General features: G+C 67.1%; 56 protein-coding genes (1 of these 56 cut by a window edge). 33 read left to right on the top strand and 23 right to left on the bottom strand.

The features are described 5' to 3' along the window. Window positions 1–114: 114 nt before the first annotated feature. From gpmI to MTBSS4_RS07110, 9 genes are all read left to right on the top strand, one after another. Window positions 115–1,674: a 2,3-bisphosphoglycerate-independent phosphoglycerate mutase gene (gene gpmI / locus MTBSS4_RS07070; protein ID WP_254432427.1), complete on the top strand. Its 1,560-nt coding sequence runs from the start codon at window positions 115–117 to the stop codon at window positions 1,672–1,674. Next, complete coding sequence (locus tag MTBSS4_RS22710; protein WP_305792024.1) at window positions 1,658–3,157, top strand: murein hydrolase activator EnvC; 1,500 nt, start codon at window positions 1,658–1,660, stop codon at window positions 3,155–3,157. Before gpmI ends, MTBSS4_RS22710 begins: the two co-directional genes overlap by 17 nt. Continuing rightward, the gene (locus MTBSS4_RS07080) at window positions 3,154–4,554 is read left to right on the top strand and encodes a S41 family peptidase (protein ID WP_173982705.1); all 1,401 of its coding nucleotides are present in this window, start codon (window positions 3,154–3,156) and stop codon (window positions 4,552–4,554) included. Before MTBSS4_RS22710 ends, MTBSS4_RS07080 begins: the two co-directional genes overlap by 4 nt. A gap of 12 nt (window positions 4,555–4,566) precedes the next feature. Beyond that, window positions 4,567–5,982, top strand: a complete 1,416-nt coding sequence (locus MTBSS4_RS07085; protein ID WP_173982706.1) for a divergent polysaccharide deacetylase family protein — start codon at window positions 4,567–4,569, stop codon at window positions 5,980–5,982. Beyond that, on the top strand, window positions 5,982–6,494 hold the full coding sequence (locus MTBSS4_RS07090; RefSeq protein WP_173982782.1) for an RNA pyrophosphohydrolase: 513 nt from the start codon (window positions 5,982–5,984) through the stop codon (window positions 6,492–6,494). The genes MTBSS4_RS07085 and MTBSS4_RS07090 overlap by 1 nt, the downstream gene beginning before the upstream one ends. A 191-nt stretch (window positions 6,495–6,685) precedes the next feature. Continuing rightward, entirely contained in the window at window positions 6,686–6,895 is a 210-nt protein-coding gene (locus MTBSS4_RS07095) for a cold-shock protein (RefSeq protein WP_173982707.1), read from the top strand. Window positions 6,896–7,027: 132 nt separating this feature from the next. Beyond that, window positions 7,028–7,462 carry a CBS domain-containing protein gene (locus MTBSS4_RS07100; protein WP_173982708.1) on the top strand — a complete coding sequence of 145 codons (435 nt, stop codon included), beginning with the start codon at window positions 7,028–7,030 and terminating at the stop codon, window positions 7,460–7,462. A gap of 56 nt (window positions 7,463–7,518) precedes the next feature. After that, window positions 7,519–8,922, top strand: coding sequence for a threonine synthase (gene thrC / locus MTBSS4_RS07105; RefSeq protein WP_173982709.1), 1,404 nt, complete (start codon window positions 7,519–7,521; stop codon window positions 8,920–8,922). Continuing rightward, the gene (locus MTBSS4_RS07110) at window positions 8,919–10,181 is read left to right on the top strand and encodes a pitrilysin family protein (protein ID WP_173982710.1); all 1,263 of its coding nucleotides are present in this window, start codon (window positions 8,919–8,921) and stop codon (window positions 10,179–10,181) included. The genes thrC and MTBSS4_RS07110 overlap by 4 nt, the downstream gene beginning before the upstream one ends. 12 nt (window positions 10,182–10,193) lie before the next feature. On the opposite strand, the gene MTBSS4_RS07115 is transcribed toward MTBSS4_RS07110, so the two are convergent. Together MTBSS4_RS07115 and MTBSS4_RS07120 are read right to left on the bottom strand one after the other, a co-directional pair. Then, window positions 10,194–10,940 carry an RlmE family RNA methyltransferase gene (locus MTBSS4_RS07115; protein ID WP_173982711.1) on the bottom strand — a complete coding sequence of 249 codons (747 nt, stop codon included), beginning with the start codon at window positions 10,938–10,940 and terminating at the stop codon, window positions 10,194–10,196. Beyond that, the gene (locus tag MTBSS4_RS07120; protein ID WP_254432428.1) at window positions 10,934–11,917 is read right to left on the bottom strand and encodes a Ppx/GppA phosphatase family protein; all 984 of its coding nucleotides are present in this window, start codon (window positions 11,915–11,917) and stop codon (window positions 10,934–10,936) included. The genes MTBSS4_RS07115 and MTBSS4_RS07120 overlap by 7 nt, the downstream gene beginning before the upstream one ends. A 209-nt stretch (window positions 11,918–12,126) precedes the next feature. On the opposite strand from MTBSS4_RS07120, the gene hybE reads away from it, so the two are divergent. Continuing rightward, window positions 12,127–12,600: a [NiFe]-hydrogenase assembly chaperone HybE gene (gene hybE, locus MTBSS4_RS07125; RefSeq protein ID WP_173982712.1), complete on the top strand. Its 474-nt coding sequence runs from the start codon at window positions 12,127–12,129 to the stop codon at window positions 12,598–12,600. Continuing rightward, complete coding sequence (locus MTBSS4_RS07130) at window positions 12,597–13,382, top strand: SUMF1/EgtB/PvdO family nonheme iron enzyme (protein ID WP_173982713.1); 786 nt, start codon at window positions 12,597–12,599, stop codon at window positions 13,380–13,382. Before hybE ends, MTBSS4_RS07130 begins: the two co-directional genes overlap by 4 nt. Before the next feature lie 12 nt (window positions 13,383–13,394). On the opposite strand, the gene MTBSS4_RS07135 is transcribed toward MTBSS4_RS07130, so the two are convergent. The 7 genes from MTBSS4_RS07135 to MTBSS4_RS07165 are packed head-to-tail and all read right to left on the bottom strand — an operon-like array spanning window position 13,395 to window position 19,570. Continuing rightward, complete coding sequence (locus MTBSS4_RS07135) at window positions 13,395–14,021, bottom strand: response regulator transcription factor (protein ID WP_173982714.1); 627 nt, start codon at window positions 14,019–14,021, stop codon at window positions 13,395–13,397. Window positions 14,022–14,081: 60 nt separating this feature from the next. Next, window positions 14,082–14,324 (bottom strand): acyl carrier protein, encoded by a 243-nt coding sequence (locus MTBSS4_RS07140; protein WP_173982715.1) that lies wholly within the window; start codon window positions 14,322–14,324, stop codon window positions 14,082–14,084. Continuing rightward, window positions 14,321–15,766, bottom strand: coding sequence for an AMP-binding protein (locus MTBSS4_RS07145; RefSeq protein ID WP_173982716.1), 1,446 nt, complete (start codon window positions 15,764–15,766; stop codon window positions 14,321–14,323). The genes MTBSS4_RS07140 and MTBSS4_RS07145 overlap by 4 nt, the downstream gene beginning before the upstream one ends. A gap of 1 nt (window position 15,767) precedes the next feature. Next, window positions 15,768–16,523: an AAC(3) family N-acetyltransferase gene (locus tag MTBSS4_RS07150; RefSeq protein ID WP_173982717.1), complete on the bottom strand. Its 756-nt coding sequence runs from the start codon at window positions 16,521–16,523 to the stop codon at window positions 15,768–15,770. Further along, window positions 16,495–17,820, bottom strand: coding sequence for a DUF4910 domain-containing protein (locus MTBSS4_RS07155; RefSeq protein ID WP_173982718.1), 1,326 nt, complete (start codon window positions 17,818–17,820; stop codon window positions 16,495–16,497). The genes MTBSS4_RS07150 and MTBSS4_RS07155 overlap by 29 nt, the downstream gene beginning before the upstream one ends. Continuing rightward, window positions 17,798–18,532, bottom strand: coding sequence for a hypothetical protein (locus MTBSS4_RS07160; RefSeq protein ID WP_173982719.1), 735 nt, complete (start codon window positions 18,530–18,532; stop codon window positions 17,798–17,800). The genes MTBSS4_RS07155 and MTBSS4_RS07160 overlap by 23 nt, the downstream gene beginning before the upstream one ends. Window positions 18,533–18,571: 39 nt before the next feature. Further along, window positions 18,572–19,570: a class I SAM-dependent methyltransferase gene (locus tag MTBSS4_RS07165; protein WP_173982720.1), complete on the bottom strand. Its 999-nt coding sequence runs from the start codon at window positions 19,568–19,570 to the stop codon at window positions 18,572–18,574. Between the two features lie 150 nt (window positions 19,571–19,720). Here MTBSS4_RS07165 and MTBSS4_RS07170 point away from each other — a divergent pair, with 150 nt between their 5' ends. From MTBSS4_RS07170 to cysQ, 9 genes are all read left to right on the top strand, one after another. Continuing rightward, window positions 19,721–19,978 carry a hypothetical protein gene (locus tag MTBSS4_RS07170; RefSeq protein ID WP_173982721.1) on the top strand — a complete coding sequence of 86 codons (258 nt, stop codon included), beginning with the start codon at window positions 19,721–19,723 and terminating at the stop codon, window positions 19,976–19,978. A 458-nt stretch (window positions 19,979–20,436) separates the two neighbouring features. Further along, the gene (locus MTBSS4_RS07175; RefSeq protein ID WP_173982722.1) at window positions 20,437–20,844 is read left to right on the top strand and encodes a metal ABC transporter ATP-binding protein; all 408 of its coding nucleotides are present in this window, start codon (window positions 20,437–20,439) and stop codon (window positions 20,842–20,844) included. A 13-nt stretch (window positions 20,845–20,857) separates the two neighbouring features. Next, window positions 20,858–21,331 (top strand): hypothetical protein, encoded by a 474-nt coding sequence (locus tag MTBSS4_RS07180; protein WP_173982723.1) that lies wholly within the window; start codon window positions 20,858–20,860, stop codon window positions 21,329–21,331. A gap of 319 nt (window positions 21,332–21,650) precedes the next feature. Then, window positions 21,651–24,341, top strand: a complete 2,691-nt coding sequence (gene gyrA / locus MTBSS4_RS07185; protein ID WP_173982724.1) for a DNA gyrase subunit A — start codon at window positions 21,651–21,653, stop codon at window positions 24,339–24,341. Then, a complete protein-coding gene (coaD, locus tag MTBSS4_RS07190) occupies window positions 24,334–24,840 on the top strand; it encodes a pantetheine-phosphate adenylyltransferase (protein ID WP_173982725.1) in 507 nt (168 codons plus the stop codon). Before gyrA ends, coaD begins: the two co-directional genes overlap by 8 nt. A 74-nt stretch (window positions 24,841–24,914) precedes the next feature. Beyond that, window positions 24,915–25,394 carry a peptidylprolyl isomerase gene (locus MTBSS4_RS07195; protein ID WP_173982726.1) on the top strand — a complete coding sequence of 160 codons (480 nt, stop codon included), beginning with the start codon at window positions 24,915–24,917 and terminating at the stop codon, window positions 25,392–25,394. A 7-nt stretch (window positions 25,395–25,401) separates the two neighbouring features. Further along, window positions 25,402–25,959: a peptidylprolyl isomerase gene (locus tag MTBSS4_RS07200; RefSeq protein ID WP_254432429.1), complete on the top strand. Its 558-nt coding sequence runs from the start codon at window positions 25,402–25,404 to the stop codon at window positions 25,957–25,959. A 25-nt stretch (window positions 25,960–25,984) separates the two neighbouring features. Further along, window positions 25,985–28,210 carry a xanthine dehydrogenase family protein molybdopterin-binding subunit gene (locus MTBSS4_RS07205; protein ID WP_173982727.1) on the top strand — a complete coding sequence of 742 codons (2,226 nt, stop codon included), beginning with the start codon at window positions 25,985–25,987 and terminating at the stop codon, window positions 28,208–28,210. Next, on the top strand, window positions 28,207–28,986 hold the full coding sequence (cysQ, locus tag MTBSS4_RS07210; protein WP_173982728.1) for a 3'(2'),5'-bisphosphate nucleotidase CysQ: 780 nt from the start codon (window positions 28,207–28,209) through the stop codon (window positions 28,984–28,986). Before MTBSS4_RS07205 ends, cysQ begins: the two co-directional genes overlap by 4 nt. 222 nt (window positions 28,987–29,208) lie before the next feature. Here the strand turns inward: cysQ and MTBSS4_RS07215 are convergent, their stop codons facing one another. The 11 genes from MTBSS4_RS07215 to MTBSS4_RS07265 form a co-directional block, all read right to left on the bottom strand. Beyond that, window positions 29,209–29,856: a trimeric intracellular cation channel family protein gene (locus tag MTBSS4_RS07215; protein ID WP_173982729.1), complete on the bottom strand. Its 648-nt coding sequence runs from the start codon at window positions 29,854–29,856 to the stop codon at window positions 29,209–29,211. Between the two features lie 28 nt (window positions 29,857–29,884). Beyond that, a complete protein-coding gene (locus tag MTBSS4_RS07220) occupies window positions 29,885–30,775 on the bottom strand; it encodes an FkbM family methyltransferase (protein ID WP_173982730.1) in 891 nt (296 codons plus the stop codon). Window positions 30,776–30,946: 171 nt separating this feature from the next. Then, the gene (locus MTBSS4_RS07225) at window positions 30,947–31,864 is read right to left on the bottom strand and encodes a Gfo/Idh/MocA family protein (protein WP_173982731.1); all 918 of its coding nucleotides are present in this window, start codon (window positions 31,862–31,864) and stop codon (window positions 30,947–30,949) included. Window position 31,865: 1 nt separating this feature from the next. Next, on the bottom strand, window positions 31,866–32,927 hold the full coding sequence (locus tag MTBSS4_RS07230; RefSeq protein ID WP_173982732.1) for an NAD-dependent epimerase/dehydratase family protein: 1,062 nt from the start codon (window positions 32,925–32,927) through the stop codon (window positions 31,866–31,868). Next, complete coding sequence (locus MTBSS4_RS07235) at window positions 32,927–34,171, bottom strand: class I SAM-dependent methyltransferase (protein WP_173982733.1); 1,245 nt, start codon at window positions 34,169–34,171, stop codon at window positions 32,927–32,929. Before MTBSS4_RS07235 ends, MTBSS4_RS07230 begins: the two co-directional genes overlap by 1 nt. Further along, window positions 34,168–34,635, bottom strand: a complete 468-nt coding sequence (locus MTBSS4_RS07240; RefSeq protein ID WP_173982734.1) for a cupin domain-containing protein — start codon at window positions 34,633–34,635, stop codon at window positions 34,168–34,170. Before MTBSS4_RS07240 ends, MTBSS4_RS07235 begins: the two co-directional genes overlap by 4 nt. 21 nt (window positions 34,636–34,656) lie before the next feature. Beyond that, a complete protein-coding gene (gene rfbB / locus MTBSS4_RS07245; RefSeq protein ID WP_173982785.1) occupies window positions 34,657–35,709 on the bottom strand; it encodes a dTDP-glucose 4,6-dehydratase in 1,053 nt (350 codons plus the stop codon). Then, a complete protein-coding gene (locus MTBSS4_RS07250) occupies window positions 35,709–36,653 on the bottom strand; it encodes an NAD(P)-dependent oxidoreductase (RefSeq protein ID WP_173982735.1) in 945 nt (314 codons plus the stop codon). Before MTBSS4_RS07250 ends, rfbB begins: the two co-directional genes overlap by 1 nt. A 4-nt stretch (window positions 36,654–36,657) precedes the next feature. Then, the gene (locus MTBSS4_RS07255; RefSeq protein ID WP_173982736.1) at window positions 36,658–37,092 is read right to left on the bottom strand and encodes an FdtA/QdtA family cupin domain-containing protein; all 435 of its coding nucleotides are present in this window, start codon (window positions 37,090–37,092) and stop codon (window positions 36,658–36,660) included. A 60-nt stretch (window positions 37,093–37,152) separates the two neighbouring features. Next, on the bottom strand, window positions 37,153–40,368 hold the full coding sequence (locus tag MTBSS4_RS07260) for a CHAT domain-containing tetratricopeptide repeat protein (protein WP_173982737.1): 3,216 nt from the start codon (window positions 40,366–40,368) through the stop codon (window positions 37,153–37,155). 121 nt (window positions 40,369–40,489) lie between these two features. Further along, window positions 40,490–40,861 carry a hypothetical protein gene (locus MTBSS4_RS07265; protein ID WP_254432430.1) on the bottom strand — a complete coding sequence of 124 codons (372 nt, stop codon included), beginning with the start codon at window positions 40,859–40,861 and terminating at the stop codon, window positions 40,490–40,492. Window positions 40,862–40,952: 91 nt separating this feature from the next. On the opposite strand from MTBSS4_RS07265, the gene MTBSS4_RS07270 reads away from it, so the two are divergent. After that, window positions 40,953–41,708 (top strand): metallophosphoesterase, encoded by a 756-nt coding sequence (locus tag MTBSS4_RS07270; protein WP_173982738.1) that lies wholly within the window; start codon window positions 40,953–40,955, stop codon window positions 41,706–41,708. Between the two features lie 87 nt (window positions 41,709–41,795). Continuing rightward, window positions 41,796–42,167 carry a Prostatic spermine-binding protein precursor gene (locus tag MTBSS4_RS07275; RefSeq protein ID WP_173982739.1) on the top strand — a complete coding sequence of 124 codons (372 nt, stop codon included), beginning with the start codon at window positions 41,796–41,798 and terminating at the stop codon, window positions 42,165–42,167. Window positions 42,168–42,187: 20 nt separating this feature from the next. On the opposite strand, the gene MTBSS4_RS07280 is transcribed toward MTBSS4_RS07275, so the two are convergent. Then, the gene (locus MTBSS4_RS07280; RefSeq protein WP_173982740.1) at window positions 42,188–43,096 is read right to left on the bottom strand and encodes a dienelactone hydrolase family protein; all 909 of its coding nucleotides are present in this window, start codon (window positions 43,094–43,096) and stop codon (window positions 42,188–42,190) included. A gap of 121 nt (window positions 43,097–43,217) precedes the next feature. On the opposite strand from MTBSS4_RS07280, the gene MTBSS4_RS07285 reads away from it, so the two are divergent. From MTBSS4_RS07285 to MTBSS4_RS07300, 4 genes are read left to right on the top strand one after another with little or no spacing between them, the layout of a single operon-like run. After that, window positions 43,218–45,584, top strand: coding sequence for a Tex family protein (locus MTBSS4_RS07285; protein WP_173982741.1), 2,367 nt, complete (start codon window positions 43,218–43,220; stop codon window positions 45,582–45,584). Between the two features lie 46 nt (window positions 45,585–45,630). Beyond that, the gene (locus MTBSS4_RS07290; protein ID WP_173982742.1) at window positions 45,631–45,909 is read left to right on the top strand and encodes a type II toxin-antitoxin system RelE/ParE family toxin; all 279 of its coding nucleotides are present in this window, start codon (window positions 45,631–45,633) and stop codon (window positions 45,907–45,909) included. Further along, a complete protein-coding gene (locus tag MTBSS4_RS07295) occupies window positions 45,881–46,201 on the top strand; it encodes a HigA family addiction module antitoxin (RefSeq protein ID WP_173982743.1) in 321 nt (106 codons plus the stop codon). The genes MTBSS4_RS07290 and MTBSS4_RS07295 overlap by 29 nt, the downstream gene beginning before the upstream one ends. A 42-nt stretch (window positions 46,202–46,243) precedes the next feature. Further along, the gene (locus tag MTBSS4_RS07300; protein WP_173982744.1) at window positions 46,244–47,545 is read left to right on the top strand and encodes an ABC transporter substrate-binding protein; all 1,302 of its coding nucleotides are present in this window, start codon (window positions 46,244–46,246) and stop codon (window positions 47,543–47,545) included. A gap of 9 nt (window positions 47,546–47,554) precedes the next feature. On the opposite strand, the gene MTBSS4_RS07305 is transcribed toward MTBSS4_RS07300, so the two are convergent. Together MTBSS4_RS07305 and MTBSS4_RS07310 are read right to left on the bottom strand one after the other, a co-directional pair. After that, window positions 47,555–47,965 carry an Rrf2 family transcriptional regulator gene (locus MTBSS4_RS07305; RefSeq protein ID WP_173982745.1) on the bottom strand — a complete coding sequence of 137 codons (411 nt, stop codon included), beginning with the start codon at window positions 47,963–47,965 and terminating at the stop codon, window positions 47,555–47,557. Then, entirely contained in the window at window positions 47,965–48,468 is a 504-nt protein-coding gene (locus tag MTBSS4_RS07310) for a GNAT family N-acetyltransferase (RefSeq protein ID WP_173982746.1), read from the bottom strand. The genes MTBSS4_RS07305 and MTBSS4_RS07310 overlap by 1 nt, the downstream gene beginning before the upstream one ends. Before the next feature lie 249 nt (window positions 48,469–48,717). Between MTBSS4_RS07310 and MTBSS4_RS07315 the strand changes: the two genes are divergently transcribed. The 7 genes from MTBSS4_RS07315 to MTBSS4_RS07345 all read left to right on the top strand — a co-directional run. Next, window positions 48,718–50,583, top strand: coding sequence for an NAD(P)H-dependent oxidoreductase subunit E (locus tag MTBSS4_RS07315; RefSeq protein ID WP_173982747.1), 1,866 nt, complete (start codon window positions 48,718–48,720; stop codon window positions 50,581–50,583). Continuing rightward, window positions 50,580–51,359 (top strand): 2Fe-2S iron-sulfur cluster-binding protein, encoded by a 780-nt coding sequence (locus tag MTBSS4_RS07320; RefSeq protein WP_173982748.1) that lies wholly within the window; start codon window positions 50,580–50,582, stop codon window positions 51,357–51,359. The genes MTBSS4_RS07315 and MTBSS4_RS07320 overlap by 4 nt, the downstream gene beginning before the upstream one ends. After that, entirely contained in the window at window positions 51,359–51,913 is a 555-nt protein-coding gene (locus MTBSS4_RS07325) for an NADP oxidoreductase (RefSeq protein ID WP_173982749.1), read from the top strand. Before MTBSS4_RS07320 ends, MTBSS4_RS07325 begins: the two co-directional genes overlap by 1 nt. Window positions 51,914–51,932: 19 nt before the next feature. After that, entirely contained in the window at window positions 51,933–53,432 is a 1,500-nt protein-coding gene (locus MTBSS4_RS07330) for a Ni/Fe hydrogenase subunit alpha (protein ID WP_173982750.1), read from the top strand. Beyond that, entirely contained in the window at window positions 53,429–53,896 is a 468-nt protein-coding gene (locus MTBSS4_RS07335; protein ID WP_173982751.1) for a hydrogenase maturation protease, read from the top strand. The genes MTBSS4_RS07330 and MTBSS4_RS07335 overlap by 4 nt, the downstream gene beginning before the upstream one ends. Then, window positions 53,872–54,132 (top strand): hypothetical protein, encoded by a 261-nt coding sequence (locus MTBSS4_RS07340; protein WP_173982752.1) that lies wholly within the window; start codon window positions 53,872–53,874, stop codon window positions 54,130–54,132. The genes MTBSS4_RS07335 and MTBSS4_RS07340 overlap by 25 nt, the downstream gene beginning before the upstream one ends. A 174-nt stretch (window positions 54,133–54,306) precedes the next feature. Continuing rightward, window positions 54,307–54,928, top strand: the 5' portion of a protein-coding gene (locus MTBSS4_RS07345) for a PstS family phosphate ABC transporter substrate-binding protein (protein WP_173982753.1). Its footprint extends 410 nt past the window's final position; only the first 622 of its 1,032 coding nucleotides appear in the window; the start codon lies at window positions 54,307–54,309; its stop codon lies beyond the right edge, outside the window.

Consider the following 54,928-nt stretch of genomic DNA (forward strand, 5'->3'; position numbering starts at 1 on the left):
TTTCAAACTGAGACACTACCGCTGTGGGCGGTCTCGCGCCTTCCCCTCGGGCTGGCGGAATGCGCGGGAATGGGTATAGTCTGCCTCCAGCTTTTTCCTACAATGGTCGCTTCCATGTCTACCGCGCCTTTTTCCCGTCCGCGTCCCTTGGTCCTGTGCATCCTCGATGGTTGGGGCTGGCGGGAGGAGCGGGCCGACAACGCCATCGCCCAGGCCGACACCCCCAACTGGGACCGCTTCCTCGGCGCCTATCCCCATTCGTTGCTGCATAGCTCGGGCCTTCAGGTGGGGCTGCCCGACGGCCAGATGGGCAATTCCGAGGTCGGGCACATGAATCTGGGGGCCGGCCGGGTGGTGATGCAGGACCTGCCGCGCATCGACGCCGCCGTCGCCGACGGATCGCTGGCCCGCAATCCGGGGCTGTTGGACCTGATCGCCAGGGTCAAGGCCCGGGGCGGGGTCTGCCACCTGATGGGGCTCTTGAGCCCCGGCGGCGTCCATTCCCACCAGGACCACTTGGCGGCGCTGGCGCGCGCCGTCGCCGATGCCGGGGTGCCGGTCAGGGTTCACGCCTTCCTCGACGGCCGCGATGTGCCGCCGTCCTCGGCCAGGGAATACCTGGAACGCTTCGAGGCCGACATCAGGGGCCATGACGCCAGCATCGCCACGGTGTCGGGGCGCTATTACGCCATGGACCGCGACAAGCGCTGGGACCGGGTCGCCTTGGCGTGGAACGCCATGGTCGAGGCCCGGGGCGAGACCGCCGCCGACGCCATCGGCGCGGTCGCCCAGTCCTACGCCGCCGGCAAGACCGACGAATTCGCGCTGCCGACGGTGATCGGGGGCTATGGCGGCATGAAGGACGGCGACGGCCTGCTGATGGGCAATTTCCGCGCCGACCGGGCGCGGGAGATTCTCGCCAGCCTGCTGGACCCGGCCTTCGACGGCTTCGAACGGCCGAGACGGCCGGCTTTCGCCGCCAGCCTGGGCCTGACCGAATATTCCAAGGACCTCAACGCCCTGCTGGGGGCGCTATTTCCGGCGGAATCGCTCGCCAACATCCTGGGCGAGGTGCTGAGCGGCGCCGGCCTGACCCAGCTGCGCATCGCCGAGACCGAGAAATACGCCCACGTCACCTTCTTCTTCAACGGCGGGCGCGAGATGGTGTTTCCCGGCGAGGAGCGCATCCTGGTGCCCAGCCCCAAGGTCGCCACCTACGATCTCCAGCCGGAGATGTCGGCGGCCGAAGTCACCGACCGGCTGGTCGAGGCCATCGGATCGGGGCGCTTCGACGTGGTGGTGGCGAATTACGCCAATGGCGACATGGTCGGCCATACCGGCTTCCTCGACGCGGCCATCAAGGCCGCGCGGACCGTCGATGCCTGCCTGGGCCGGCTGGAGACGGCGGTCAAGGCGGCGGGCGGCGTCATGCTGGTCACCGCCGATCACGGCAACGCCGAACAGATGAGGGACCCGGCCACCGGCGAGCCCCATACCGCCCATACCACCGGTCCGGTGCCGCTGGTGCTGGTGGCACCGCCGGCCGGAATCGACGGCGTGGCCGATGGCCGGCTGGCCGACGTGGCGCCCACCATGCTGGCGCTGCTGGGGCTGGCCCAGCCCGCCGAGATGGGCGGGCATTCCCTGCTGGTCCGACGTGCGGCGGTGGCTTAGCTCCGCCGCCGTCGCCATCATCCTGCTCGCGGGCGGGAGCGGCGCCGCTTTGGCCAGTTGGGACCGGCCGGTGGATGCCGGCCAGCGCCTGCGGGAACTGGAAGGCGAACTGGAACGGTTCCGCGCCGAGCACGACGAGATCAGGCGCAAGGCCGCCGCCCTGTCCCAGGAGACCAACAGCCTGCGGGCCGAGATGGTCCGGGCCGCCCGCGCCGCCCAGGAGAGCGAGGATATGCTGACCGGGCATGAAATCCGGCTGGAGGATCTGCGAACCCGCGAGATCGCCGATTCCGAGGCGCTCAAGCGCCGCTCGCAGCAGATGGTCGGCGTGCTGACCGCCTTGCAGCGTCTGGCCTGGCGTCCGACCGAGGCGCTGCTGGCCCAGCCCCAGACTCCGGCCGAGACGGTGCGCTCGGCCATCCTGCTGCGCGCGGCGGTGCCGCAGATCGAGCAATCGGCCCGCGACCTCAAGGTCGACATCGACCGAGTCACCCGGCTGCGCGCCGAGATCGGCGAACAGCACCAGAAGATCGCCATCACCACCGGCCATCTGGAAAAGGAGCATATCCGCCTCAAGGACATGTTCGAGCGCAAGAGCGTGGTTCATCAGGAAACCGAGCAGGAGCGCCGCGCCGCCGAACTGAGGCTGTCGGAATTGGCCAGTCAGGCCGAGGATCTGCGCGACCTGCTGGCCCGGCTGGAACAAGAGCGCGAGCGCCGGCTGATGGAAGCGGCCGCCAAGGCCGCCGCCGAGAGGGCCGCCCGCGACGCCGAGGCCGCCGCCCGGCGTATCGCCCGCGAGGCCGAACTGGCTGCCGAGAGGGCCGCCCGCGAGGCCGAACAGGCGGCGTTGCGGGCGCAGCAGCAGGCCGCCGCCGACCGCGAGCGCGAACTGACCAAGGCCCAGGCCGCGGCCCGCGAGCGCGAGCAGGCCCAGGCCCAGGCGGCGCACGAGGCAGAGCTGAAGGCCCAGGCCGAGGCCAAGGAAAAGCAACTGGCGGCGCAGCAGGCCGCCCGGGACGCCGAGCAGGCCGCCCGCGAGGCCGCCGCCACCCGGCCGGTCAAGAGCGAGGTGCCGTTCAGCCAGTCGCGCGGCAAGCTGCTGTTTCCCGCCCGCGGCAAGGTGGTCGAGGGGTTCGGGCGGACCAACGAGGTCGGCCACGTCAACAAGGGCATCTCCATCCTGACCCGCAAGGCGGCCCAGGTCATCGCCCCCATCGAGGGACAGGTGGTGTTCGCCGGCCCGTTCCGGGGCTATGGCCTGCTCTTGATCATCGAACACAGCGAGGGCTATCATACGCTGCTCGCGGGAATGGCTCAGCTCGACTGCTCGGTCGGTCAGAGACTTGCCGCGGGAGAGCCCGTCGGCGTAATGGGGCAGGACGACGCCAAGCCCAAACTCTATGTCGAGCTGCGCCGCAGCGGCCAGCCGGTCAACCCGTTGCCTTGGCTCATGGCACAAAAAAGTAAGGCCAGTGGATGATTCGCAAGATAATGATGGCGGCGGGAACCGTTGCTCTGCTGTCGACGACCGCCCTCACCCCCGTTTCCGCCAGCGCCGCCGAGCGCAAGGAGACCTACAGGCTTCTCGACCTGTTCGCCGAGGTCTTCGACAAGGTCCGCTCGGAATATGTCGAGCCGGTCAACGAGGAGGAACTGATCGAGGCGGCCCTGAACGGCATGCTGACCTCGCTCGATCCCCATTCGGCATACCTGAACACCAAGAATTCCAAGGATATGGATATCCAGACCCGTGGCGAGTTCGGCGGCCTGGGGCTTGAGGTGTCCATGGAAGGCGGCTGGGTCAAGGTGGTCTCCCCCATCGACGACACCCCCGCCTATCGCGCCGGCATGCAGCCCGGCGATTTCGTCACCCACCTGGACGGCGAGCCGGTCCAGGGGCTGTCGCTGTCCGAGGCGGTGGATCGCATGCGCGGACCGCCCAACACCGACATCAAGCTGACGGTGCGCCGCATCGGCATCGATGCTCCGTTCGACGTCAAGCTGACCCGGGCGATCATCAAGGTGCAGACCGTCAAGGTCCAGGTCCATGGCGACATCGGCTACATCCGGGTGTCGCAGTTCAGCGCCACCACCAATGACGACCTGAAGCGGCTGGTGGCCCAGATCAAGAAGGACATCGGCAAGACCCCGACCGGCTTCGTCCTGGACCTGCGCAACAATCCCGGCGGCCTGCTGGATCAGGCGGTGGCGGTGTCGGACGCCTTCCTCGACAAGGGCGAGATCGTATCGACCCGCTCGCGCCGGCCCGAGGACACCCAGCGCTTCAACGCCCGTTCCGGCGACATCGCCGAGGGGCTGCCGCTGGCGGTGCTGATCAACGACGGCTCGGCCTCGGCGTCCGAAATCGTCGCCGGCGCCCTCCAGGACCACAAGCGCGCCGTCATCATGGGCACCCGCTCGTTCGGCAAGGGGTCGGTCCAGACCCTGATTCCGCTGCCCGGCCACGGGTCCATGCGGCTGACCACGGCGCGCTACTACACGCCGTCGGGCCGGTCCATCCAGGCGGTCGGCATCGAACCGGACATCAAGGTCGCCCAGTCCAAGATCGAGCCCATCGCCGGGGCCGAGCGCGAGCGCCGTAGCGAGGCCTCGCTGCGCAAGGCCCTGCCCAATCCCAACGGCGGCAAGAATCCCGACAAGGACCGGGAGCTGAGGGAGAAGGAGCAGAAGGAGCGGGAGCAGAAGGAAAAGGACAAGGCGGCCACCGTCACGCCGCACGCCGATCCGGCCGCGCCCGGGGGCAAGCCCGAGACGCCCGCTCCCATCAAGCTGGGCGATCCCGCCCAGGACTATCAGCTGGCGCGGGCGCTGGACCTGCTGCGCGGACTGTCGGTCTATCGTCCGGCCGCCCGGTAGGGCTTGCCGTTCATGGCCGGTGACCGTCACGACGATCTCGACGACCTCGACGAGGATTCACCGCCCGAGATCGTCGTTGACGACTACCCGCAGAAGAAGTCGCTCAACCTCAAACCCATCCTCACCGGTCTTCTGGTGCTGGTGCTGGGCGGCGGGTTGGGCGGCGCCGTCTATCTGTTCTCCAATTACGAAATCCGCGACCTGATCGGCCTGCTGGACATCGCCGATTCGGAACCGCGCCTGTCCATGTCGTTGCCGGGCAAGGGCGAGGCGGGCAAGGGCGAGGCTGCTCCGGCCGCCGTCGCCATCGGCGGCGGTCTGCTGACGCCGCCCGGCGTTTCTGGCCGCGGAGACATCCTCAAGGCGATCCCCGACGACACTCCGCCCGCCGATGCGCCGCCACCCAACGCGCCTTCTTCCGGTGTTCCGCCGCCGGCTGTCGCCGCGTCTCCACCGCCCGCGTCGTCTCCCGATCCCGAGGCCGACGCGCTGGCCCGGCTGGAGGCCGGATCTGCGCCGCCGCCGCCGGCCGCCAAGGCGGCGCCGGTGGACGCATCGGGGATTCCCACCCAGCCGTCGCCCCGCACCGCCGACAAGCCGCCCACCTTCGACCAGTTGGCCGGCGTCAAGGGCGATTCCAAGCCGCTGCCCCCCGCTCCGGCAAAGGATCTGCTGCGCAAGACCCAGGCGGGCGACCTGCCGTTTCCCGGCCCCGACGGCCGTCAGCCCTGGCAGGTCTATTCCCGGCCGTGGTCCGGTCCCGCCGACAAGGGCAAGGTGGCGGTGGTGGTGGTGGATCTGGGGCTGGACAAGGCCGCGACCGAGGCCGCCATCGCCAAGCTGCCGCCGGAGGTCACCCTGGCCTTCAGCCCCTATGCCCCGTCATTGGACAAGTGGGTGAAGAAGGCCCGCGATTTCGGCCACGAGGTGCTGCTGGTGCTGCCGGCCGAGGCCTCGGGCTATCCCAACCGTGATCCCGGCCCCTATGGCCTGCTGACCTCGCTGTCGCCGGAATCCAACCTGACCCGCCTGGAAACCGTGATGGCCAAGGCGGTGGGCTATGCCGGGCTGGTGTCGCTGGGCGGACTTTACGCCGCCTCGCCGCAGATGGCGGGAACCCTGGGGGTGGTCCGCGATCACGGCCTGATGTTCATCGGTTCCGGCGCCGCGCCGCCCGACCGGGTGCCGGCCATCGCGCCGGTCGCCGGGGTGGTGGACAGCGATCCGTTCCGCGAGGCCATCGACATGCGGCTCAATCAGGTCAGCATCGCCGCCCGCACCAAGGGACGCGCCGTCGCCGCCGTCACCGCCCGGCCGCTGTCGCTGGCCCGCCTGATGGCCTGGATCAACGATCTGGAGGGCCAGGGACTGGTGCTGACCCCGGCCTCCGCCGTGGTGGTTCCGCCTCCCGCGCCAGGAAAGTCATGATGTCGAAAGATCGCAAGCTGCTGCCCCTGGATCAGCGTCCCTACCGTCCCGGCATCGGTCTGGTGCTGCTTAATTCCCGTGGGCTGGCCTTTGTCGCCCAGCGCATCGACACTCCGGACGACGCCTGGCAATTTCCCCAGGGCGGCATGGACGAGGGCGAGGCTCCCCGCCAGACGGCGCTGCGCGAGATGAAGGAGGAGATCGGCACCGACAAGGCCGAGATCGTCGCCGAATCCAGCGACTGGATCGCCTACGACCTGCCGCCCGACATCGCAGACAAGGTCTGGAAGGGCCGGTATCGGGGGCAATCCCAGAAATGGTTCTGCGCCCGCTTCACCGGCGCCGATGCCGATATCGATCTGGCGACCGCGCACCCCGAGTTCAGCCGGTGGCAATGGATGGATCTGGCCCGGGTACCGGAGCTTATCGTTCCGTTCAAGCGGGCGCTTTACGATCGCGTGGTGGCCGAATTCCTGCCGGTCGCGCGGGCGATGGGGCGACGGCCCGGGTGACGCCGCCGTCGGGCTCTTGCCGATTAAGCTTGTAATCTGCGGGGGACTGGCCCATGGTCGGTCCGTCCTTCTTCCTACCGTGGGAACCTGCTGACAGGTTCCGGTGCCGCCTTCGTGTGACATCGCTGGTCGATTGATCGAACCCCCGCATGACTTTGTGCGGGGCGATACCGCTATTACTGGAGAGTTCCATGCCGACTGGCACCGTGAAATGGTTCAACAGCACCAAGGGTTACGGCTTCGTTCAGCCCGATGACGGCTCCGCCGACGTCTTCGTCCACATCTCCGCCGTCGAGCGTGCCGGCATGGGCAACCTCAACGAGGGGCAGAAGCTGTCGTTCGAGACCGAGCGCGACCCCCGCAAGGGCAAGACCTCGGCCGTGAACCTGAAGGCCATCTGAGCCTGCCGGTTTCCGGATGAAGATGAAGGGGCGCGGCTCGGCCGCGCCCCTTTTTCGTGTCCGCCGCATTGATGACGGCGCGTTCCGGGGCCATACTCAGAAGATGACCCGACAATCGCAGGGAGTACCGCCATGCCGCCCCGTCTGATCAAGGACGTCATCAGGAATCAGGCCATCCTCGCCATGGCGCCCGATGCCTCGGTGCGGGAGGCCGCCCGTCGGATGAAGCAGGATCGGGTCGGTTCCGTCATGGTGGTGGAGGATGGCCGGCTGACCGGAATCTTCACCGAGCGCGACGGCCTGTTCCGGGTGCTGGCCGAGGGGCTGGACCCCGAGACGACGCCGCTGGCGGCGGTGATGACCGCCCATCCGGCCACCATCACCGCCGACCGCAAGCTGGGCCACGCCCTGCACATGATGAGCGACGCCGGATACCGCCACATGCCGGTGGTGGAGGACGGCCGCCCCATCGGCATGATCTCCATCCGCGACGCCCTGGGCTCGGAACTCAGCGCCTTCGAGCGGGAGGCCGAGGCCAAGGCGGAACTGGGCGAGATTCTGGGCTAGCCCATCCGGCCGTCCCTGGGTAGTGTATCCGACCCCATTTTCGGAGAGTCTGTGCCTTGAAGTATGTGAGCACGCGCGGGAAAGCACCGGTTCTTGATTTCGACGACGTCCTGCTGGCCGGTCTGGCCCGCGACGGCGGCCTGTATCTGCCCGAAAGCTGGCCGGTGTTTTCCGCCGCCGAGATCAGGGCCATGCGCGGCCTGTCCTATGCCGAACTGGCGGCGCGGATCATGCGCCCCTTCGTCGAGGGCTGTCTGAACGACGCCGATCTCGCCCGGCTGTGCGCCGAATCCTATGGCGGCTTCACCCATCCGGCGGTGGCGCCGCTGCGCCAGATCGGCCACAACCAGTGGGTCATGGAACTGTTCCACGGCCCGACCCTGGCCTTCAAGGACTATGCCCTGCAACTGGTCGGCCGCCTGTTCGACCATGTGCTGAAAAAGAAGAACCAGCGCGTCACCATCGTCGGCGCCACTTCGGGCGATACCGGCTCGGCCGCCATCGAGGCCTGCCGCGACCGCGCCGCCGTGGACATCGTCATCCTGCATCCCCGGGGGCGGGTGTCCGAGGTGCAGCGCCGCCAGATGACCACGGTGCTGTCGTCCAATGTCCGCAACCTGGCGGTGGACGGCACCTTCGACGACTGTCAGGATCTGGTCAAGGCCCTGTTCAACGACGCCGCCTTCCGCGACGAGATCAATCTGTCGGCGGTCAATTCCATCAACTGGGCCAGGGTCATGGCCCAGATCGTCTATTACTTCGCCGCCGGGGTGGCGCTGGGCGCCCCCGACGTCCCCATGAGCTTTTCGGTTCCCACCGGCAATTTCGGCAACGTCTTCGCCGGCTATGCCGCCCGGCTGATGGGATTGCCGGTGGACCGGCTGATCGTCGGCTCCAACGCCAACGACATCCTCACCCGCTTTTTCGAGGGCGGCGTGATGAAGACCGAGGGCGTGGTTCCGTCGCTGTCTCCCAGCATGGACATCCAGGTCTCCAGCAATTTCGAGCGGCTGATGTATCTGGCGCTGAACGGCGACGGCGCCGCCGTGGACCGGCTGATGGGCGAATTCCGCGGTCATGGCGCCATGGTCATGCCCCAGGGGGCGTGGTCGTCCATGCGGGACGTGTTCGAGGCCTATCGCTTCGACGACGAGGCGACCCTGGCCGCCATGCGCAGCCTGAAGCGCTCGACCGGCGAGAGTCTCGACCCCCACTCCGCCATCGGCGTGGCCGCCGCTCTCAAGGGGCATTCCCGCAAGGACGCCACCGTGGTGGCTCTGGCCACCGCGCATCCGGCCAAGTTTCCCGACGCGGTCGAAAGGGCGACCGGCATCCGCCCCGGCCTGCCCGCGCACATGGCCGACCTGTTCCAGCGCGCCGAACGTATGGATTCCATGGCCAACGATGTCGACGCGCTGAAGTCCTATGTCCGCGCCTTCGCCGGACGGACCGGGGCATGAACACAATCCGGGAGACCGTTCTTTCCTCCGGCCTCAAGGTGGTCACCGATCCCATGGACACGGTGGAGACCGTGTCGGTGGGGGTGTGGGTCGAGGCCGGCACCCGCCACGAGCCGGCCGAGATCAACGGCGTGTCGCATCTGCTGGAGCACATGGCCTTCAAGGGGACCGAGCGGCGTTCGGCCCAGGATATCGCCGAGGAGATGGATTCCTGCGGCGGCCACCTCAACGCCTATACCGCCCGCGACCACACCGCCTATTACGCCAAGGTGCTGAAGGAGGATGCCGGTCTGGCGCTGGACATCATCTCGGACATTCTTCAGCACTCGGTGCTGGATTCCGAGGAACTGGCGCGCGAGCAGGCGGTGGTGGTCCAGGAGATCAGCCAGGCCATCGACACGCCCGACGACATCATCTTCGATCATTTCCAGGCAGTGGCCTATCCCGACCAGCCGCTGGGCTGCGCCGTGCTGGGGACCGAGGCGCTGGTACGGTCCATGAGCCGCGACAGCGTGCTGGGCTACATGCGCGACCATTACTCGGCGTCGCGCATGGTGCTGTCGGCCTCGGGCCGCATCGATCACGACACCCTGGTCGCGGCAGCCGAGACCGCCTTCGCCGGGTTGCCGCCCCACCTGGAGGCGACCACCCAGCCGGCCCGCTACCGGGGCGGCGATTTCCGCGAGGACCGCGACCTGGAGCAGGTCCATGTCGTGCTGGGCTTCGATGGCGTCGCCTACGACGATCCCGACTATTATTGCGCCTCGGTGCTGTCGACCCTGCTGGGCGGCGGCATGTCGAGCCGGCTGTTCCAGGAGGTGAGGGAAAAGCGCGGCCTGGTCTATTCCATCTATTCCTTCGCCTCGTCGTATGCGGATGGCGGCCTGTTCGGCGTCTATGCCGGCACCGGCGAGGACGAGGTGGCGGAACTGATCCCGGTGATGTGCGACGAGATCGTCAAGGTAGGCGGCGGCGTCCGCGAGGCAGAGGTTCATCGTGCCCGCGCCCAGCTCAAGGCCTCGATCCTGATGAGCCTGGAAAGCACCACGTCCCGCTGCGAGCAGTTGGCCCGCCAGATCGCCGTCTACGGCCGGCCGCTGCCGGTGGCCGAGGTGGTCGCCAAGGTCGAGGCCATCACCGCCGAGGATTGCGCCCGGGTGGCGCGTCGCCTGTTCGCCGGCTCCCCCACCTTTGCCGCCATCGGCCCGCTGGCCAATGTGGAAGACTACGACCGGGTGGCGGCCCGCCTCAAGAACTGAGCCGGCTTCGGCTCAGTCCTGCCCGTCCGGCGAACCGCCGCGATAGCCGGTGGCGACCACGTAGGTCTCGGCCGAGCCCTGGCGGCTGGCCGGCGGCTTGGCGTGGCGGACGCTGGCGAAGTTCTTTTTCAGCAGGTCCAGCAGGGTTTTCTCCGTGCCGCCCTGGAACACCTTGGCGACGAAGGCGCCGCCCGGCGACAGCACTTCCATGGCGAAGTGCAAGGCCACCTCCACCAGGCCGATGATGCGCAGATGGTCGGTGGACGGATGGCCGGTGGTGGGGGCGGCCATGTCGGACAGGACCAGATCGGCGGGGCCGCCCAGGGCCTGCTTCAGCCGGTCGGGGGCGTCGTCGGCCAGGAAGTCGCCCTGAAGGGTGATGGCCCCCGGCACCGGGTCCCATTCCAGGATGTCCATGCCGACGACGATGCCGCCCTTGGGGCCGTCGGGGTTGATCTTCTGCACCGCCACCTGGGTCCAGCCGCCGGGAGCCGCCCCCAGGTCCACCACCCGCAGGCCGGGTTTCAGCAGATGGAAGCGTTCATCCAGCTGGATCAGCTTGAATGCGGCGCGCGAGCGATAGCCCTGGCGCTTGGCCTCGTGGACATAGGGGTCGTTGAGCTGGCGTTGCAGCCACAGGGTCGACGACAGCTTGCGCCGCTTGGCGGTCTTGACCCTGACGGTCATTTCCCGCGAGGTTCCCGGCGCCGACCCCGTCGCCCGTCCGCCGCCCTTCTTCCTGCCGCCGCCGTTCACCATGACCTCTTCGCCTTTCCGGCCGTATCCTCGCGCATCATACCCAGCAGGACGCCTTCGCGCACGCCGCGATCCGCCACCTTCAGGCGCCCCAGCGGCCACAGCCGGCAGACCGCTTCCAAGATGGCGCAACCGGCCACCACCAGATCGGCGCGCTCGGGGCCGATGCAGGGGTGGGCGGCGCGCTCGTCCTGGGTCATGGCGGCAAGGCGGCGGGTGACGGCGGCGATATCCTTGAAGGACAGATCCAGCCCGTCCACCTGCGAGCGGTCATAGCGTTCCAGCCCCAGATGCAGCGCCCCCAGGGTGGTCACGGTGCCCGAGGTTCCCAGCATCTGCACCAGATTGCCGGCCATCATGGCGGCGATGGCGTGAATGCTCTCGAACGGGCGAAAGGCGCTGCCGATCCGCTCGACGATGGCGGCATAGCCGGCGTTGCTGGCCAGTTCGGCGGCCCATTGCTCGGCCAGGGTCACCACGCCGGTCGGAATGGACTGGGTGCCCATGATGGTCTGGCCGGACGGGGCGTTGCGAACCCAGACCAGTTCGGTGGAGCCGCCGCCGATGTCGAACACCAGCGCCCACGGCACATGCGGGTCCAGCAGCGAGGCGCAGCCGGTCATGGCCAGTCCGGCCTCCTCCGCCGGCGAGACGATCTCGGGGATCAGGCCGGTGCGCTCGCGGATGCGGGCGGTGAATTCGGCGCCGTTGCTGGCGCGGCGGCAGGCCTCGGTCGCCACCAGGCGGGCGCGGTTGACCTGATTGCGCTCCATCTTGACGACGCAGGCTTCCAGCGCGTCGAGGGTACGCTCCATGGCGGCCTCGGACAGCCTGCCGGAGGCGGACAGCCCCTCGCCCAGCCGGGTCACCCGGGAAAAGGCGTCCACCACCCGGAAACCGCGCTGGGTCGGACGCGCCACCAGCATGCGGCAATTGTTGGTGCCAAGGTCGAGCGCGGCGTAAAGCGGGGCAGGCGACATGGATGGGATGACTCGGAAAGGGTGCTCTGGAACGCGGCGCGGGACCTGGACGGCACGGGCGGCGGATGTTACCCCGGATTGCCGCCGGCAGGGAAGCCCGCTCTCCCCCCGGAACGGCGAGGCCTCCTTCCTGGAATCGCGGGGGGCGGTTGCGTCTCCTTCCGGCAATCTCTACCATCCGCCTTCATCTCGCAGACCAGGAGAGTTTCATGGCCGATCCGCTGTTGCCCGCCGACCAGAGCCGCATCCAGCATCTGGTGACCGTCTTCGGACGCATCGGCGAGGAACGGATGAAGGATCTCGGCCTCTACAATCCCGCGCTTCAGGTGGAAGCGGTTGGCTTTCGCCGATGGAACGGCTGGCTGGCCGGGGTGCTGGTGACGCCGTGGTTCATGAATTTCGTCATGCTGCCCGCCGACGCCTCCACCAGCCTGGAGAACGCCGAGGTCGGCTCGCGCCGGCGCATCGACCTGCCCAAGGGGCAGGTGGTGTTCGTGATCGGCGAGGTCGACGATGTCGGCCCCTATCTGTCTTATTCCATTCATTCGCCCATGGGCCAGTTTCCCGATCACGCCTCGGCCTCCACCACCGCCTGGGCCGCCGTCGGTCCCTATTTCCTGGAGCCGGGTGAGGAACCGGGCGGCGAATGCGGCTTTGGCTGGGGTGTCAACAAAGGGCCATGAGGACGCTCGTTCTTCTTCTCCTTCTCCTGCTGCTGCCGTTGTCGGGCGCGGTTTTGCCGGCGCAGGCGGCGGAGATGCTGGTTCCCTGTCCGGGCTGTCCGCCCATGGCGATCGTTCCGGCCGGCGACTTCATCATGGGCGACGCCCGCACCGCCGCCAAGTCGGAGAAACCGGAGGTGGCGGTCGGCATTCCCCGCCGCTTCGCCCTCGGTGTCACCGAGGTCAGCTTCGACCAGTGGCAGGCATGCGCCGACGATGGCGCCTGCCGGGGCGGGCTCGACGATCATGGCTGGGGCAGGGGGGAACGGCCCGCCATCAACATGACCTGGGAGGAGGCCGCCGCCTTCGCCGCCTGGGTCGGCAGACGGTCCGGCCTTGCCTGCCGCCTGCCCGACGAGGCCGAATGGGAATACGCCGCCCGCGCCGGCACCCGTACCGGCTTCTGGTGGGGCGACCAGACCGGCGACGGCAACGCCAATTGCCGCGATTGCTCGGCCGCCATCGATCATCCCTACGGTTCGGTTCCGGTGGCGAGTTATCCGCCCAATCCCTGGGGGCTGCACGACATGAACGGCAATGTGTGGGAATGGACCCGCTCGTGCTGGACGGCGACACACGCCGCGCCCTCGGGCGAGGACGCCGCGACCTGCCGCGACCGGGTGATCAAGGGCGGTTCGTGGTATTACTTCTCCACCATGTCGCGCGCCTCGGCCCGTGCCCGCAACGATGGCCGGGCGTGGAGCTACAATATCGGCCTGCGGGTGTTGTGCGAATTGCCGTGACCGGAACGCGCCCTATTCGATCAGGCCGCGGCGCAGGGCATAGGCGGTCAGTTCCGCCGAATTGTGCAGGTCCAGCTTCTGCATGATCTTGGTGCGGTGGGTTTCCACCGTCTTGACGGCGATGCCGAGTTCATCGGCGATCTCGCGATTCTTCAGCCCCTGGGCGATCAGCTTCAGAACTTCGCTCTCGCGCGGGGTCAGGGCGGCGTTGCCGTCGGTCTCCTCCAGGTATTCCCGGACCAGATCCGCCGACAGGCCCGGCCCCAGATAGGTCTTGCCGGCGCAGACCGCGGTGATGGCGGTCATCAGTTCGCCGTGGCCCAGCTTCTTCAGGGCGTAGCCGTCGGCTCCGGCGGCCAGCGCCTCGGCGACGCGGCGTTCGCAATTGGCGGTGGTCAGCACCAGCACCCTGACCTTGGGGGCCAACTGCTTGATGCGGCGGGTCGCCTCGACCCCGTCCAGTTCGGGCATGGACAGGTCCATCAGCACCACGTCGGGCAGCAGGGATTGGGTCAGGGCGATGGCGGCCTTGCCGTCCTCGGCCTCGCCGACCACGGCGACGTCGTCAGCCGCCAGCAGGGCCACCAGTCCCTGACGGACCAGCTGCTGATCCTCGGCAATAACAATGCGAACCGTCACGTCAGCTCTCCTCGACACCCGCCAGGATCATCGCCGAGATATCCCCATACATCAAGGGTCCTAAGACGTTTGACCCGACAGTTCCCCATATCGTCCGGCGATGGCGGCGAAACTGTCGTAGCGCCGGATGGTCTCATCCGACAGGGCGACGCCGTAATGGCTCTCCAGGGCCAGCATCACCGCCAGATGGCCGACGCTGTCCCAGGCGGGATGGCGTCCCAGGCCGCTGTCGGCGGTTATGGAATCCGGCCGGCAGTCCAGGGCGGCGGCGACAAGAGAACGGGGGGCGGGCAACTCGGTCATGACGATTCCTGGACCAGCCGCCGCAGGGCGGCGAGGTCGATCTTGTCGTTGGCGTTGCGCGGCATCTCCGCCACCGGGTGAATGGTACCGGGAACCGCGTGGGAATCCAGCCGCTTTTCCAGGGCGCGCCGCAGGCCGTCCACGTCCAGCCCGCCGGAGGCCGGGACGAAGGCGTGCAGCCGTCCGTCCACCAGTACGGTGGCGGCCTCGGGATGCCCCAGCGCCCGGATGGCGGCGTTGACCTCGTCCAGTTCCAGGCGATAGCCGCGAATCTTGACCTGAGTGTCGCGGCGGTGCTGGAAGAACAGCCGGTTTCCGGCATCCCGCCGGACGATGTCGCCGGTGAGATAGGCCCGGATTTCGCGTCCATCCACCGTGATGGCGCGGAAGGCCTCGCGGGTGCGGACCTCGTCCAGCCAATAGCCGTCGGCCAACTGGGGGCCGCTGATGGCCAGTTCGTCGCCCTGGTCGGTGGGCAGCAAGTGCAGGCCCATGCCGGGAATGGCGGCGCCCAGTTCCACGGTGTCGCCGCTTCCGGACGTCGGCCCGGCTTCATTCAGCCGTGCCAGGGTGCACGACACCGTCGCCTCGGTGGGGCCGTAGGTGTTGTGGATCGCGGCGGCGGGATTGGCGGCCAGCAGGGCGGCCGCCTGGGCGGCGTAGAGCGGTTCGCCGCAGAAGGTGAACAGGCGGACCGAAGCCATGCGGTCCGGGGTCAGGTCGCCGGCCTTGGCCATCATGTCGATCACGCTGGGCACCGAGTTCCAGATGGTCAGCCGCCGCGCCGCGACGAAGCGGCCCGGCAGCATGCGGTCCATCGCCGATTGCAGCGGATGCAGGGCGGCGCCCGAGCACAGCGCGCCATAGACGTCGAGCACGCTGAGGTCGAAGCCGATATTGGGATGCTGCGACCAGCGGTCCCCCGGTCCCGGATTCATCGCCTCCAGCGCCCAGGCGGCATAGTGGTTCAGCGCATGGCGAGGGATCATGACTCCCTTGGGCAGGCCGGTGCTGCCCGAGGTGAAGATGACGTAGGCCAGCCGGTGGGGCGGCCTGGGCGAAAACGGAGCGGCGGCCGGCGGCGGGGGCGGCATCGCCTCGCACCCCTCCGGCAGTGACAGCCCCCCGGTTTCCGACGCGATCACCACGTCCGGCCGGAACAGATCCAAGATGGTCTCCAGCCTGGCCGGAACCGAGGCGGCGTTGCAGGGAAGGTAATAGCCGCCGGCCATCAGGGTGGCAAACATGGCGGCATAGGCGTCCGTCCCCTGGGGCAGCAGGATCGCCACCCGGGGATGGGGGCCGAACCGGGCCAGCGCGGCGGCCATGCCGGCGGCGCGGGCGACGAGATCGCGGTAGCTCGCCGTTCCGCCCTGTTCCACCACCGCCGGGGCGTCGGGGTGGCGGGCGGCGACGTCGAGCAGGCGGCCGACCACGTCCATGTCATTCCCTCCGGGTCAGGGCATGGGGATCGGCCGCCAGCAGGTCCATGGCGGCGGCGTGCAGGTCGGACAGCAGGCAGCAATGGCTGCCGCCGAAGGCGCAAGGGGCCGAGCGCAGTTGTCCCCGCCGGCTCAGTTCCCGCGCCGCCGGCTCGAAATCAGTGGCGATATCCTCGCCGGAACGGGCGAAATAGCGCAGCCGCACGGTCCGCTCGTGCCCGCCGGAATCGACCACCCGCCGCTCCACCCAGACCCAGCGGCGATAGGGGACGTTCGCCAGCGCCTCCACATGGTGCAGGTAGGTGCAGCCCTCGGAAAAGCCGCAGCCCAGCAGCAGCAGCTTGAAGCCGCGACGCATCATGTGGTCGAAATCCGATCCCTCGCCCAGCGAGCTGCCGGGGTCGCTGTCGTCGAGCAGGCGGGAATCGGGGCCGATGCCGGCGTGGTTGTGAATCGGGCACCGGCTGCGCCGGGCGCCGGGCAACTGGCGGACATGCTCGGACAGGGCGCCGGTGGCTTCGCCCGGACGGGTGCGGGGATCGTAGGGCAGGGCGGGGTCGAAGGTGTAGCTGGGCACCACCAGGCTGCCGGCGGCGCCGACCCGGTCTCGCAGCATCGCCGCCAGCCCGGCGGCGCCGCCCTCCAGGTCGCCGAACGACAACAGCCGCGAATGCACCGCCAGCCGGTCGCCGTCGGCGACGCCAAGCGCGTCGAGATGACGGGCAAGCTCAGCCCGGCCGGTCTTGGGCAGCGGCATGATCGTCCTCGGGAACGAGAAGGCCGGCCCCGGCCAGGATGGCGGCCTGCTCGGCCAGCGGCATGACCCCCAGGCCGGAGCGCTCGGCGATTGCGATGAGGTCGCGGCGGCCGTCGGCCTGGTTCATCAGCCACCGCCGCGCCAGCAATTGCCGGTCGGCCGAGGAATCCGGCCTGGACAGGGTGGGCGCCAGATCGTGGCGGGAATAGAACGGCTCGCCGAATGGCCGGGTATTGCGCCATGTCCGATTGGCCTCCAGCACCCGGCAGATATCAAGACAGGCCGAGACCGCCCCGATCAGGGAATCGGCGGCGACATGGTCGAGATTGTCGTCCGAGGTATGGTATTCGGGCGATTCCTGGAAATAGCCGCGCATCAGCGCCGCCACCGGGAAATCATAGCCGGGCGAGCAATAATTGCGCTCGTCGGCACCGCGCGGGTCGAAGTCGAGCACCCGGTGGGGAATGCCGCCGTCGCGAAAGGCTGTCCGCGCCGCCCGCTCGGCCAGGGTGCCGCCCCGCTGCGGCAGTTTCAGGCTGAGAGGCTGACGGTCGCCGATATTGGTCAGCACGTATCCGGCCAGCAGGTGGCGGCGCAGGTGCTCGCCATGGCGCGACAGATAGGCGATCGAGCCGATATTTTCCGGCCCCAGCACGAAGCGGTAGGTCAGCCGCCGCCGGGGCAGCGCCGCCAGGGCGCGATGGAGGAAGGCCAGCACCAGCGGTCCCGACAGCTCGTTGTTGGCCATGGAGGGATGGCAGGTATAGGACGAGAACAGCACCTCGCCCTCCTCGTCGCCGGGCAGGACGCAATCCGACACCCGCATGACTCCGTCGATCAGGTCGGTGTCGACCGTCACCCGGTAGCGGCCCTCGGGCAGGGTGGCGCGCAGGGCGTCGGGCAGGCAGAACCCCCAGCGCGGGGCGTAATAGCTGGTGACGTAGGGGATGGCGTGGGGGCGGTCGGGCAGCGAGTGCAGGTGCGGTTGCAGGTCGGCCAGGGCCAGGGTGCCGCTGAACGGGTGGGAGTAATTGACCAGATGCAGGGTGTGGTCGCGGGCATCGAGGATGCGCCGGCCGGACGGGTCCTCGACGAAGGCCTGGCGGAACACCCATTCCCGGGGCACCTCCCAGTCCAGGATCGGGGTTCCGGTCGGAATGTCCCAGTGGGAGAGCGGCAGCAATTCACCCAGCATGTCGTGGGTTTGGCGCTGGCCCTCGCCGGTGATGCTGCGCATGATCGGCCACAGCCGGCGCAACCAGGATTCGACCTCGTCAGGGCTGGGCAGGCAGGTCATCGAATCCCCCGTCCAGGGCCATCAGCCGGTTGTCACGCTCGTTCGGCTTGAACTTGATGTCGGTGCCGATGCCGAACACCACCACGTCGTCGGGAACCTCGCGGTCGACCACCAGGGCGTTGGCGGCGATGCGGACATTGCGGCCGACCCGGCTGCGGCCCAGGATGGCCGAGCCCGGCCCCATCCACAATCCGCCGGCGATGGTGGGGTAGTGGCCGTGATTGTGGCCGATGGTGCAGTTCTGGGTCAGTACGATGAAGGGACCGAATTCGCCATAGCCGACGACGCTGCCCAGGGCGTGCATGGGAAAGAAGAAATCGATCTCGTCGGTCCGGTAGAAGATGTTCAGGCAGCACTGGCTCTTCATGACGTAGAACAGGCAGTCCAGCAGGGCCTCCGGCGCCTGGGCCAGGAACAGCCGGCGCGAGAACGGGTGCAGCAGGCGGGTCAGGTGCTCGATGTTGAGCGGGTTGACCAGCGGCGTCCCATCCTCGCCCCGATAATAGCGGGCGGTGCAGAACGAGTGCTCGCGGGCGATCTTGGCGTGAACGTCGCGGAAGGTGTCGCGGTATCCGGCCAGCGCCCCGGCCACGCCGGGCAGCGGTCCCTGCCGTTCCATCAGGTGGCGGAAGACTTCCCACGCCGTCTCCTCCGGCCAGCGTCCCGGCTGGGCGTCGAGGGCCAGGGCGGACAGGTCACGGGATCGCGTCACGGCATTGCTCCATCTTGTCCGCTGGCGGGGCTTGTCCGCTCATGGGGCCGCGCCCGGTCTGCGAAACATCCAGAGATAGCATGGCAGTCCGTACATCACGCCCAGGTCGCAGCCGACCTCCTCCATGCCGATTCGCGACATCATGTCCCGAACGGTCCGCCTGCCCCGACAATAGCGCAGACTGCCGCCGGTGGTAATCATCACTCCGTCCGGCGCGGGAAAATCGGAAAAGGCGAACAGGCCGCCGGGGCGCAGGCACTGGAACACCGCCCGCCCCAGCGGCGCCAGGTCCCGGAAGTAATTGGCGGCGCCGCAGCAGACGACCAGATCGGCCACCCGTCCTTCCAGTTCCGCGACCACGTCGCCGACGGTCAGGGAATCGTACAGGTCGCGCCGACGCGCCCGTTCCAGCATGGATGCCGACAGGTCGATTCCGGCAAGGGTGCGGGCCAGCGGTCTCAGGTGGGGGGCGGCGAGTCCGGTGCCGCAGCAGGCGTCGACGATGTCCAGGTTTCCGTCCGGTTCCAGCCGGGGCGACAGGAACGCCAGGAACCTGTCGACGGCCATGTCGTGCAGGAAGACCTCGTCGTAGGTGTCCAGTCCGTCGCGGTATTTCTCCTCGATGGCGTGGCGCTCGATCCGCGCGGGAAGCTCCGGCCCCAGGCAGTGGGAGAACAGGCGGACGGCGCTGTCGCCGCGCCCGAGCCTGACCGACAGGGCCGCGAAATTGCCGAAAAAATCGTATGCCTGGGGATCATCCCGGAAGGCGTCGGTCAGGATCACCTCGGCGATGTCGGGATTGCCGAACCGGCAGCCGGCGATCCAGCGCCCGGCCAGGGCTTCGACATGTGCCTCGGGCGCGGCGACCATGATGCGCAGGACCAGGGTCTGAAGGCCGAGGTCGAGAAGCGCCGGTGAATCCGGCTCGCCTCCGAACGCCTTGATGCAGGCCTCGAAGGCATCCACATATCGTCCGTCGAGGCACATCCCGGCTGCGGTGGCGAAGTCCGGGCGGATGTCCTGGCTTTCTTCCATCATCCCCTCGATCGAGCGGCACGGCCGGCTGTGGGCGAGTGTATTGAAACGCCGGGACGGAGCATACCCCTATCCCGGCACCTCACCATGGACCAGTTTTTGAATTCGCGTGTGATTCAAGGAGTCCGCCCTTGAATGAGCGGAGGCGTTGGAATGGGGGGAATCGAGCGTCTGGGCATGCGGTGTCAATGGATCAAACGCTTGCTGGCCAACGATCTGGTGGACAGCGACGAGGTCATGGCCCCTTACGGGCGCGAGGTTCTGGAGTGCGTGGCTGCCAGTGGGCGGGCGGGCGTTGCCGCTGGCGTGGCGGGTCTGTCCGCACCCTTGCGCGACATATTCGACGAGATGCGGCCCGCACCGGCAAGACCCTTGGACAATGACGCTCCGCCGCCGCAGTCGAACTGGTAGGAAATCAGCTTCTGCATCTCGCCTCCACCGCAGGAACTGGGGTTTTTGCTTTTTTGAGCAGGGTTAGTACGTCTGTGCCACCAGTAGGTTCTCTAGTACGCACCTAACGCGCCAGAGTTGTTACTTATGAAATAGTTATACGGCATATGATGTTATTTATTAAAAGTTTTACGGAGCATTCAATAATAGATTATATCGAATTTAGGGAAAGTGTTGTTGTTTAAGCCGCTCATGTGTGGTTTTATAACACTAAGGGCGTTTAAAATTAGTATGTATTGACCGTTTTTGTCGTCACCGCATTGGCATGCCGATCGGCAGTTGTGGGGCCATGCTGGGGCGGGATGGTCGTGGAATTTGCTGCTCGTATATGCGGAGTGCAGGTTCCAGGTGGTCACCGTCGGGAAGCCGAGCAAGTTCGCCGGGCGGTTCCAAATAATCACTGACAGAGGATGGGTGGAATGAGAAAATTGATCGCTTCTTTTATGGTATTTACAACTGTTGGCTGCGCATCGCAGCCCGATAAGATCGCAACCTCATATATTTCGCCAGTACAATATCAAAGCCATTCCTGCAGCGAGATTTCCGGCGAAATGCAGCGAGTGACTCGTCGAGCTAACGAATTGCACGGAAGCCTAGAGAAGTTGGCTGACAACGATGCTGCCCAGATGGGGGTTGGTTTGGCCCTGTTCTGGCCTGCCCTTTTCTTCCTCGAAGGTGGTGATGGCGCAGAAGCGGCTGAATATGGCCGACTGAAGGGGGAGCGCGACGCGCTTGAACAGGCGGGTATTCAAAAAGCCTGCAATTTATCTCCAGTCGAAAGGCCCCAACCGGTGCAGCCAACCGAAGTCCAGAAGTCGGTGATCTGAAATGGGTGGCGCTATGAAATGGGTTATCCTTCTGGCTGCTTTCACGGTGTCCGCCTGCTCCACGACAATTTCTCAGCGCATGGCCTTGCCTTCGGAGCACCGCGCCTCGTTGGCGGTCGCGAAGATCGAAGCCACGGCCAATGTCATCGGCGTGATGACTGATATTTCTGTGAAGTTGGAGAAAGCCGTCGCTGCCGAGCTGGCTAAGAGGCCGCAGGGCAACAAACTGATTTCGCTGAAGCTGGATATCCGTGATATGCGTGTCGCCAGCACCGCGTCGCGGTTTTTCGCCGGCGCGTTCGCTGGTGGTAATCGCATGCTGGTTTCCGTCAAGGTCTTCGATGTGGCTAGTAATGCCTTAGTTGCGGACTATGACGTACGTCGTGAGTCCAATCCCGGTGGTTATGGCGCATTCTATGACCAAGAGGAGGCGACGATCCGTGAAGCCGCTGAAGGTATAGTTAAGACGCTTTACGGAGAAACCTGAGGGTATCAGATTTATACGGAGGCGGGGTGTGGGATGACGTTAATTCCACACCCTTTTGCTTTCTGTCCTGGCGAAGCCCCGCCGGCAACCACGGTGAATGCCTCCGCGCCGGCCGCCGTGTCCATCTCCGTGGCGCCCTCCCCTGCGCCGGTTCGGAAAGCCATCGATTGATTCGCGGTTCCGTCGCCCTGTCGCGCGCTCCTTTACCCGACCGCTCTCGCGGCGGCGCCCTCGGAGTTGTCGCACTGCGAGATATCTGTTAGCTTGCGCCACAACGATTCCGGCCGAATTCGGCGCGGATTTCTGTTCCATCGACGGGATGAACTCTTTGACAACGCCTCCTGCGTCGCCACAATTCGATATTACCCCGGTCACCATCGAAGACGAGATGAAGCGCTCCTATCTCGATTACGCCATGAGCGTGATCGTGAGCCGGGCGCTTCCCGACGTGCGCGACGGTCTGAAGCCGGTGCATCGCCGCATCCTCTTCGCCATGAAGGAGGCCGGATACGACTACAACAAGCCGTTCCGCAAGTCGGCCCGCATCGTCGGCGACGTCATGGGTAAGTATCACCCGCACGGCGATTCCTCGATCTACGACGCCATGGTGCGCATGGCGCAGAACTTCTCCATGCGGCTGATGCTGATCGACGGCCAGGGCAATTTCGGGTCCATGGACGGCGACCCGCCGGCGGCCATGCGCTATACCGAGGCCCGGCTGGCGCGCTCGGGCCACGCCCTGATCGAGGACATCGACAAGGACACCGTCGATTTCCAGGCCAATTACGACGAATCGACGCACGAGCCGGTGGTGCTGCCGGCCCGCTTTCCCAATCTGCTGGTCAACGGCGCCGGCGGCATCGCCGTCGGCATGGCCACCAACATCCCGCCCCACAATCTGGGCGAGGTGATCGACGCCTGCTGCGCCTATATCGACGATCCCGAGGTGACGCCCGAGCGGCTGATGGAGTTGGTCCCCGGGCCGGACTTCCCCACCGGCGGCACCATTCTCGGCCGCTCCGGCATCCGTGCCGCCCAACTGACCGGGCGCGGTTCGGTGGTGATGCGCGCCCGCGTCCATATCGAGGACATCCGCAAGGACCGCGAGGCCATCGTCGTCACCGAGATGCCCTATCAGGTCAACAAGGCCCGCATGCTGGAACAGCTGGCCGAACTGGTGCGCGACAAGAAGATCGAGGGCATTTCCGACCTGCGCGACGAATCCGACCGCGACGGCGTCCGGGTGGTGATCGAGATCAAGCGGGACGCCATCGCCGACGTGGTGCTGGCCCAGCTCTACAAGTTCACCCCGCTTCAGACCAGCTTCGGCGTCAACTGCCTGGCGCTGAACGGCGGCCGGCCAATGATGATGACCTTGAAGGACATCGTCAGGGCCTTCATCAATTTCCGGGAAGAGGTCATCACCCGGCGCACCATCTTCGAACTGGGCAAGGCCCGCGACCGCGCCCACGTCCTGGCCGGGCTCGCCATCGCGGTGGCCAATATCGATCAGGTCATCGCCCTGATCCGCTCGGCCCCCGATCCCGCCACCGCCCGCGAGCAGCTGATGGCCCGCGCCTGGCCGGTGGGCGACGTGGCGCCGCTGATCCAGCTGATCGACGAACCGGGGCGCGGCATCGCCGACGGCGCCTACAGGCTGTCGGAGATTCAGGCCAAGGCCATCCTGGATCTGCGCCTGCACCGCCTGACCGGGCTGGAGCGCGACAAGATCGGCGATGAACTGCGCGAGATCGGCCGCCAGATTCAGGAATACCTGGAAATCCTGTCGTCGCGGCCGCGTCTGTTCGAGGTGATGCGGGCCGAACTGCTGGAAATCCGCGAGCAGTTCGCCACGGCCCGGCGCACCACCATCGAGGAGAACGAGTTCGAGGCCGACATCGAGGATCTCATCGCCCGCGAGGACATGGTGGTGACGGTGACCAACACCGGCTACATCAAGCGGGTGCCGCTGTCGGCCTATCGCGCCCAGAAGCGCGGCGGCAAGGGCCGTTCCGGCATGAACATCAAGGACGAGGACTTCCTCAGCCAGGTGTTCGTCGTCAACACCCACACGCCGGTGCTGTTCTTCTCGTCGTCGGGCATCGCCTACAAGCTGAAGGTCTACCGCCTGCCGCTGGGCAATCCCCAGGCGCGCGGCAAGGCCATGGTCAACCTGCTGCCGCTGGACGAGGGCGAGACCATCTCCACCATCATGCCGCTGCCCGAGGATGAATCCACCTGGGGCGACCTGCATGTGGTGTTCACCACCTCGAACGGCGACGTCAGGCGCAACCTGCTGTCCGACTTCACCGAGGTCCGGGCCAACGGCAAGATCGCCATGAAGCTGTCGGACGGCGAACGGCTGATCGCGGTGCAGACCTGTTCCGAGACCGACGACATGCTGCTGGCGACCCGCATGGGCAAGGCCATCCGCTTTCCGGTTCCCGAGGTTCGGGTCTTCAAGGGCCGCGATTCCACCGGCGTTCGCGGCATCCGGCTGGAGGACGGGGACGAGGTCATCTCCATGTCCATCCTCCGCCATGTGGATTTCGAGTCCGAGACCCGCGATTCCTACCTGCGCGGCGACCTGCCGGCCGACCAGTCCGAGAAGATGGCGGCGCAAGAGCAATATATCCTGACGGTCACCGAGAACGGCTTCGGCAAGCGCACCTCGGCCTACGAGTACCGCATCACCGGCCGTGGCGGCCAGGGCATCGCCAATATCGACATGACCGACAAGACCGGTCCGGTGGTGGCCTCGTTCCCCGTCAATCATGAGGACGACATCATGCTGGTCAGCGACGGCGGCAAGCTGATCCGCATGCCGGTCGACGACATCCGCATCGTCGGCCGCCGCACCCAGGGCGTCACCCTGCTGCGCACCGCCGAGGGCGAGCGGGTGGTGTCGGCGGCCAGGCTGTGCGACATCGCCGGCGGAAACGACGACGGCGAGGATGCCGGCGGGGACCTGGACGGTGACGAGGCCGTGGCGGGAGGCGAGGATGACTAGACGTGTCGGATTGTATCCCGGAACCTTCGATCCCATCACCAATGGCCATCTCGACATCGTCGCCCGCGCCGCCCGGCAGGTGGACCACCTGATCGTCGCCGTGGCGGTCAATGCCGGCAAGGGGCCGCTGTTCAACCTGGACGAGCGGGTAGCCATGGCCGAGGCCGAGATGGCGGATCTCATCGCCACCCAGGGCGTCAGCATCGAGGTCCGCCCCTTCGAGACCCTGCTGGTCAATTTCAGCAAGTCCTGCGGCGCCAATCTGATCGTGCGCGGCCTGCGCGCCGTGTCGGATTTCGAGTACGAATTCCAGATGGCCGGCATGAACGCCCGCATCAGCCCCGAGATCGAGACCATGTTCCTGATGGCCTCCGAACGCTGCCAGTTCATCTCGTCGCGCTTCGTCAAGGAGATCGGGCGGCTGGGCGGCGACATCTCCCAGTTCGTCAGCTCGCGGGTGAAGGCGAGACTGGACGAGAAATTCAGCCAGTTGGCATAGCCAGTCGGCAGAGACAGTCATCGGTCCGGGCGGAAATGGTTCCGGCGGGCCGGCCCAAGGACGAGGAGGACCGCGTGGACGCCGAGAATACTCTTTACCTGGACCTGAAGGATGGCCGCGTGGTCATCGAACTGCGCCCCGATCTGGCCCCCAACCATGTCGCCCGCATCAAGGAACTGGCGCGGGAGGGCTTTTACGACGGCCTCAAGTTCCATCGGGTGATCGACGGCTTCATGGCCCAGACCGGCTGTCCCAAGGGCACCGGAACCGGCGGTTCCGGTCAGAACCTCAAGGCCGAGTTCTCCAAGGAGAAGCATGTGCGCGGCACCTGCTCCATGGCGCGGGCCGCCAGCCCGGACAGCGCCGATTCCCAGTTCTTCATCGTGTTCGAGCCCGCCTCGCACCTGGACGGCAAGTATACCGTCTGGGGGCAGGTCACCGAGGGCATGGACCATGTGGACGCCATCAAGCGGGGCAGCGCCCGGGCCAATGGCAGCGTCGATTCTCCCGATTCCATCATCCGCCTGCGTGTCGCGGCGGATTGCCAGGACTGACGACACCATGATGACCACCTTCGCCAAGCGCATCGCCCTTGCCGCCCTGGCCCTCGTCCTGGCGGCCTTCCAGCCCGCCGCCGCCGCCAGCCCCGACGATACCCTGGTGCTGGAACTGGCCACCGGCCAGGTGACCATCGAGCTGCGCCCGGACTTGGCCCCCAATCACGTCGCCCGCATCAAGGAACTGGTGCGCAAGGGCTTTTACAACGGCACCCCGTTCCATCGCGTCATCGCCGGCTTCATGGCCCAGGGCGGCGACCCCACCGGCACCGGCACCGGCGGATCGGGCGTCAAGCTGCGCGCCGAGTTCAGCGGCGAGCCGTTCACGCGCGGCGTCATGGGCATGGCCCGTTCCGCCAGCCCGGACAGCGCCGATTCCCAGTTCTACATCATGCTGGGCTCGGCCCCCCACCTGGACGGCAAGTATACCGTGGTCGGCCGGGTGATCGAGGGCATGGACAGCGTCGACCGCATCAAGAAGGGCAATCCCGCCGAGGGCGGCGTCGTTTCCAAGCCCGATATCTTGCTGCGGGCGCAGATCATGTCGGATATCCGGAAGTAAGGCGCATTCGGTCAGGCCGCCCGCCATGCGCCGTTTCGGCATCGGGCAATCGCCATCGCGGCTGGAGGACCGGCGCTTTCTCGTCGGCGGCGGCCGCTACACCGACGATATCGACCTGGACGGTCAGGCATGCGGCTGGGTGGTGCGCAGCCTGCTGCCCCACGCCGACATCGTCGTCCATGCCGATTCCGCCCGCGCCATGCCGGGAGTCCTGCTGGTTCTGACCGCCGAAGACATGGCGCGTGACGGCATCGGCCCCATGCCGTGCGGCTTCATGCCCCAGGGGCAGCCGCCGCCCCGCCTGCGGCCGGTCCTGGCCGGCCCCCGGGTCCGCTATGCCGGCGAGGCGGTCGCCTTCGTGGTGGCGGAAACGGCGCTTCAGGCCCGCGATGCCGCCGAGGCGGTGACGGTGGATTACAGTGAATTGCCTGCGGCGGCCGGCACCATTGCCGCCGCCACCGAGACGGCTCTGGTCTGGGAAATGGGCGATCGGGCGGCGGTCGATGCCGCCTGTGCGGGCGCGGCGCGGGTGGTGGAGCTTGAGCTGGTCAACAACCGCCTCGCCCCCACCGCCATGGAACCGCGCGCCTGCCTGGCGCGGCCGCTGGCCGGCGGCAGGCTGGAAATGATCGCCGGCAGTCAGGGGGTGCATTCGGTCAGGGACGGGTTGGCCGGCATTCTGGGCGTCGCGCCCGAGACGCTGGATGTGATCACCCCCGATGTCGGCGGCGGTTTCGGCCTCAAGATCGGCCCGTTTCCCGAGCAGGTCATGGCCCTCGCGGCGGCGCGGCGCCTGGGCCGTCCGGTCAAGTGGGTCGCGGACCGCACCGAAAGCTTCCTGTCCGACACCCACGGGCGCGGCCATGCCAGTACCGCCCGGCTGGCGCTGGACAGGGACGGCCGCTTCCTGGGGCTCTGCGTCGAGACCACCGCCGACCTGGGGGCCTATGTGTCGCTTTACGGCGCCTTCGTTCCCACCCTGGCCGGCACCGGCATGCTGACCGGGGTCTACGACATTCCCGCCTTTCACGCCCGCGTGCGCGGCGTTTACACCAACACCTCTCCGGTGGACGCCTATCGCGGCGCCGGCCGGCCCGAGGCCGCCTACCTGATCGAGCGGCTGGTGGACGTGGCCGCCCGCGAAACCGGGCTATCACCGGTGGAGATCAGAGAGCGCAACTTTATTCGGCCCGAGGCGTTTCCCTATGCCACCCAGGGGCGTCACACCTATGATTCGGGCGAGTTCGCCCGGGTGATGGAAGCGGCGCTGGCCCGCGCCGACTGGGCCGGATTCGAGGCCCGCCGCGCCGAGGCCCGGACAAGGGGAAGGCTGCGCGGCATCGGGCTGGCCTATTACATCGAGGTGTGCGGCGGCACCGGCGGCGAGGCCGCCGACCTGACGCTGCATCCCGATGGCACCGCCGAACTGCTGGTCGGCACCCAGTCCAACGGCCAGGGGCACGAGACCGCCTTTCCCCAGATGATCGCCGCCGAACTGGGACTGGCCCCGGAGGAAATCCGCTTCGTCCAGGGCGATTCCCGGCGCATCGCCACGGGGGGCGGTACCGGTGGGTCGCGGTCGCTGTCGCAGCAGGGCGGCGCCATCGTCCGGGCGGTCGAGGAACTGGTGGACCGGCTAAGGCCCCTGGCGGCAGGCCTGATGCAGGCGGAACCGTCCGAGACCACCTTCGCCGCCGGCCGCTTTGCCGCCGGGTCGCGTTCGGTCGCCTTCGCCGAGGTGCTGCGCGAGCACGGCCGTCCCATCACCGCGGTCTCGCGCTTCAAGCCCGAGGCCTCGACCTTTCCCAATGGCTGTCATGTCTGCGAGGTCGAGGTCGATCCCCAGACCGGCGAGCCCGAGATCAAGCGCTATACCATCGTCGACGATGTCGGCGTGGTGCTCAATCCGCTGCTGCTGAAGGGGCAGATCATCGGCGGCGCCGTCCAGGGCATCGGCCAGGCGCTGCTGGAACATGCCCGCTTCGATCCCGGCAGCGCCCAGCCGCTGACGTCGAGCCTGATCGATTATGCCGTGCCGAGGGCGGAACACATCCCCCATATCGACTTCTCCACCATCGAGATTCCTTGCCGCACCCATCCGCTCGGCATCAAAGGGGCCGGCGAGGCCGGCACCATCGGCGCCGCCCCGGCGGTGATCAACGCCCTGTGCGACGCGCTGGACATCCGTCACATCGACATGCCGGCGACGCCGCTGGCGATCTGGCAAACCCTGAGAAAGACACCCGCATGACCCTGCCCGCCGACCCGTCCACGCTGCTGGCCCCCCTGGAGGACCTGGCGCGCCGGGCCGGCGCCGCCATCCTGGAGGTCTATCACTCGGACTTCGCGGTCGAGACCAAGGGCGATTCCTCGCCGGTGACAGCGGCCGACCAGCGGGCCGAGGCCATCATCCTGCCCGGCCTGGCGGAGCTGACCCCCGGCATTCCGGTGGTGGCCGAGGAGGAAGCGGCGGCGGGACGGATTCCCGAGGTCGGTGATGGTCCGTTCTGGCTGGTGGACCCGCTGGACGGAACCAAGGAGTTCGTCAAGCGCAATGGCGAGTTCACCGTCAATATCGGCCTGATCCGGGACGGTGTGCCGGTCCTGGGGGTGGTGCTGGCGCCGGCCCAGGGCGTGTTGTGGTCGGGAGCCGCCGGGCGAGGGGCCTTCCGGGTGGACCCGGACGGACACCGCGCCGCCATCGCCTGCCGGCCGCTGCCCGCCGTCGGTGCGGTGGTGCTGACCAGCCGTTCGCACCGCGAACCGGCGGCGCTGGAAGCCTGGATGGCCCGGTTTCCCGGCGCCAGCCTCGATTTCGCCGGCTCGTCGCTGAAATTCTGCAAGGTGGCGGAGGGATCGGCCGACCTGTATCCCCGTTTCGGTCCGACCTCGGAATGGGACACCGCCGCCGCCTCGGCGGTGCTGCTGGCCGCCGGCGGTAGCGTCACCACTTTCGACGGTCTGCCGCTGGCCTATGCCAAGCCCAATTTCCGCAATCCTGATTTCATCGCCCGGGGCAAGTCTTGAATTTCCTTGCTTTTTTGGCGATTTTCCCTTACTATTCCAAGGTGGCTGTCCCCTCGGCCACTTGACGGTCACCGCGATGCACGAACGGTGACTGTGGGGGTGTCGGCAAGCCGATGACGGTTGCGGTGGCGTTTCCGCCGCAGGCAGGCGCCCCGGAACCAAGCGTAAGTAAAGGCCGCCGGACCCAATGCCGGCGGCCTTCTCGTTGGTGGGGGGCTTGGCTTACGGCTTGGGCGTCTTGCGGCCGATCAGGGCGCGGGCGGCCTTGGTCTGCCAGCCGAATCGCACCGAGACGAAGCGGATCAGCAAGATCGTGGCGATTCCGGCCAGGGCCGCCGGCTGTGCCGGAATTGCCAATCCCAGCACCAGTAGGGCGAAGACCGCGCTGCCGGCCAGGGCGGCGGCGGCATAGAACTCGCCGGGGCGGAACACCAGCGGTTCCTCGCGGGTGATGAGGTCGCGGATCACGCCGCCGCCGACCGCGTTGATGACGCCGATCAGCAGGGCGGACCCCCACGACAGTCCGGCCATCAGCGCCTTTTGCGTGCCGACCATGGCGTAGAGGCCCAGTCCCAGCGCGTCCACCGACAAGAAGATCAGGGTGAAGCGGTTCAAGATGTCGCCGAACACCAGGCTGACCACCACGGCGGCGAAGACGGCGATCAGGTAATGGGACGCCATCACCGCCGGAACCTGTTGCAGGAACAGGCCGTCGCGCAGCAGGCCGCCTCCCAGTCCGGTGATCAGGGCCAGGAAGAAGACGCCGACGAAATCGTATTCCTTGCGCATGGCGGTCAGGCCGCCGGTGATGGCGAAGAAGAAGGTGGCGCCCACGTCGAAGGCCAGGGGAAGGGTGAACTGGTCGGTCATCGGACACCTTCCCGTTGGTTGGGGGACGTTAACAATGGTCCTTGATGTTGAGGAAATGCAGCAACAGGTTTCGTTGCCGCAGCGAGGCGAGATAGCGCGCCCGGATCTGGGTGCAGCGCCGGCGGTCGAATTCTCCCAGCAGCAACGTCACCAGGTCGTACGAGCCGTAGACCACGTCCAGCACCGCCGCGGCCTTGAGCAGGGCGTCGTCGCCATAGGCATCCAGCCGGGTGAAGTCGCGAACGAAAATGGCGTCGGCCCACAGCAGCTGGCTCATGGGCAGAAACGGATTGGGCGGCTGGAACGGCCGGAACGGACGGCCGGCGCAATCGATCATCTTGTGCAGCACGAATCCCTGATCGCGCAGGAACACCTGGATGTCGCCGAACAGCGGCTGATCCCGGTAAAGCGGCATGAACTCGACTTCGCACTCGATCACCACGGTATCGGCCAGCTTGCCGGTGCCATGCCGCATGACCTCCAGCTCCGATCCCTGGACATCCAGCTTGATGTAATCCACTTCCAGGTCGTCGATATCGTCCAGGCGGGTGGTTTGCACCTCCTCGGACCGGACCACGCGGAAATTATCCTCGGCCAGGGTGGCGCCGATGGTGGAAAACAGGTCGATCACCTCGGGGTTGGGGAGCAGCAGTGAGCTGCACCCCGGATACCGGGTGACGTTGAACGTTGCCGGTTCGCCATTGCCCAGGAATACCGGCAGATAGCGATAGGGACCGGGACGGCCTTGCAGGCGCGCGAATTCCTCGGGATTGGGTTCGAAGCCGGTAACCGTCGCCAGGCCGCTTCCCAGCAATTTGTCGTAGCGTTCCTGGCCTTCGCTCATGGCGCCGACGTCAACGATGCTGATCTGGGGAATTGGATTGTCGATGATGTCTTGAAAACTGGGTGACTTGGCCATGCCGACTCCTGGTCAATTCCGGCGGCCGAACCGCGTCAGACTCATCCCATACTATCCGGAGCGGATCAAGTCGGGCCAGACTGGCGACGGGCTTGTTTCTCCTGGATACTTTCACCGACGGCGAATGCCGGGGGAAGCGATTGTGGTATGCGGACGGCCATCGGCATCATGTCACTGGCAGGCGGCCAGTGTGCGGACGACCGCGACGCCCAGGGCGTGGTCGCCGGTTCCGCCGGCCGCCACTGCCGCCGCGAACAGGCGGACGGCGCGGGTCAGCGGCAATTCCGGCTCCACGGCCAGGGGCTCGCCGGGGCCGGCGGGCCACGCGAAGCCGTTGGTGGGCGGGTGGCGGGTCAGCTTGTCGGCGGCGGTGTCGTCCAGCAGCAAGATGCCGCGTTCGCCATGCGCGGCGAAGCGGCGCACCCGGTGCTCCATCAGATTGCCGCAGCGGATGCGGGCCTCGATTCCATCGGCGAAGGTCAGGGTCAGCGCCACCAGGGCCCCCTCGCCACCGTCCATGTCGCGCCGCTCCTCGGTGCGGGCCGAGCAGGATCGCGGCGGCCGCCCCATCAGGTCCAGCGCCATGGCGACGTCGTGGGCGCCCCAGTCCCACAGCACCGGGGGCTCGCGGCGGAAGGGGCCGTGATTGCCGGCCTCGCCGCGAATGGCGCGCAGCGGCCCCAGCGAGGGTAGGGCGGCTTTCAGCACCGCCCAGGCCGGCTGGAACAATTGGGTATGCTCGACCCAGACCAGCACCCCGGCGGCTTCGGCGGCGCGCGCCACCGCCTCGGCCTCGGCCAGGTCCAGGGTCAGCGGCTTTTCCACCAGAACCGGCTTGCCGGCCCTGATCGCGGCCAGGGCGATCCCGGCATGGGTGGCGGGAGGGGTGGCGACGATGACCGCGTCCACGTCGTCGGCGGCGACGACAGTCCGCCAATCGGGCTCGACGATGCAGCCCGGTGGTGCCAGGGACAGCGTCCCGGCGTTGCCGCTGGCGATGCGGACGAGGCGCAGGCCCGGCAGGCCGGCGATGGTGCGGATGTAATTGCGGCCCCAGCGCCCGGCTCCGATCAGGGCGAGGCGCACCATGCTATTGCTCGCCGGTATAGACGCCGTCGGCCCAGCCGAGGAAGCGCCGGAGGCCTTCGTCCAGGTCCACCGAGGGCTCGAACTTCAGTTGCAGCCGCGCCTTCCTGATGTCGGGACAGCGGCGGTTGGGTTCGTCGGCGGGGTAGGAATCAGGATATTCGATGATGTTGTAGGTCACCGGATTGCCCGACACCGTCTGGATGCGCTGGACCAGATCCACCATGGAAATCTCGGGCTTGGGATTGCCGATGTTGTAGGCCTCGCCGGGCACGCCCCTCAGGATCACCAGCAGGAAGCCCACCATGGCGTCGGTGATGTAGCAGAAGGTCCGGGTCTGGTTGCCCGAGCCGTAGACGTTGAGCGGCAATCCCGCCTTGATGCGGTTGGCGAAATTGGGCAGCACCCGGTAATCGGTCTCCTGCATGCCGGGGCCGAACACGTTGAACGGGCGGATGGTGTTGGTGCTGGTGCCGTGCTCGCCGTGGAAGATGTAGCACAGGGTCTCGCCTACCCGCTTGGACTCGTCATAGCAGGCGCGCGGCCCCTGGCACGAGACGTGGCCGCGATAGCTTTCCGGGGTGGGGACGTGCTTGGGATCGGGATCGCCGTAGATCTCGGACGACGAGAAGAAGGTGAAGCGGGCCTTGTGGCTGGTCGCCAGTTCCAGCATCCGCCGGGTGCCGGTGATGGCCACCTCCAGCGTTTCCAGCGGATAGGCGCGGTAGTAGAACGGGCTGGCGATGCCGGCGGCGTGGATGACGTAGTCGAGCCGGCCCTTCCACTTCAGTGGCTGGATGACGTCGTGCTGGATGAACTGGGTGTGGGGATATTCGGCGATCTGGGCGCCTTCCTTGCCGGCGGTGATCAGGTTGTCCGCCGCCACCAGCGTCACCGGCTTTTTCAGCACATGGGCGTTGAGATGGGCGAACACCTCCATGAAATAGCGGCCGAGAAAGCCCCGCCCGCCGGTCAGCAGCACGGTCTTGCCGGCGAAGTCGTGGGCGGCATCGCCCAGGCGGTCGCAGATCTCGGCGATGTCGGATGTCAGGAGGAACTCGGTCATCACACGACCTCGACCTTGGGAATGGGAATGATGAAGCGGCCGCCGGCGGCGGCGAAGGCGGCGTTCTTGTCGATGATCGGACGGGCGAAGTTCCAGGCCAGGATCACCAGATAGTCCGGTTTCCTCTCGGCCAGGGCGGCCGAGGACAGCACCGGCACATGCATGCCCGGCGTGAACAGCCCCTGCTTCAGCGGGCTGTCGTCGACGATGAAGTCGACCAGTTCGGGGCCGATGCCGAAATGATACATCAAGGTGGTGGCCTTGGCCGGGGCGCCGAAGCCGGCGATGCGCTTGCCCTCGGCCTTGAGGCGCTTCAGCAGGCCGGACAGTTCGGCGCCCAGGGCGTCGATGTCGCGGGCGAAGGCGCGGAAGGTCCCGGCCTTGTCCAGGCCGAGCCGCTCTTCCTCGGCCAGGGCTGTTGCCACCGAATCTCCGACCTTGCGGGGGCCGCCCTTCAACTGGGCGATGCCGCGCAAGCTGCCGCCGTGGGAGTCCACCCGGATGGCCTCGATCAGCTCCATGCCGTGGGCCTTGAAGAAGCCCACCAGCGGCTTGACCGAGTGATAGTCCAGATGCTCGTGATAGATGGTGTCGAACAGGGTGTCCCTGACCACGTCGGCCAGATAGGACACCTCGAAGACGAACACGCCGTCCGGGCTCAGCAGGCCGCGCACGCCTTCGGCCACGCCGCCCAGGTCGTCGATATGGGCGAAGACGTTGTTGGCGGTGACGATGGCGGCCTTGCCCCGGCCGGCGACGATTTCCACCGCCAGATCGGGACCGAAGAAGCCGCACAGGGTCTCGATGCCGCGCCGGGTGGCGTCGGCGGCGATCTCACGCGCCGGATCGATGCCCAGCACCCGCATGCCGGCCTTGGCGAAGAACGACAGCAAGGTGCCGTCATTGGAGCCGATGTCCAGCACCAGCCCGCCTGCGGGCGGCCGGAAGCGTTCCATCACGAAGGCGGCGTAGCTTTCGAAATGGCGCACGAACACCGGCGAGGTGCCCGAGACGTAGACGTAATGCTCGAACAGCACGCGGGCGTCGACCACGTCCAGCAACTGGACGTGGGCGCAATCCTCGCAGAAGAACACGTCCAGCGGAAACCGCTCCTGCGGCCGGTCCAGCGCCGAGGCCGGGACGAAGGCATTGGCCGGCGGCGTCGGCGCCAGGGCCAGCACCAGGGGCAGGCGGCGGCTGCCGCACAGCCGGCAGGTGTCGCGGCGGTGGTGGTCGGAGCTCATTTATCGTCCGGTTTCCACGAGGTCAGGCCCTCGGCGGCCAGCAGGTCGATGCGGACCACGTCGGCCTCGTAGGAGTCCTGGTCGCGGGAATTGCGCGACAGGGTCAGGAAGGTGGTGTCCTCGGGAAACACCATGCCGTGATCGACCATGGGCGGCGTGAACACCATCTCGCCCGCCTTGACCAGCAGCTGGGTCGGTGGCTCGGTCGAGCCGGTGGGGCGGTGCCAGTACTCGATGGAGCCCGAGACCACGTAGCAGTAATGCCAGTCGGTCTTGTGATAGTGGTTGGCGCGCAAGGAACCTTTCTTCGATTCGATCAGCACCGCGCTTTTCATCAGCCGGTCCACCAGCGGCTGGATGGTGCCCCGCGCATCGGTGAAGGCCTTCTCCAGCTTGACCACCTTGTCGAAAGGCGGCCAGCTCGCCTGTTCCTCGGGGGTGACGGGATCGATATGGGCGGTCATGGGAGGTCTCCAGGGATTGGTTCAGGCGAGGCCGCGCCGCGTCCGGGCGGCGTTGCCCTCGGCGATGGCGTCGCACCAGGAGCGGTTGTTCAGGTACCAGCCGATGGTGGAGGCCAGGCCGTCGGCCAGGGTCCAGGTCGGCGCCCAGCCCAGTTCGGTCTTCAGCTTGGTGATGTCGGTGGCGTAGCGCCGGTCATGGCCGGGGCGGTCCTTGACATGGGTGATCAGCGATTTGTGCGGCGCCCAAGCGACATCGGGTCGCAGCGCGTCGAAGGCGGAGCACAGCGTCAGCACCAGATCCATGTTGGTGGATTCGGCCTCGCCGCCGATGCAATAGGTCTCGCCGATGCGGCCACGGGCGGCGATCAGCCGCAGCGCCCGGGCGTGATCCTCCACATGCAGCCAGTCCCTGATCTGGCCGCCGTCGCCATAGATGGGAATCGGCTTGCCCTCGGCCATGTTGAGGATAGTCAGCGGGATCAGCTTTTCCGGATATTGCCGGGGGCCGTAATTGTTCGAGCAATTGGTGATGACGGCCGGCAGGCCGTGGGTCTTGACCCAGGCCCGCACCAGCAGGTCGGCCGAGGCCTTGCTGGCGGCATAGGGCGAATTGGGCTGGTAGGGCGAGGTCTCGCGGAACATGTCGTCGGGGGCCAGCGAGCCGTAGACCTCGTCGGTGGAGACGTGGACGAAGCGGAAGCCGTCCCTGGCGGCGCCCTCCAGGCTCCGCCAATGGGTCAGTGCAACTTCCAGCAGCACGAAGGTGCCGACGATGTTGGTGGTGATGAATTCGCCGGCGCTGTCGATGGAGCGGTCCACATGGGACTCGGCCGCCAGATGGAACACCACGTCCGGCTTGAACTGGGTGAACAGGCGTTCCATGGCGGCGCGATCCGCGATGTCTTCCCGCTCGAAGCCGTGGCGGGGCTGGCCCAGCACGCCGTCCAGATTTTCCATCCGCCCGGCATAGGTCAGCTTGTCGACCGTCATCACCTGCCAGTCGGTTTCCGCCATCAGCTGGCGGACCAGGGCCGAGCCGATGAAGCCGGCCCCCCCCGTCACCAGTGCCCGCATCACGCCGCCCCGCCGTTCATGTTGCGCAGCCGGGCGATGGTCTCGGCCAGCCCGGTCTGGAGGCTGCCCTTGAACTGGAAGCCGGCCGCCAGCATGCGGGTGTTGTCCACCTCGTAGGACAGTTGGTTCATGATGCGCTCGTCCACGAAGGTGACCTCGGTCGAGGGCACGCGGGCGCGGATGGCCTCGACCACGTCGCGGACGGTGTGGTTGGAGGTGACCACGTTGTAGACGCGGGCATCGAACATCTTCTTCTCGACGGCGAAGGCGATGGCCTCGACCGCGTCGGACAGGTCGAGATAGGGCCGCATCTGGTCATAGGCGGTGCGCCACACCGTCAGCTTCTGGCCTAGCACCGCCTGCCAGCAGAATTTGTTGACGGCGGTGTGGAAGCGCATGCCGGGCGAGACGCCGAAGATGGTGCCGTAGCGGAAGATGGTGGCCTTCAGCCCCCGGCCGGCGGCCAGTTCGGCCACCAGGGCTTCCTCGCGCAGCTTGGTCTCGGCATAGGGGCTTTGCGGCGCGAGGTCGGAGGCCTCGCAATCCTCGTCCACCCGACTTTTCTGGGTGCCGTAGACGCTGGTGGACGACGCGGTGATCAGCGGCGCCCCCACCGCGACGCAGGCCAGGGCCACCCGCTCGGTGATGCCGTAATTCTCGCGCTCCACCTTCTCGCGGTTGGCGAAGCTGCCAGCGGCGTCGGTGATGGCCGCCAGATTGACCACCGCGTCGGCGCCCTCGAACAGCGGCTCCAGCGCCACGGTGGTGGCGTCGGCCTCGACGAAGCGGTAGCGGCCCTCGTCCGGCAGGTCGAACAGCGACGGATAGCGCTGGGTCGCCATGTTGTCGATGATGACGATCTCGGCGCCCTTGAAGCGCTGCGGCAGATATCTGATCAGACGCGAGCCGATATGGCCCAGCCCCCCGGTGACGACGAAACGCATGCTCTCACCCCTCCCCCTTGGCGCGGTAAGTCAGGAAATCCTGATAGACTCTAAGGTAGTCCGCCGGGTCGTAGGGCTGGTCGCACAAGACCATCAGCGTCGATGAATCGGCATAGTCCTGGCTGGCCCAGATACCGGCGGGCACGAACAGGCCGCGGCCGGGCGTGTCCAGCAGCACATGCGAGCGATGGCTGCCGTCGTCGCAGACGACCTCGATGCGGCCGGTCAGGCAGACCAGGAACTGGTTGCACAGAATGTGGGCGTGCTCGCCCCGATGGGCGGCCTTGTCCACATGGACCGAGAACACCCGCCGGATGGTCATGCTGACGCGGGAATCTTCCAGCGCCACCAGCCACTCGCTGCCGTCGGACACCATGGGCAGGTCGATCTGGCGCAGATCGGCAAGCCGGGGCAAGGACGCGGGTCTAACCAAGCTCATGATGCATGTTTCCTGCCGGTGGCGGATCGCCGACCTGTTTACCCTGGATTATCTACCCTGTCACGGGGTCTGGCGTTGTGTTCCGCCGCCGTCGCCAACCAGGGCGTAAGGGGCCCAGAACAGCGGATGGGCGTAGGAATATCGGGTTTTTCCGGTCCTGGGGTCGACCGCTCCCGGTCCGTCGATCAGCGACAGCATGGTCTGGCGCAGGGCTTCGGCCCGCGACAGCCCCCTGATTTCGCCCACCCGCTTGAACAGGCCGGAGGTGATCGCCGCCGCCGAGGTCGTCTCCACCGCCCAGTGGGTCACCAGCACCGCGCGGGTGCCGGCATAGAAGAACGCCCGTCCCAGACCGGAAATGGCCTCGCCGTCGGCGACGTCGCCCGACGCGGTGTTGCAGGCCGACAGCACCACCCAATCCGCATCCAGCTTCAGGCTGAGAACGTTGTCCATGGTCAGCAGGCCGGTGCCGGAGATTCCGGTGACGTTGGGCGGCGACAGGGCCAGCGCCGGTTGGGTCAATCCGTCGATGTCGCCGGGAATCAGTCCGTGGGTGGCGAACATCACCACCTTGCGGTCGGACAACGTCATGGACAGGATCGTTTTCTCGTTGACCCGGGCGCCCACAAGAACGTCGACGGCGGGGTCGGCGTTGAGCGCCCTGGCGACGTTGATTACCTCGTCGGCGGTTTCCGGCAGGCGCGGCAGCCTTTGCAATCCGGCGCTGTCCATGCCGCGAGTCGTCGGTACGGCGCGAAGATCGAGTGAAATTCCCGTCGCCGGCCGGTCCGGCGGACGCGGGGCGCCGCGCGAGGCGAGGCCGAGACCGCGCGCGGCCAGTTCGGACGCGCCGCGCCGCGCCTGATCGGGATTGAACCACGGGTCGGCGAATCCGATGAACGGCTTGCGCGCGTCGGACCCCGGCGCCATCTGTCGCAATCCGACCAGAGAGGCCACCGACGGCAATTGAGTGACCGCCATCCGGCGGATCAGCCAGGGAACCGGACGATAGCCGGACAGGAAGGCCTGTCCGTCCACCTCCGGAATCCGCTGGTGGGGTTCGGTGACCAGGATGGCGAAGGGCAGTTGTCCCAGCGCCTTGTCGGCGACCACCAGCAGGCTGTCGGCGCCGTTCCAGCCGGCCTTCACCGGTTCCAGGAACGCCAGATAGGCGCGATGGGCCTCGGCGATGTCGTAGTCCGGAAGATCGCTCAGATCGGAGAAGTCGGCTTCCATGGGGGCGCGCAGGTTGGCGACCAGCTTGCGGACCTCGTCGCGTCCCATGGGCACCACCGAGAAGGCGGCGCGTCCTCCGTGCGGCACCGCCCAGACATAGCTGCGTCTGGCGCCGACCAGGATTGAGATCAGGGACTCGCCTTTTCGCAGCACGGCTTGCGCCTGATCGAGACCGGGCGGTGGCGGGTCGCGCAGCCGGGCATAGGCGGGAAAGCGCCGTTCGATCTCGGTTCGCAGGGCGATGCGCGATGCCTTCAGCCTGGACACCTGCTGACGCAACGCCTCCACCACCTTGTCGTCGCGCTGGTCGGGGGACAATCCCAGCAGATCGGCCAGCATGCTCTGTTGCGCGACGAACTGCTGGTCGGCGTCCTGCTCGCGCCGGACCAGGTCGCTCAGGTCCGGGTCGTTGGTGGCCGAACGGGCCGCCGATGCCGCCAGGGATTTCTGGACGACCTGGCTGCGGACCGAATCGGCGGCGCGGAAGGCTTCCGCCACCGCGGCCGGCTCGGCCCTTCCGGCGGTGAGGTGGCCGATATAGGATTCCAGGATCAGGCGGCGACGGTTCTCGTGGGCGACGCTGGCCTCGCCGGAATCCTCGGCCTGGGAGCGGTTGGTCCGGGACAGCAGCACCGGAACCGCCTGCCGGAACGAATCGGCGGGCGAGATTCCGACCTCGGTCTGGACCACCGCCAGCATGCCGCGTGCTTCGGCGGTGTCGGGATGGTCGGGGCCGAAGGTGGCGGCGCGGCGTTCCGCCATGCGTTCCAGCAGGGGGTGGGCCTTCGCCATCCGGCCGGCGGCGATCAGGGCGTCGGCGAAATACATGTTGCGGTTCAGGAAGCGCCAGGCCATGAGCTGGTCATTGCCGATGTCGGCGGCCAGGGACTGAAAGGTTTCCAGCGCCTCGGCGGGGCGGTCGGCCAGCATCAGCACCATGCCGAGATTACTTCTGGCTCCGGCCAGCGACCACGAGTTGGGGCCGTGACCGGTGCGGCGGTAGATCTCGATGGTGGCCTCGGCCAGTTTTTCCGCGTCCTTCCACCGGCCCTGCTGCGCCACCACCTCGGTCAGGGTCATGAGCATCTCGGCGGTTTCGGGAGAGAAGCGCCCGGTTTCGCGCAACTGGTCCAGCAGGCCCCGCCGGGCCTCGACCTCGGCCTCGACCACCCGGCCCTGGCGCGAGAGAAGCCTGGCCAGATGCTTCTGGGCCTGATTGCGGAACGGACGGAACCCCTGGCGGGCGGGGGCGCCGCCATCGAGGATCCGGTTCCAGCCCATGATCTCGCGGCGGCGCAGTTCCTCCGCCTCGGCCAGCTTCCCGGTCTGCTCGTGGAAGACCGACTGCGCCGCCAGATACTGGTTTTCCCAGATGTCGCCGTTCTCGGCGTAGGCGGCCCCGCGTCCCCAGTTCCGCGATTGCTCCAGCAGATCCTTCATGCGGTCGAGATAGGCGTGGGCTTCCCCCAGTTCGCCCTGGTTGGCCAGGGCGGCGATCAGGCTCGAATAGATGCCGAACAGGCGGCCTTGCGGCGCTCCGGCCTGCTCGTGAACCTTCTGCTGTTCCTTGCGGATGCGGGTCGCCTCGTCCTGGTTGCCGGCCTTGAAATGGGCATAGGAGAGCTGTTGCAGCAATTGCGAGATGTCGCTGCGGCCGGCGGGGCGCGCGCGGGTGATCTCCAGCGCCTTCGTCAGGTCGTCGATCTGTTGCCCGGTGCGGCCGAGGGCCGCCGCCGCCATGGCGCGAGCCTGATAAAAGGCGGCCAGTTCCCTGGGGGGGAGGGTGGCCGGGGGCAGGGCGTCGGCCTTGGCCCGTTCCCGGGCGATGCGCTCCCCGTCGGGCTTTTCCTGGTCGAGCAGGGCAAGGATGTCGTTGGCCGAACGCGGCGGCGCCACGAAGCCCTGGGCGCTGAAGCCGGCGGTGATCTTGCGGGCCTCGTCCAGCGATACCACCGGGCGGGTATCGGCCTGACAGGCGGTCAGGCCGGCCAGGACCGCCAGCGGGAACAGGAAAGCGGCGGGAAAACGCGATCTCGCCATGGTGGCCTCACGATTTCGGGGATGGGCGGCCGTGGGGCCTGTCACCTCGCCTTCCATCCTTACCACAAAAGGCCCTTTCCTGGCGACCGTGGCGAACGGCGCGCCCCACATGCCGTCCTGGTCACGGTAGGGGAGAGAGGTCGAGGCGGACGGTCTCGCCGGTCCCCAGGGCGGCCCTGGACAACAGCAGGCTGACCGCCGCCATGGCGGATTCGACCCCCTGGCGGATCTGGGCCTCGCCGGCCTGATTGCGGTGCGCCACCGCCTCGGGAAGCAGTTGTTTCTGCAAGACGGCGGCGAAGCCGGCGAAGGCCCGGGCGGTCAGTTCCAGCCGGTCGGCCGCCACGATCATCGGCGTGGCGGCTTCGGCATGGCCGGCGGCCTCGCGCAGGATGCCCGCCAGGGTGGCGGCGCGTGGATCGGCGGCCTGGGATTGCTCAAGCTTGCCGGCGACGAAGCGCAGCATGGGGGCGTGAAGGGCAAGATCGGACACCGGCGGCAACTCCCCTGGATCACTTGGCGCTGTTGTCGCTTTCGAAGCCGCCGCCGTCAAGCTATGGTGCGGCCGGCGCGACGGAGGGACGATGGTCAGGCTGGCGGTGATGAGCGACCTGCATGTGGAGAAGGGGGACTGGACTCCGCCCGCCTTCTCCTGCGACCTGCTGGTCCTGGCCGGCGATGTCGGCTGGGGGCTCGACGGCCTGGCCTGGGTCGCCCGCCACCTCGCCGGCCGTCCCATGGTGATGGTGGCTGGCAATCGCGAGTACTGGCATCATGCCGACGGGGCCTCGCCCATCGCCGAACTGCGCCGGGCGGCGGCCGGAATCGCCGGGTTGCGCTTTCTTCAGGACGAGGCGGCGGTGCTGGACCTGGGGGGGCGCCGCCTGCGCCTGCTGGGCGCCACCTTGTGGACCGATTACAGCCTCGACGGCGACGTGGCGGCCACCATGGCGTCGGCCGGCCAGACCATGCCCGATTACCGCCACGGCGCCGCCGGCAACGGTGAACGCCTGAATCCGGCGGCGGTTCTGACGGCCAACCGGGCCTCCCGCGATTTTCTTGCCGCCGAACTGGCGAAGCCGCTGGATATCCCCACCGTCGTGGTCACCCATCACCTGCCGTCCGAGCGCGGCTTGCCCCGCCGCCGGCCCGGGCATGTTCCCCAGGCCGCCTCGGTGACGCCGTTGGACGATTTGTTGATCGAGGCCGGTCCCGACCTGTGGATACACGGCCACAGCCACGCCGATTGCGATTATCGCATCGGCCGGACCCGGGTGGTCAGCCGCCAGCGCGGCACGCCCGAGAACAGCGATTTCGAGCCTCTGCTGCTGGACATATGACGCGGCGCGGATGTGATCGCCGCCACTGTCGCTGAACCGCCGGGTGGTTTATCGTCGGCGGGTGGTTCAATCAGGAAAGGTGCGTCCATGAGGAAAATTCTGCTGGCCATGGTTTCCGTGGCGCCGCTGCTGGGCGGTCCCGCCCTGGCCGCCGATGGTCCCGACCTGGGGACGGTTCTGAAGGATGCGGCCGGGCAGGCCGCCAAGGACACCATCGACAAGACGGTCAAGCCGTCCGACCGTGACCGGGATTATCGGGACCGCGACAGGGACCGCAAGGACGGGGATCGCAAGGACAGGGACCGCAAGGACAAGGATCGCAAGGACGGGGATCGCAAGGACAAGGATCGGGGCTATCGCGATCGCGGCGACGCCCCCGGAAAGTCCTACGAACATCGCCGGGATGGCCGCGGCCTTGAAGACAATCCGGGGCGGGGCCGCGGCAAGGACCGCGATTGACGCCGGACATCGGCCGACCGCTATTTCATGACGCGGCCGAGGAATTCGAACATCCGTTCCTCGGCATCCCGCGTTGCTTCCTCGTTGTAGCGATAGTCGACCCGGTTGCCGCGCACGTCGGTCCTGGAATGTCCGTCCAATTGCCGGCAATCCCAGCAATGGGTGGCGTCGGGATAGAGGTGCAGTTCCACCGGCGCGCCGGCTGACCTGAGCGGTTCCAGCCGCGCCAGGCAGTCGGCGGGCGGGGTTTCGGTGTCCAGTTCCCCCATCAGCACCAGCAGCGGCCGGTCGATGTCGTCGCGGGCGGTCTCGTAAGCCGGTGATCTGGGTGGGCGAAGGGTGAAGCAGCCGGGATACATGGACACCACCGCCCGGAAGCGCCGGCCGTCGCCCAGGACCTCGCTCCATCCCTTGCTGCTGGCCAGCAGCCCCACCATGGCGCCCCAGGAATAGCCGGCCAGCGCCACCCGGTCGCGGTCGACGTAGTCCAGGCGGCGCAGATGATCCGCCGCCTGGAAGGCGTCCTTGACGCCACGGGCGAAGACCAGTCCGTTCCTGGGGCCATAGCACACCGTGTCGATGTCGCGCGGCCCCATGGCGTCGATCAGCAGGGCGACATAGCCCCTGGCCACGGCCTTTCTCGCCCAGTCGATCATGGAGGCGTTGGGGCGTTTGCCGTTCTGGCCGAGGCCGGCGCATTGGTGGAACAGCACCAGCGCCGGAAACGGGCCGGGGCCGTCGGGCTTGAAGATGCCCATGCCGGGCCGGGTCGTCTCCGACAGCGGCGACGGCGCGGCCGGAAACATCAGGTCGGGGGCCTGCATGGCCGAGCGCCTGAGGGCGTCGGCGTCAACCGCCTCGGCCGCCAGGCCGGCGGAACTCCAGGCGAGGATGGCGAGAATGGCGATCAGTAGGCTCCGGTCGGTCATCCTCGCGCCTCTTCGAATTCCATCGACGGTCGGGACGATCCTACATCGACGCTCCAGGTCTGGCATCCTGCTTTCCGTTGAGGTACACCGGGGCTGTCCCATTCACAGCCCCGCAGAGCGCATGTCCACTTCCCCGTCTTCCGCCGTTCTTCCCTCGATCATCGCCCGCCTCGCCCGCGACCTGAATGTGCGCGAGGCCCAGGTGGCCGCCACCGTCGAGATGCTGGACGGGGGCGCCACGGTGCCCTTCATCGCCCGCTACCGCAAGGAGGCCACCGGCGGTCTCGACGACACCCAGCTGCGCAATCTGGACGAGCGGCTGGGCTATCTGCGCGAGATGGAGGACCGCCGCGCCGCCATCCTCAAATCCATCGAGGAGCAGGGCAAGCTGACCCCCGACCTGGCCGCCCAGATCAATGCCGCCGACACCAAGGCCCGGCTTGAGGACCTCTACCTTCCCTACAAGCAGAAGCGCCGCACCAAGGCCCAGATCGCCCGCGAGGCCGGGCTGGAGCCGCTGGCCGATGCTCTGCTGGCCGATCCCGGACTGGTGCCCGAGCAGGCCGCCGCCGCCTATGTGGATGCCGGCAAGGGCGTGGCCGACGCCAAGGCGGCGCTGGACGGCGCCCGCCAGATCCTGATGGAGCGCTTCGCCGAGGACGCCGAACTGCTGGGAAACTTGCGCGACCTGTTGTGGGACGGCGGCGTCCTGGTCTCCGCCGTCGCCGACGGCAAGGCCGAGGAGGGCGCCAAGTTCTCGGACTATTTCGATTACCGCGAGCCCATCAAGGCGATTCCGTCCCATCGCGCCCTGGCCCTGTTCCGGGGGCGCAACGAAAATGTTCTGGCCTTGAAACTGCTGCCGCCCGACGAGGCCGCTCGCCCCGAAGGCGGCGTTTCCGCCGGTCCCGGCGAGTGCGAGGCCCGCATCGCCCGCCGTTTCGGTATTCACGACCGCAAGCGGCCCGCCGATCCTTGGCTTTCCGAAACGGTTCGCTGGGCGTGGCGAATCAAGATTCATCTGCATTTGGAGTTAGAATTGATGGGGCGGCTGAGGGATGCCGCCGAGGCCGAGGCCATCGCCGTCTTCGCCCGCAACCTGCGCGCCCTGCTGCTGTCGGCTCCGGCCGGGCAGCGGGCCTGCATCGGGCTCGACCCCGGCATCCGCACCGGCGTCAAGGTGGCGGTGACCGATTCCACCGGCAAGGTGGTGGAGACCGCCACCATCTATCCCCACCAGCCGCGCAACGACTGGCAGGGCTCGGTCGCCGCCATCGCCCATCTGGCCCGCAAGCATTCGGCCAGGCTGGTGGCGATCGGCAACGGCACCGCATCGCGTGAGACCGACCGGCTGGTGATGGACGTCATCAAGCGCCATCCCGAACTGGGGCTGGAAAAACTGGTGGTCAGCGAGGCCGGCGCCTCGGTCTATTCCGCCTCGGAAGTGGCGGCCCTCGAATTCCCCGATCTCGACGTAAGCTTGCGTGGCGCGGTATCCATCGCCCGCCGCTTGCAGGACCCGCTGGCCGAACTGGTCAAGATCGATCCCAAGGCCATCGGCGTCGGGCAGTACCAGCATGATGTCGACCAGACTCGGCTGGGCCGCTCACTGGACGCGGTGGTGGAGGATTGCGTCAACGCCGTCGGCGTCGAGGTCAACACCGCCTCGGCGGCGCTGCTGGCCCGCGTCGCCGGCCTCAGCCCCACCGTCGCCAGGAACGTGGTGGACTTCCGCGACCGCAACGGCCCGTTCGCCTCGCGCGAGGCCCTGAAGCAGGTGGAACGCCTGGGGCCGAAGGCGTTCGAACAGGCGGCCGGCTTCCTGCGTGTGGTGGGCGCAAGCAATCCACTGGATGCCTCGGCGGTGCATCCCGAGGCCTATCCGGTGGTCGAGCGTATCGTCAAGGTCACCGGCAAGCCGGTCCGGGACCTGGTGGGAGACGCCTTGTTCGTCCGCTCGCTCGATCCGGCCGAGTTCGTCGACGACCGCTTCGGCGAGCCCACCGTCAAGGACATCCTGAAGGAGCTGGAAAAACCCGGCCGCGATCCCCGCCCGGAATTCAAGACAGCCACCTTCAAGGAAGGGGTCGAGACCCTGGCCGATCTTCAGCCCGGCATGGTGCTGGAAGGCGTGGTCACCAACGTCACCAATTTCGGCGCCTTCGTCGATATCGGCGTCCACCAGGACGGGCTGGTCCACATCTCGGTGATGGCCAACCGCTTCGTCAAGGACCCGCACGAGGTCGCCAAGCCCGGCGATCTGGTCAAGGTCAAGGTGCTGGAGGTCGATATCAAGCGAAAGCGCATCGCGCTGTCCATGCGTCTCGACGAGCAGCCGGCTTCGGCCCGCAAGGAGGAAGCCCCGCGTGATCAACCCCGCCGCGATCAATCCCGCCGCGACGCCCCCAGGACTTCGCCGGCGGCGGCGTCCGACGGCGGCGGCGGCGCCCTGGCCGCCGCCTTCGCCAAGGCGCGGGGTAAGGGATAATTCCTATCTGCTTTGCGGATAGCTTTTCTCGGGTTATGATCCGCGTATGATCAAGTCAGCGGCCGACAAGCGCAGCGCCAGATTCCTTCAGGGGCACCGCGTTCCCGAGTTCCAGGCGTTCGAGCGGCAGGCACAGCGGCGGGTGGCCATCCTCAATGAAGCGACGTGTCTTGAGGACCTGATGAGATTGCCGTCCAATCGCTTCGAGGCCCTGCACGGTGACCGGGACGGCCAATACAGCATCCGCATCAACGACCAGTGGCGGATATGCTTCACCTTCCACGAGGGAGATGCCCATGACGTCGAAATCGCCGATTACCATTGACGCCGTCGTGCTGCCTCCTCTGCATCCAGGTGAAGTCCTGATGGAGGAACTGGGAGAGATCGGAATATCGGTCGCGGCATTGTCGCGTGCCCTCGACGTCCCGCAAAGCCGGATGGCGGAAATCGTCGCAGCCAAGCGTTCGGTGACGGCCGATACCGCATTGCGTCTGGCGGCCTATTTCGGGACGTCGGCCCGGCTGTGGCTCAATTTGCAGGCGGCCTACGATCTTGCCACGACCCAGGCCAGGGAGGGTGAGCATATTGCCGCCGTGGTCAGGCCGCATGCGGCCTGACCGGAAATGCCAGGGAACACGATGACACCGGTCGGGAATCGAATGACCTCTGTTCGGACACGCCTCGCCGTCGCCTTGCTGCTGGTCCTGCTGACCGTCCAGACGGCCCGGGCCTTGCCGGCCAGCACGGCGGCGGGCAATCCGACCATCGTGGTCGGCGTCATCGCCACCCTCAGCGGGCCGGGGGCCATGGCCGGCCAGGATTCCCTGGACGGCTTCACCACGGCGCTGCGCCAGATGGGCGGGCGGTTCGCCAATCAGGAGGTCCGGGTGGTGCCGGTGGACGACCGCGGTTCCCCGGACGTGGCGATGCAGGTCACCCGCCGTCTGCTGGAACGCGAGAAGGTGGACTTCATCCTGACGGCGGTGTCGCAGGCCTCCATGGCGGCCATCGTCAAGCCGCTGAACGAGTCCCGCACCTTCATCCTCAATCTCGACGCCTATCCCGATGGTCTGTTCGGTGCTCGGTGCTCGGCCTCCCTGTTCGGGCTGGGAACTCCGCCCGACGCCGTCAGCGAGGCGGCAGGGATGCATTTCGCCAACGAGAAATACCGCCGGCTGGTGGTGATCGGCCACGACACCCGCCAGACCGACATGGCGGTGGCGGCGCTGCGCCGGACCTGGGGTGGCGAGGATGTCACGGTCTTGAAGGCCCGCCACGGCGCGGCCACCTTCGCGCCGGAAATCAGGCGCATCCGCGAGCTTGCCCCCGACGCGGTCTATACCTTGCTGAGCGGCGGCATGGGGCTGGCGCTGGTGCGCGATTACGCAGCCGCCGGCCTCAAGGCCGACATTCCGCTGCTGGGCGTTTGGAGCAATTTCGAGCGGCCCCACCTGACCGCCATGGACGACCAGGGGCTGGACCTGCTCAACGTGGCGCCGTGGAGTCCCGACCTGGATTCGCCGCTCAACAAACGCATGATCAGCGATTTCGAGCTGGAATACGGCCGCCCCGCCACCTCGTGGGTGGCGCAGGGTTACGATTCCGCCTTGCTGCTGGAGGCGGCCATGAAGGTCACCGCCGGCCGGACCTCTGATCGCGAGGCCGTGCGCAACGCCCTGCGGCGGGCGGAATTCGCCTCGGTGCGGGGCGGGTTCCGCTTCGAGACCAACCATGCGCCGGTGATCAACCTCTATCTGCGTCGGGTGGCCCGCGATGCCAAGGGACGCCTGACCGAGGAGACGCGCGGCGTGTTGGCCAGGGAATGGCGCGGCCGCGACGCGGCGCATTGTCCCATGCATTGGGGCGACGAGGCGGCGACGGCAAAGCCCGGGGCCGCCACCGCGCCCAAGCCGGTTCAGGCGCCGCCCAGAAAGCCGCCCCCGAAGACGCCGCCGCAATAGGAACCCGGCTCAGCGGCCGCGTTCCACCATCTTGATCATGGTGTCCAGGGTGATGGACGCGAAGGTGGCCCTGGCGGTGTCCTCGATTTCCATCAGCACCTGGCACAGCGCCTTGCCCTCGGAGGTGTTGTCGCCATCTTCCCGTTCGCCGTTGCGGATGGGGTCGATGGTCTCGAACAGCTGGATGATGTCCAAAAGCGTGGTGCGCCGCCGGTTGCCGGAAAAGCGATAGCCGCCGCCGGCCCCGCGCACCGCCTCGACCAGTCCGACCCGGCCCAGCGACCGGAGTACCTTGGCGAGATGGTTGGTGGATATGCCGTATTTCTCGGCGATTTCGTTGGCCGACAATTGACGGTCCTGACCGGCGGCCAGTTCGAGAATCGCGAACAGGGCGCAACGGGTGGCTTTTTGCAGTTTCATCAAAGCTCCTTCTCAAGCTCGATGAAGGGGCCGGCCATCATTCCCTGGCTTCGGAAGAAGCTCATGATCAAGGTGTGGTCGCGGGCCAGCATGGTGCGCACCTTGTAGACCCCGGCCTTGCGGAAACGATCGCAGAGAGCGTCGAACAGCGTGTTGCCGACGCCGCCCTGGCGCAGATGGTTGTGAACGCCGATGGCGAACACCCAGCCGCAGGGCGGCGAGCCAAATTCCCATGCCCGGACTTCGCCGATGATGAAACCGAGAACCGAGTCGCCGTCGCAGGCGACCAAGAAAAATCGGTACCGATTTACTGATTTCAAAGGAGCATCTTCGTCGGCGTCGCTGGGGCGTCTATTATAGCGCTCATACAAGTCTTTCCAATACTCATCCTTGGAAAGGCCTGTGTTTTCTGCGTCAATGGCAATCACTTGCGAAATGTCGGCCTCTCTGGCAAGCCGGACAGTGCATTTCTTTTCAGGTTGCTTCAATTGAGAATTTGCCATTCGGTGCGGCTCTCCCTGATTGAGTCTTTCTAGAGCACTAATGACTTGAATACAACTGCAATTCTTCCGGCATGTTTTCCGGAGCCCCGCCGGTGATGTCAAAAGGGGCAGGGAGGGGTTGGCGCATTGCGGCATCGGGTGTAGCATCGGATAACCCTGCGCGACCTGGGGGATTGGGAACGGCAGTGGTTGCGCGGTTCCCGCTCCCGATGGCGCCGGGCGCGGACAAGCCTGGTGGGGAGAAACCGAATGCCGAATGCAAGTTCCAACGGCGCGACAGCCGGGGACAGGGCGGTCATCGAGGCGGTGCTTGTCCGCCATGGCGGCGACGCCGTCCGCCTGATGCAGATTTTGCGGGAGGTTCAGGAAGAACTGGGCTGGCTGTCGCCCGCCACCCTGACCGCCATCGCCGACGGAACCGGACTGCCCCGGGCCCGGGTCGAGGGCGTGGCCGGGTTCTACCACTTCTTCCACACCGAACCGCTGGGCCGCTACCGGGTCCTGTGGAGCGACAACATCACCGACCGCATGCTGGGCAGTTCCGACCTGATGGCCCGCATGTGCAAGAAGCTGTGGCTGAAGCCCGGCCAGGTGTCCGAGGACCAGTTGGTCAGCGTCGACACCACCTCGTGCACCGGCATGTGCGACCAGGGCCCGGCCCTGCTGGTCAATTATCGTCCCGTCACCCGCATGACCGCCGAGCGGGTCGACCAGATCGTCGACCTGATCCGCCGCAAGATACCGCTGGACGACTGGCCGGCCGAGTTCTTCGCGGTGGAGGACAATATCCGCCGCAGGGATGCCCTGCTCGACGGCGGTCTGGCCCCCGGCGACGCCCTGCGGGCGCTGCGGAGCCCCCAGGAGACGCTCGACGCCATCAAGGCGTCCGGCCTGCGCGGACGCGGCGGCGCCGGCTTTTCCACCGGCCAGAAATGGGAGTTCTGCCGCAACGCGGTGGGCAGCGGCGCCAATCCCGCCCATTACGTGGTCTGCAACGCCGACGAGGGCGAGCCCGGCACCTTCAAGGACCGGGTGCTGCTGTCGTCGTGCGCCGATCTGGTGTTCGAGGGCATGACCGTCGCCGGCTACGTCGTCGGCGCCCGCAAGGGTCTGGTCTATCTGCGCGGCGAGTACCGCTACCTGCTGGAGCCGCTGAACGCGGCGCTGGAGCGCCGCCGCGCCGCCAATCTGCTGGGCAAGAGCATCCTTGGCCGGATCGGCTTCGACTTCGACATCGAGATCCACATGGGGGCCGGCGCCTATGTCTGCGGCGAGGAGACCGCGCTGCTGGAAAGCCTGGAGGGCAAGCGCGGCGTGCCGCGCAAGCGCCCGCCCTTCCCGGTGACCAACGGCTTCCTCGGCCAGCCCACCGCCGTCAACAATGTCGAGACCCTGGCCTCGGCGGCGCTGATCGCCGTCAGGGGCGCCGCCTGGTACAAGGCCATCGGCACCGCCAAGTCGTCGGGAACCAAGCTGCTGTCGGTGTCGGGCGATTGCGCCCGTCCCGGCATCTACGAATATCCCTATGGCGTGAAGGTCGAGCAGGTACTGGCCGATTGCGGCGCCAGGGACACCCAGGCGTGCCAGATCGCCGGCGCCTCGGGCCTGTGCGTCGCTCCGGCCGAGTTCAAGCGCCGCATCGCCTTCGAGGACATTCCCACCGGCGGTTCGTTCATGATCTTCGACAATTCCAGGGACATGTTCGCGGTGGCGCGCAACTTCGCCCACTTCTTCGTCGATGAAAGCTGCGGCTTCTGCACGCCGTGCCGGGTCGGCACCACGCTGCTGAAGAACGCCATGGACAAGATCAACGACGGCCACGGCGGCGAGTACGACATCAACGACATCTGGCGAATCATCCGCACGCTGAAGACCGCCAGCCATTGCGGCCTGGGCCAGACCGCCGGCAATTGCGTCGCCGATACCTTGCAGAAGTTCCGCCCCAGCTATGAATTGCGGCTGAACGTCCATGACTTCGAACCGGCCTTCGACCTGGACAAGGCCTTGTCCAAAATGCGGGAGGTGACGGGGCGCGACGATCCCGGCGCCCACTTCCACATCGCGCATCGCAAGTCGAAATCCGGCATCGGCACCAAGGCGGGGGACCCGGCATGAGCAACGGACAGGACGGCAAGAGCTTCTTTCTCGACGACGAGGAAATCCCGTTCGAGGACGGCCAGACCATCATCCAGGCGGCACTGAGCGCGGGAAAGTACATTCCGCATCTCTGCTACCACCCGGAATTCAAGCCGCATGGATCGTGCAAGCTGTGCACGGTGCGCATCGATTCGCGCACCATCACCACAGAGGACGGCCAGACCGTCAAGATTCCCGGCCGCGCCGCCGCGTCGTGCACCACGCCGGCCCAGGACGGCCAGCATGTGGAGAGCGAGACCCCGGAGCTGCTGGACCTGCGCCGCACCCTGGTGCAGATGCTGCTGGTCGAGGGCAACCACTACTGTCCGTCCTGCGAAAAGAGCGGCAAATGCATGCTCCAGGGGCTTGGATACGACCTGGGGGTGATGAGCCCGCATTTCCCGCAATACTTCTCGAAGCGCGAGGTGGACGCCAGCCACCCCGACATCCTGCTGGACTTCAACCGCTGCATCCTGTGCGAATTGTGCGTCCGGGCCAGCGCCGAGGTGGACAAGAAGAACGTCTTCTCGCTGTCGGGGCGCGGCAACACCAAGCACCTGATCTGCAACTCGGAAAGCGGCCTGCTGGGCGACACCAACATCGCCGCCACCGACAAGGCCGCCAATGTCTGTCCGGTCGGCGTGATCTTGCACAAGCGCCACGGCTTCGAGGTGCCCTACGGCCAGCGGCGCTTTGACAGGGCCCCCATCAGCGACAATCCCGTGCAATACGCACCGGTGAAGGAGCAGGTCTGATGAATGCCGCCACCCCCGTCAGGCGCAAGCTGAAGGTGGCCACCACCTCGCTGGCCGGCTGCTTCGGTTGCCACATGTCGTTCCTCGACATCGACGAACGCATCCTCGATCTGGTGGAACTGGTCGAGTTCGACCGCTCGCCCATCACCGACATCAAGCATTGCAGCCCCGATTGCGACATCGGCGTCATCGAGGGCGGTGTCTGCAACGCCGAGAACGTCCATGTGCTGCACGAGTTCCGCAAGAACTGCAAGATCCTGATCGCCATGGGGGCCTGCGCCATCAATGGCGGCCTGCCCGCCCAGCGCAACAGCCTGGATATCAGGGACATCCTGGCCGCCGTCTACGCCCAGCCGGGACGCGGCGTCCACGTTCCCAACGATCCCGAGATTCCGCTGCTGCTGAACGAGGTGCATCCGCTGCACGAGGTGGTCAAGATCGACTACTTCCTGCCGGGCTGCCCGCCCAGCGGCGACGCCATCTGGACGTTCCTCACCGACCTCCTGGCCGGCCGCACGCCCACCTTGGGCCACGGCCTGATCCACTACGACTGAACGCAAGGACCCCTTCGTCATGATGCATCAGTTCGAATTAGAGACCGCCAGGAACCCCGAGGCGCTGAGGCGCATCGTCATCGAGCCGGTGTCGCGCGTCGAGGGCCACGGCAAGGTCACCATCCTGCTCGACGACGACAACAAGGTGCATCAGGTGCGCCTGCACATCGTCGAATTCCGCGGCTTCGAGAAATTCATCGAGGGCCGCCCCTATTGGGAGGTGCCGGTGCTGGTGCAGCGCCTGTGCGGCATCTGCCCGGTGTCGCACCATCTCGCCGCCTCGAAGGCCATGGACATGATCGTCGGGGCGGCGCAACTGACGCCGACCGCGGAAAAGATCCGCCGGCTGATGCATTACGGCCAGATGCTGCAAAGCCACGCGCTGCACTTCTTTCATCTGTCCTCGCCCGACCTGCTGTTCGGCTTTGATTCCGACGTGGCCCAGCGCAACATCGTCGGGGTCGCGGCCGCCAATCCCGACGTGGCCAAGAAGGGCGTCCTGCTCCGGAAGTTCGGCCAGGAGGTGATCCGCGTCACCTCGGGCAAGCGGGTCCACGGCACCGGTTCGGTGCCCGGCGGCGTCAACAAGCCGCTCACCCCCGAGGAACGCGACTATCTGCTGAAGGACGCCGACCAGATGGTGGCGTGGAGCGTCGACGCGGTCCGCATCATCAAGCAGCTGCACCGCGCCAATCCGGGGCTTTACGACAGGTTCGGCGAGGTGGAATCGACCATGATGAGCCTGGTCGACCCCAGCGGCGACCTGGATTTCTACCATGGCGCGCTTCGTGCGCGGGATGCGGCCGGCGAGGTGATGTTCGACCAGGTCAGCTACCAGGGCTATCACACCTTGCTGACCGAGGGCGTCAAGCCGTGGAGCTACATGAAGTTCCCCTACATCACCGCGCTCGGCGACGAGAAGGGCTGGTACAAGGTGGGACCGCTGGCCCGCATCCAGAATTGCGACCGCATCCCGACGCCCCAGGCCGAGAAGGAGCGGCTGGAATTCGTCGCCCATGGCAACGGCAAGCCCATGCATGGCTCGCTCGGCTTCCACTGGGCGCGGATGATCGAGATGCTGTGCGCCGCCGAGACCATAAAGACGCTGCTGCTGGACCCCGACATCACCGGGGCCGACATCATGACCGGCGGTCCGCGCGGTTACGAGGGCATCGGCGTCATCGAGGCTCCGCGCGGCACCTTGTTCCACCATTACCGCGTCGATGACGACGATCTGGTGACCTATGCCAACCTGATCGTGTCGACCACCAACAACAATACCGCCATGAACGTGGCGGTGCGCGACGTGGCCCGGCACTATCTCGACGGCCGCGAGCTGACCGAGGGGCTGCTGAACCACATCGAGGTGGCCATCCGCTGCTTCGATCCCTGCCTGTCCTGCGCCACCCACGCCTTGGGCAAGATGCCGCTGGAGGTTGAATTGCTGGATGCGGCCGGCATCCTGGTGGACCGCATGGTCAAGGATGAAACGGGCGGGGTCAGGCAGTCCCTGGCGTGACCGCGCCCACCCTGATCTTCGGCTGGGGCAATCCCAGTCGGGGAGACGACGCCCTGGGGCCGCTGCTGCTGGACCGGATCGAGGCGCTGCTGCCCCATCATCCCGAATGGGGGGCGGTGGACCTGCTGACCGATTTCCAGCTTCAGGTGGAACACGCCCTCGACCTGGACGGGCGGACGCGGGTGCTGTTCGTCGACGCCTCGGCCCGGCCGGACCAGTCGCCGTTTCGGGCCGGGCGGTTGGAGCCCGCCCGCGATTCCAGCTTCACCACCCACGCCCTGTCGCCCCAGGGCGTGATGCATGTGTACGAGACGATGAGGGCGGTTCCGCCGCCACCCTGCTGGTTGCTGGCCATCGCCGGCGAAGCGTTCGATCTGGGAACGCCGCTTGGCCGGGCCGCCGCCGCCAATCTGGAGGCGGCGGTGGACTGGACCGCGGCGTGGCTGGAAGCCGGCCGCCGGTGACGCCCGCCCGGCCCGCCTTTGGCGCCCCCTGCAACGGATGCGGGGTCTGCTGCCTCGAGGAATGCTGTCCGCTGGCGATCGTGGTTCACCGCCGGCGTCGCGGACCCTGTCCGTCCCTGATCGGGGGCGAGGATGGGGAAATCCATCGCTGCGGCCTGCTGATCCGGGCGCCGCGTCTCCTGCGGCCGCTGGTGGCCCGCTGGATTGCCGCCGGCACCGGCTGCGACAGCGGGTGACGGTGGTCCGGCGAGATCCTCGCAAGCGTCATCACCGCATGAATCCTTTATCCGATTTTCCTGGGCCGGCGTCGCTGTAACAAAAGCTTCATCAAACCGCCACGGAGATGTAACCGGGGGCCGTTATGGTGTCGCCATACAGGAATGACTTTGGCCTGCTCCATCGGAGGTTTCATGCTCAGGAAGACCTTGACCGTCGCCGCCATCGCGGTTGCCGCCACCACCGTCGCCGGCGCCGCCCAGGCCCGCGACCAGCTCCGCATCGTCGGTTCGTCCACCGTCTACCCGTTCACCACCGCGGTGGCCGAGCAGTTCGGCAAGACCGGCAAGTTCAAGACCCCGGTGGTGGAAAGCACCGGCACCGGCGGCGGCATGAAGCTGTTCTGCGCCGGCATCGGCCCGGAACATCCCGACCTGACCAACGCTTCGCGCCGGATCAAGTCGTCCGAGGTCGAGATGTGCGCCAAGAACGGCGTCGCCGACATCGTCGAGATGAAGGTCGGCTATGACGGCATCGTGCTCGCCAATTCCAAGAAGGGCAAGGTGATCACCATCACCCGCGAGCAGGTGTACCTGGCCCTGGCCAAGGACATCGTCCAGGGCGGCAAGCTGGTACCCAATCCCTACACCACATGGAATCAGGTCGACCCGTCCCTGCCGTCGACGAAGATCGAGGTGCTGGGACCGCCGCCGACCTCCGGCACCCGTGACTCCTTCGCCGAGATGGTGATGGAGGGCGGCTGCAAGAAGAATGCCGCCCTGACGGGGCTGAAGCTCGACGAGAAGGCCCATGCCA

The organism is Magnetospirillum sp. SS-4 (assembly GCF_902729425.1).
Taxonomy (GTDB): Bacteria; Pseudomonadota; Alphaproteobacteria; order Rhodospirillales; family Magnetospirillaceae; genus Phaeospirillum.

What these genes read in the sequence shown, in the direction of transcription:
- gpmI (WP_254432427.1), top strand. Translation starts at nt 115, where the DNA reads ATGTCTACCGCGCCTTTTTCCCGTCCGCGTCCCTTGGTCCTGTGCATC.
- MTBSS4_RS07080 (WP_173982705.1), top strand. Translation starts at nt 3,154, where the DNA reads ATGATTCGCAAGATAATGATGGCGGCGGGAACCGTTGCTCTGCTGTCG.
- MTBSS4_RS07085 (WP_173982706.1), top strand. Translation starts at nt 4,567, where the DNA reads ATGGCCGGTGACCGTCACGACGATCTCGACGACCTCGACGAGGATTCA.
- MTBSS4_RS07090 (WP_173982782.1), top strand. Translation starts at nt 5,982, where the DNA reads ATGTCGAAAGATCGCAAGCTGCTGCCCCTGGATCAGCGTCCCTACCGT.
- MTBSS4_RS07095 (WP_173982707.1), top strand. Translation starts at nt 6,686, where the DNA reads ATGCCGACTGGCACCGTGAAATGGTTCAACAGCACCAAGGGTTACGGC.
- MTBSS4_RS07100 (WP_173982708.1), top strand. Translation starts at nt 7,028, where the DNA reads ATGCCGCCCCGTCTGATCAAGGACGTCATCAGGAATCAGGCCATCCTC.
- MTBSS4_RS07110 (WP_173982710.1), top strand. Translation starts at nt 8,919, where the DNA reads ATGAACACAATCCGGGAGACCGTTCTTTCCTCCGGCCTCAAGGTGGTC.
- MTBSS4_RS07115 (WP_173982711.1), bottom strand. Translation starts at nt 10,940, where the DNA reads ATGGTGAACGGCGGCGGCAGGAAGAAGGGCGGCGGACGGGCGACGGGG.
- MTBSS4_RS07120 (WP_254432428.1), bottom strand. Translation starts at nt 11,917, where the DNA reads ATGTCGCCTGCCCCGCTTTACGCCGCGCTCGACCTTGGCACCAACAAT.
- hybE (WP_173982712.1), top strand. Translation starts at nt 12,127, where the DNA reads ATGGCCGATCCGCTGTTGCCCGCCGACCAGAGCCGCATCCAGCATCTG.
- MTBSS4_RS07130 (WP_173982713.1), top strand. Translation starts at nt 12,597, where the DNA reads ATGAGGACGCTCGTTCTTCTTCTCCTTCTCCTGCTGCTGCCGTTGTCG.
- MTBSS4_RS07140 (WP_173982715.1), bottom strand. Translation starts at nt 14,324, where the DNA reads ATGACCGAGTTGCCCGCCCCCCGTTCTCTTGTCGCCGCCGCCCTGGAC.
- MTBSS4_RS07145 (WP_173982716.1), bottom strand. Translation starts at nt 15,766, where the DNA reads ATGGACGTGGTCGGCCGCCTGCTCGACGTCGCCGCCCGCCACCCCGAC.
- MTBSS4_RS07150 (WP_173982717.1), bottom strand. Translation starts at nt 16,523, where the DNA reads ATGCCGCTGCCCAAGACCGGCCGGGCTGAGCTTGCCCGTCATCTCGAC.
- MTBSS4_RS07155 (WP_173982718.1), bottom strand. Translation starts at nt 17,820, where the DNA reads ATGACCTGCCTGCCCAGCCCTGACGAGGTCGAATCCTGGTTGCGCCGG.
- MTBSS4_RS07165 (WP_173982720.1), bottom strand. Translation starts at nt 19,570, where the DNA reads ATGATGGAAGAAAGCCAGGACATCCGCCCGGACTTCGCCACCGCAGCC.
- MTBSS4_RS07170 (WP_173982721.1), top strand. Translation starts at nt 19,721, where the DNA reads ATGGGGGGAATCGAGCGTCTGGGCATGCGGTGTCAATGGATCAAACGC.
- MTBSS4_RS07175 (WP_173982722.1), top strand. Translation starts at nt 20,437, where the DNA reads ATGAGAAAATTGATCGCTTCTTTTATGGTATTTACAACTGTTGGCTGC.
- MTBSS4_RS07180 (WP_173982723.1), top strand. Translation starts at nt 20,858, where the DNA reads ATGAAATGGGTTATCCTTCTGGCTGCTTTCACGGTGTCCGCCTGCTCC.
- gyrA (WP_173982724.1), top strand. Translation starts at nt 21,651, where the DNA reads ATGAACTCTTTGACAACGCCTCCTGCGTCGCCACAATTCGATATTACC.
- coaD (WP_173982725.1), top strand. Translation starts at nt 24,334, where the DNA reads ATGACTAGACGTGTCGGATTGTATCCCGGAACCTTCGATCCCATCACC.
- MTBSS4_RS07200 (WP_254432429.1), top strand. Translation starts at nt 25,402, where the DNA reads ATGATGACCACCTTCGCCAAGCGCATCGCCCTTGCCGCCCTGGCCCTC.
- MTBSS4_RS07205 (WP_173982727.1), top strand. Translation starts at nt 25,985, where the DNA reads ATGCGCCGTTTCGGCATCGGGCAATCGCCATCGCGGCTGGAGGACCGG.
- cysQ (WP_173982728.1), top strand. Translation starts at nt 28,207, where the DNA reads ATGACCCTGCCCGCCGACCCGTCCACGCTGCTGGCCCCCCTGGAGGAC.
- MTBSS4_RS07215 (WP_173982729.1), bottom strand. Translation starts at nt 29,856, where the DNA reads ATGACCGACCAGTTCACCCTTCCCCTGGCCTTCGACGTGGGCGCCACC.
- MTBSS4_RS07220 (WP_173982730.1), bottom strand. Translation starts at nt 30,775, where the DNA reads ATGGCCAAGTCACCCAGTTTTCAAGACATCATCGACAATCCAATTCCC.
- MTBSS4_RS07225 (WP_173982731.1), bottom strand. Translation starts at nt 31,864, where the DNA reads ATGGTGCGCCTCGCCCTGATCGGAGCCGGGCGCTGGGGCCGCAATTAC.
- MTBSS4_RS07230 (WP_173982732.1), bottom strand. Translation starts at nt 32,927, where the DNA reads ATGACCGAGTTCCTCCTGACATCCGACATCGCCGAGATCTGCGACCGC.
- MTBSS4_RS07235 (WP_173982733.1), bottom strand. Translation starts at nt 34,171, where the DNA reads ATGAGCTCCGACCACCACCGCCGCGACACCTGCCGGCTGTGCGGCAGC.
- MTBSS4_RS07240 (WP_173982734.1), bottom strand. Translation starts at nt 34,635, where the DNA reads ATGACCGCCCATATCGATCCCGTCACCCCCGAGGAACAGGCGAGCTGG.
- rfbB (WP_173982785.1), bottom strand. Translation starts at nt 35,709, where the DNA reads ATGCGGGCACTGGTGACGGGGGGGGCCGGCTTCATCGGCTCGGCCCTG.
- MTBSS4_RS07250 (WP_173982735.1), bottom strand. Translation starts at nt 36,653, where the DNA reads ATGCGTTTCGTCGTCACCGGGGGGCTGGGCCATATCGGCTCGCGTCTG.
- MTBSS4_RS07255 (WP_173982736.1), bottom strand. Translation starts at nt 37,092, where the DNA reads ATGAGCTTGGTTAGACCCGCGTCCTTGCCCCGGCTTGCCGATCTGCGC.
- MTBSS4_RS07260 (WP_173982737.1), bottom strand. Translation starts at nt 40,368, where the DNA reads ATGGCGAGATCGCGTTTTCCCGCCGCTTTCCTGTTCCCGCTGGCGGTC.
- MTBSS4_RS07270 (WP_173982738.1), top strand. Translation starts at nt 40,953, where the DNA reads ATGGTCAGGCTGGCGGTGATGAGCGACCTGCATGTGGAGAAGGGGGAC.
- MTBSS4_RS07275 (WP_173982739.1), top strand. Translation starts at nt 41,796, where the DNA reads ATGAGGAAAATTCTGCTGGCCATGGTTTCCGTGGCGCCGCTGCTGGGC.
- MTBSS4_RS07280 (WP_173982740.1), bottom strand. Translation starts at nt 43,096, where the DNA reads ATGACCGACCGGAGCCTACTGATCGCCATTCTCGCCATCCTCGCCTGG.
- MTBSS4_RS07285 (WP_173982741.1), top strand. Translation starts at nt 43,218, where the DNA reads ATGTCCACTTCCCCGTCTTCCGCCGTTCTTCCCTCGATCATCGCCCGC.
- MTBSS4_RS07290 (WP_173982742.1), top strand. Translation starts at nt 45,631, where the DNA reads ATGATCAAGTCAGCGGCCGACAAGCGCAGCGCCAGATTCCTTCAGGGG.
- MTBSS4_RS07295 (WP_173982743.1), top strand. Translation starts at nt 45,881, where the DNA reads ATGACGTCGAAATCGCCGATTACCATTGACGCCGTCGTGCTGCCTCCT.
- MTBSS4_RS07300 (WP_173982744.1), top strand. Translation starts at nt 46,244, where the DNA reads ATGACCTCTGTTCGGACACGCCTCGCCGTCGCCTTGCTGCTGGTCCTG.
- MTBSS4_RS07305 (WP_173982745.1), bottom strand. Translation starts at nt 47,965, where the DNA reads ATGAAACTGCAAAAAGCCACCCGTTGCGCCCTGTTCGCGATTCTCGAA.
- MTBSS4_RS07310 (WP_173982746.1), bottom strand. Translation starts at nt 48,468, where the DNA reads ATGGCAAATTCTCAATTGAAGCAACCTGAAAAGAAATGCACTGTCCGG.
- MTBSS4_RS07315 (WP_173982747.1), top strand. Translation starts at nt 48,718, where the DNA reads ATGCCGAATGCAAGTTCCAACGGCGCGACAGCCGGGGACAGGGCGGTC.
- MTBSS4_RS07320 (WP_173982748.1), top strand. Translation starts at nt 50,580, where the DNA reads ATGAGCAACGGACAGGACGGCAAGAGCTTCTTTCTCGACGACGAGGAA.
- MTBSS4_RS07325 (WP_173982749.1), top strand. Translation starts at nt 51,359, where the DNA reads ATGAATGCCGCCACCCCCGTCAGGCGCAAGCTGAAGGTGGCCACCACC.
- MTBSS4_RS07330 (WP_173982750.1), top strand. Translation starts at nt 51,933, where the DNA reads ATGATGCATCAGTTCGAATTAGAGACCGCCAGGAACCCCGAGGCGCTG.